The sequence below is a fragment of the Levilactobacillus fuyuanensis genome, from assembly GCF_003946395.1.
GTDB lineage: Bacteria > Bacillota > Bacilli > Lactobacillales > Lactobacillaceae > Levilactobacillus > Levilactobacillus fuyuanensis.
Genome location: NZ_RHNZ01000011.1, coordinates 1 through 57,671 on the forward strand (window position 1 = coordinate 1; position 57,671 = coordinate 57,671).

The 57,671-nt window shown below is 47.5% G+C and carries 43 protein-coding genes (1 of these 43 running past the window's edge); 10 read left to right on the top strand and 33 right to left on the bottom strand.

What is annotated here, in order from left to right; all coding sequences use genetic code 11:
• Positions 1-405: 405 nt before the first annotated feature.
• The 5 genes from EKM73_RS07165 to EKM73_RS07185 form a co-directional block, all read right to left on the bottom strand.
• Positions 406-1,995, bottom strand: coding sequence for a DEAD/DEAH box helicase (locus EKM73_RS07165; protein WP_125701286.1), 1,590 nt, complete (start codon positions 1,993-1,995; stop codon positions 406-408).
• Between the two features lie 194 nt (positions 1,996-2,189).
• Entirely contained in the window at positions 2,190-3,575 is a 1,386-nt protein-coding gene (locus EKM73_RS07170) for a UDP-N-acetylmuramoyl-tripeptide--D-alanyl-D-alanine ligase (protein ID WP_125701287.1), read from the bottom strand.
• A 216-nt stretch (positions 3,576-3,791) separates the two neighbouring features.
• The gene (locus EKM73_RS07175) at positions 3,792-4,562 is read right to left on the bottom strand and encodes a hypothetical protein (RefSeq protein WP_225421339.1); all 771 of its coding nucleotides are present in this window, start codon (positions 4,560-4,562) and stop codon (positions 3,792-3,794) included.
• Positions 4,563-4,650: 88 nt separating this feature from the next.
• Positions 4,651-5,544 (bottom strand): zinc metalloprotease HtpX, encoded by an 894-nt coding sequence (gene htpX / locus EKM73_RS07180; RefSeq protein WP_125701289.1) that lies wholly within the window; start codon positions 5,542-5,544, stop codon positions 4,651-4,653.
• 8 nt (positions 5,545-5,552) lie between these two features.
• Entirely contained in the window at positions 5,553-6,131 is a 579-nt protein-coding gene (locus EKM73_RS07185) for a LemA family protein (RefSeq protein WP_125701290.1), read from the bottom strand.
• Between the two features lie 104 nt (positions 6,132-6,235).
• Between EKM73_RS07185 and EKM73_RS07190 the strand changes: the two genes are divergently transcribed.
• Positions 6,236-6,694, top strand: coding sequence for a low molecular weight protein-tyrosine-phosphatase (locus EKM73_RS07190; protein WP_125701291.1), 459 nt, complete (start codon positions 6,236-6,238; stop codon positions 6,692-6,694).
• A gap of 76 nt (positions 6,695-6,770) precedes the next feature.
• Here EKM73_RS07190 and EKM73_RS07195 read toward each other — a convergent pair whose 3' ends face one another.
• The 14 genes from EKM73_RS07195 to EKM73_RS07260 all read right to left on the bottom strand — a co-directional run bounded on the left by EKM73_RS07195 (position 6,771) and on the right by EKM73_RS07260 (position 33,870).
• A complete protein-coding gene (locus EKM73_RS07195; RefSeq protein ID WP_164508889.1) occupies positions 6,771-8,990 on the bottom strand; it encodes an L-type lectin family protein in 2,220 nt (739 codons plus the stop codon).
• Positions 8,991-9,312: 322 nt separating this feature from the next.
• Positions 9,313-11,556 carry a lectin-like domain-containing protein gene (locus EKM73_RS07200; protein WP_125701293.1) on the bottom strand — a complete coding sequence of 748 codons (2,244 nt, stop codon included), beginning with the start codon at positions 11,554-11,556 and terminating at the stop codon, positions 9,313-9,315.
• A gap of 632 nt (positions 11,557-12,188) precedes the next feature.
• The gene (locus EKM73_RS07205; protein ID WP_125701294.1) at positions 12,189-14,525 is read right to left on the bottom strand and encodes a hypothetical protein; all 2,337 of its coding nucleotides are present in this window, start codon (positions 14,523-14,525) and stop codon (positions 12,189-12,191) included.
• Positions 14,526-14,972: 447 nt separating this feature from the next.
• A complete protein-coding gene (locus EKM73_RS07210) occupies positions 14,973-17,315 on the bottom strand; it encodes a hypothetical protein (protein ID WP_125701295.1) in 2,343 nt (780 codons plus the stop codon).
• 398 nt (positions 17,316-17,713) lie between these two features.
• Positions 17,714-20,020, bottom strand: coding sequence for an L-type lectin family protein (locus EKM73_RS07215; protein WP_125701296.1), 2,307 nt, complete (start codon positions 20,018-20,020; stop codon positions 17,714-17,716).
• Between the two features lie 283 nt (positions 20,021-20,303).
• Positions 20,304-22,820: an L-type lectin family protein gene (locus EKM73_RS07220; RefSeq protein ID WP_125701297.1), complete on the bottom strand. Its 2,517-nt coding sequence runs from the start codon at positions 22,818-22,820 to the stop codon at positions 20,304-20,306.
• A gap of 515 nt (positions 22,821-23,335) precedes the next feature.
• On the bottom strand, positions 23,336-25,732 hold the full coding sequence (locus tag EKM73_RS07225; RefSeq protein ID WP_125701298.1) for a hypothetical protein: 2,397 nt from the start codon (positions 25,730-25,732) through the stop codon (positions 23,336-23,338).
• Between the two features lie 534 nt (positions 25,733-26,266).
• On the bottom strand, positions 26,267-27,313 hold the full coding sequence (locus EKM73_RS07230) for a DUF916 and DUF3324 domain-containing protein (protein ID WP_125701299.1): 1,047 nt from the start codon (positions 27,311-27,313) through the stop codon (positions 26,267-26,269).
• A gap of 128 nt (positions 27,314-27,441) precedes the next feature.
• A complete protein-coding gene (locus tag EKM73_RS07235) occupies positions 27,442-28,134 on the bottom strand; it encodes a WxL domain-containing protein (RefSeq protein ID WP_125701300.1) in 693 nt (230 codons plus the stop codon).
• A gap of 550 nt (positions 28,135-28,684) precedes the next feature.
• Positions 28,685-29,398 carry a class A sortase gene (locus EKM73_RS07240; RefSeq protein ID WP_125701301.1) on the bottom strand — a complete coding sequence of 238 codons (714 nt, stop codon included), beginning with the start codon at positions 29,396-29,398 and terminating at the stop codon, positions 28,685-28,687.
• A gap of 193 nt (positions 29,399-29,591) precedes the next feature.
• Positions 29,592-30,992, bottom strand: a complete 1,401-nt coding sequence (locus EKM73_RS07245; RefSeq protein ID WP_125701302.1) for an FAD-dependent oxidoreductase — start codon at positions 30,990-30,992, stop codon at positions 29,592-29,594.
• Between the two features lie 574 nt (positions 30,993-31,566).
• Entirely contained in the window at positions 31,567-31,818 is a 252-nt protein-coding gene (locus EKM73_RS07250; protein WP_125701303.1) for a type B 50S ribosomal protein L31, read from the bottom strand.
• Positions 31,819-31,918: 100 nt separating this feature from the next.
• On the bottom strand, positions 31,919-33,208 hold the full coding sequence (locus EKM73_RS07255) for a UDP-N-acetylglucosamine 1-carboxyvinyltransferase (protein ID WP_125701304.1): 1,290 nt from the start codon (positions 33,206-33,208) through the stop codon (positions 31,919-31,921).
• Positions 33,209-33,333: 125 nt separating this feature from the next.
• The gene (locus EKM73_RS07260; RefSeq protein WP_125701305.1) at positions 33,334-33,870 is read right to left on the bottom strand and encodes a TetR/AcrR family transcriptional regulator; all 537 of its coding nucleotides are present in this window, start codon (positions 33,868-33,870) and stop codon (positions 33,334-33,336) included.
• Positions 33,871-34,344: 474 nt separating this feature from the next.
• Here EKM73_RS07260 and EKM73_RS07265 point away from each other — a divergent pair, with 474 nt between their 5' ends.
• Positions 34,345-36,678, top strand: coding sequence for an ABC transporter ATP-binding protein/permease (locus EKM73_RS07265; protein ID WP_125701306.1), 2,334 nt, complete (start codon positions 34,345-34,347; stop codon positions 36,676-36,678).
• A 561-nt stretch (positions 36,679-37,239) separates the two neighbouring features.
• On the opposite strand, the gene budA is transcribed toward EKM73_RS07265, so the two are convergent.
• Positions 37,240-37,950, bottom strand: coding sequence for an acetolactate decarboxylase (budA, locus tag EKM73_RS07270; protein WP_125701307.1), 711 nt, complete (start codon positions 37,948-37,950; stop codon positions 37,240-37,242).
• A 13-nt stretch (positions 37,951-37,963) separates the two neighbouring features.
• Positions 37,964-39,640 carry an acetolactate synthase AlsS gene (gene alsS, locus EKM73_RS07275; protein ID WP_125701308.1) on the bottom strand — a complete coding sequence of 559 codons (1,677 nt, stop codon included), beginning with the start codon at positions 39,638-39,640 and terminating at the stop codon, positions 37,964-37,966.
• A gap of 124 nt (positions 39,641-39,764) precedes the next feature.
• On the opposite strand from alsS, the gene EKM73_RS07280 reads away from it, so the two are divergent.
• Both EKM73_RS07280 and EKM73_RS07285 read left to right on the top strand, forming a co-directional pair.
• On the top strand, positions 39,765-40,187 hold the full coding sequence (locus tag EKM73_RS07280) for a MarR family winged helix-turn-helix transcriptional regulator (protein ID WP_125701309.1): 423 nt from the start codon (positions 39,765-39,767) through the stop codon (positions 40,185-40,187).
• Positions 40,188-40,251: 64 nt separating this feature from the next.
• Complete coding sequence (locus EKM73_RS07285) at positions 40,252-40,527, top strand: type II toxin-antitoxin system RelB/DinJ family antitoxin (RefSeq protein ID WP_125701310.1); 276 nt, start codon at positions 40,252-40,254, stop codon at positions 40,525-40,527.
• A gap of 462 nt (positions 40,528-40,989) precedes the next feature.
• Here EKM73_RS07285 and EKM73_RS07295 read toward each other — a convergent pair whose 3' ends face one another.
• The 3 genes from EKM73_RS07295 to EKM73_RS07305 form a co-directional block, all read right to left on the bottom strand.
• Positions 40,990-42,597, bottom strand: a complete 1,608-nt coding sequence (locus EKM73_RS07295) for a CTP synthase (protein ID WP_125701312.1) — start codon at positions 42,595-42,597, stop codon at positions 40,990-40,992.
• Between the two features lie 167 nt (positions 42,598-42,764).
• The gene (rpoE, locus tag EKM73_RS07300) at positions 42,765-43,421 is read right to left on the bottom strand and encodes a DNA-directed RNA polymerase subunit delta (protein WP_125701313.1); all 657 of its coding nucleotides are present in this window, start codon (positions 43,419-43,421) and stop codon (positions 42,765-42,767) included.
• A 44-nt stretch (positions 43,422-43,465) separates the two neighbouring features.
• A complete protein-coding gene (locus tag EKM73_RS07305) occupies positions 43,466-43,906 on the bottom strand; it encodes a DUF1934 domain-containing protein (RefSeq protein WP_125701314.1) in 441 nt (146 codons plus the stop codon).
• A 413-nt stretch (positions 43,907-44,319) separates the two neighbouring features.
• Between EKM73_RS07305 and EKM73_RS07310 the strand changes: the two genes are divergently transcribed.
• The 6 genes from EKM73_RS07310 (at position 44,320) to yidA (ending at position 50,549) form a co-directional block, all read left to right on the top strand.
• On the top strand, positions 44,320-45,129 hold the full coding sequence (locus tag EKM73_RS07310) for a TrmB family transcriptional regulator (protein WP_125701315.1): 810 nt from the start codon (positions 44,320-44,322) through the stop codon (positions 45,127-45,129).
• A 15-nt stretch (positions 45,130-45,144) separates the two neighbouring features.
• Entirely contained in the window at positions 45,145-46,014 is an 870-nt protein-coding gene (locus tag EKM73_RS07315) for a sulfite exporter TauE/SafE family protein (protein WP_125701316.1), read from the top strand.
• A 15-nt stretch (positions 46,015-46,029) separates the two neighbouring features.
• Positions 46,030-47,019, top strand: a complete 990-nt coding sequence (locus EKM73_RS07320) for an ornithine cyclodeaminase family protein (protein WP_125701317.1) — start codon at positions 46,030-46,032, stop codon at positions 47,017-47,019.
• Between the two features lie 234 nt (positions 47,020-47,253).
• Positions 47,254-48,087, top strand: a complete 834-nt coding sequence (locus EKM73_RS07325; RefSeq protein ID WP_125701318.1) for a lipoate--protein ligase family protein — start codon at positions 47,254-47,256, stop codon at positions 48,085-48,087.
• A gap of 118 nt (positions 48,088-48,205) precedes the next feature.
• Positions 48,206-49,573, top strand: a complete 1,368-nt coding sequence (locus EKM73_RS07330) for an HD domain-containing protein (RefSeq protein WP_125701319.1) — start codon at positions 48,206-48,208, stop codon at positions 49,571-49,573.
• Positions 49,574-49,739: 166 nt separating this feature from the next.
• The gene (gene yidA / locus EKM73_RS07335; RefSeq protein ID WP_125701320.1) at positions 49,740-50,549 is read left to right on the top strand and encodes a sugar-phosphatase; all 810 of its coding nucleotides are present in this window, start codon (positions 49,740-49,742) and stop codon (positions 50,547-50,549) included.
• Between the two features lie 34 nt (positions 50,550-50,583).
• Here the strand turns inward: yidA and EKM73_RS07340 are convergent, their stop codons facing one another.
• From EKM73_RS07340 to EKM73_RS07380, 9 genes are all read right to left on the bottom strand, one after another.
• Positions 50,584-50,877: a helix-turn-helix transcriptional regulator gene (locus EKM73_RS07340; protein WP_125701321.1), complete on the bottom strand. Its 294-nt coding sequence runs from the start codon at positions 50,875-50,877 to the stop codon at positions 50,584-50,586.
• A complete protein-coding gene (locus tag EKM73_RS07345; protein WP_125701322.1) occupies positions 50,867-51,196 on the bottom strand; it encodes a type II toxin-antitoxin system RelE/ParE family toxin in 330 nt (109 codons plus the stop codon). The genes EKM73_RS07340 and EKM73_RS07345 overlap by 11 nt, the downstream gene beginning before the upstream one ends.
• Before the next feature lie 321 nt (positions 51,197-51,517).
• Positions 51,518-51,868, bottom strand: coding sequence for a DUF3899 domain-containing protein (locus EKM73_RS07350; protein WP_125701323.1), 351 nt, complete (start codon positions 51,866-51,868; stop codon positions 51,518-51,520).
• 112 nt (positions 51,869-51,980) lie between these two features.
• A complete protein-coding gene (locus tag EKM73_RS07355; RefSeq protein ID WP_125701324.1) occupies positions 51,981-52,961 on the bottom strand; it encodes a ribose-phosphate diphosphokinase in 981 nt (326 codons plus the stop codon).
• A gap of 83 nt (positions 52,962-53,044) precedes the next feature.
• A complete protein-coding gene (gene glmU / locus EKM73_RS07360; RefSeq protein WP_125701325.1) occupies positions 53,045-54,424 on the bottom strand; it encodes a bifunctional UDP-N-acetylglucosamine diphosphorylase/glucosamine-1-phosphate N-acetyltransferase GlmU in 1,380 nt (459 codons plus the stop codon).
• Positions 54,425-54,435: 11 nt separating this feature from the next.
• A complete protein-coding gene (gene purR, locus EKM73_RS07365; protein WP_125701326.1) occupies positions 54,436-55,275 on the bottom strand; it encodes a pur operon repressor in 840 nt (279 codons plus the stop codon).
• Between the two features lie 452 nt (positions 55,276-55,727).
• Positions 55,728-56,525 (bottom strand): metal ABC transporter permease, encoded by a 798-nt coding sequence (locus tag EKM73_RS07370; protein ID WP_125701327.1) that lies wholly within the window; start codon positions 56,523-56,525, stop codon positions 55,728-55,730.
• Positions 56,518-57,216, bottom strand: a complete 699-nt coding sequence (locus EKM73_RS07375) for a metal ABC transporter ATP-binding protein (protein WP_125701328.1) — start codon at positions 57,214-57,216, stop codon at positions 56,518-56,520. Before EKM73_RS07375 ends, EKM73_RS07370 begins: the two co-directional genes overlap by 8 nt.
• A protein-coding gene (locus EKM73_RS07380; protein WP_125701329.1) for a metal ABC transporter solute-binding protein, Zn/Mn family crosses the window boundary here: on the bottom strand, positions 57,216-57,671 show its 3' portion. It continues 480 nt past the right edge of the window; 456 of the gene's 936 nt are visible here — the last part of the coding sequence; its start codon lies beyond the right edge, outside the window; the stop codon is at positions 57,216-57,218. The genes EKM73_RS07375 and EKM73_RS07380 overlap by 1 nt, the downstream gene beginning before the upstream one ends.

A 57,671-nucleotide genomic window follows, 5' to 3' on the forward strand; every position in this document is an offset into this window, starting at 1 on the left:
ACTCAAAAAAATTGCCTAATCTCAATGGATTAGACAACTTTATAAATAGAATTACCAACAACAGTTGACATAGAACCCACAATATAATCAAAAAAGCCGTGGCACGGGGCACCAACGGCTTTAAGAATTTTCTGCGATTTTTTGATTTTTATTTGTAAATGGCACTACAACTCCCATAATTACCGACTTTCGAAGCATTCATATCTAAACGGTAGCTTTTGAAATCCAATCACCACTTCCCTATCAGTGCTTATCAGTTCATCTAGGATAATGTTTTACACTTTGCATGGTTATCAGTTGGGCACTCACTTCAGCTGAGCTAACGCAAAAGCTCAGTGCATAAGAAAAAGCAACCCCCGGTCTGCCTAACCGAGCGTTGCTTCCTTCTAATCAATTATCTTTAATTTAGTCTTTTTTCCGAATAGTGAACCCACGTCCACCTTCAGAATGCCGACCACCATTGTTACTGCGACGATTACGATCGCCACCATGGTTACGGGAATCGTGGTTGCGGGAGTCATGATTACGAGAATCATGTCCACCACGTGAGCCACCGCGATGTTCGCCACCGTTACCACGACGGTCTTGACGATGACGGTAGCCACCGCCACCATTACCGCCACGACGGTTGCCGCCACCGTGGTGGTAACCACCATGACCCTTGCTACCGCGCTTAGGTAATGGCCGTTCTGGCGTAATCTTTACGGGTACCTGACTGCTGTCATCCTTAGTCACGTCGTTTAACAACGCAGCAACTAAGTCTTCGGCATCGTATTCTGCCAACAGGCTCTTAGCAATTTCTGAGAACTTGTCAGTATCCGTCTTGCTAACCAAGTCAGCAACTGCTTCTTTAGCAGCACCTAATTGGCTCACAAGTGCTTCTTCATCCGAAGGTGGCTTCAATGGAAGCATACGCACCTTGGTCAGCTTTTCGATTTCACGCAGGTAATCCATTTCATTAGGCGTTACGAAAGTCATGGAAACCCCATGCTTCCCGGCACGACCGGTACGGCCGACACGGTGAACGTAACTATCTGGATCTTGTGGAATATCGTAGTTGTACACGTGGGTAACATCGTTGATGTCAATCCCACGAGCAGCAACATCGGTCGCAACCAGGATATCCAACTTACCATGACGGAACTCGTTCATGATTTGGGTCCGGCGCTTTTGCGTCAAATCACCATGAATCCCAGCGGCGTTGTAGCCACGGGCTTGGAGTCCACTGGAAAGTTCGTCAACCCGACGCTTCGTCCGAGTGAAGACGATAGTCAAATCTGGGTTTTGAACGTCGAAGAAACGTGTCATCACGTCAAACTTCTCGAAGTCACGAGAACGGACGTAGAATTGATCGATCAAGTCGGTCGTTAATTCCTTGGCCTTAATCTTCACGTGTTTAGGATCGTGCATGAATTGCACCCCAACCCGCTTGATTTCTGGTGGCATCGTTGCGGAGAAGAGCATCGTTTGACGTTCTTCAGGCAATTGCTTGATGATGTCTTCAATGTCGTCCAAGAAACCCATGTTTAACATTTCATCGGCTTCATCCAAGACTAACATTTGAACATGGTCCAACTTCAAGGTGTGGCGACGGATATGGTCAAGTAAACGACCTGGCGTCCCAACAACGACTTGAGGATGGTTCTTTAAGGATTTGATTTGCCGACGAATGTCAGCACCACCGTAAACGACTTGGACGTTTGCCCGTTCGTTACGGCCTAATTTATAAATTTCTTCTTGGGTTTGAATGGCCAGTTCCCGTGTTGGGGAAACAACTAGCGCTTGTACGTTTTCGTTCTTCTTATCAATCTTTTCAAGAATTGGTAAGGCGAATGCCGCAGTCTTCCCTGTCCCGGTTTGGGCTTGTCCAATAACGTCTTGACCAGCCAAAACCATGGGGATTGTCTCGGCTTGAATTGGGGTCGCTTCTTCGTAACCTGCTGTCGTAACAGCCTTCAGTAGGTCTTCCGAAAGACCCAGTTCTTTAAACTTCAAAAATAATTTCCTCCTAATAGGTGCATCGCCTCAGTGCCTCATAAATCTTGGAAAAAATCCGTTTTCCTTGGTGCGATTAATGATTGGCTAAAGCGGGGTAAGTTTGTTTCTCTAAATAAGCAACTAAGCCATCATACAACGGTGAAACAAAATAAGCAACTCCCACGACTCGTGGAAACTGCTTACATGAATTGTTATTTTTTTGGAGAATCCTGTAAGGCCGCTAATACTTGCTCTAAATGGATCCCGTGAGATCCTTTTAATAAAATCTGATCGTCAGACGTCAGGACATCTTGAAGCACTGATGTAAGCGCTGGCAAGGCATCCGCGGCAAAATGGGTCACAGGCAAGTCTGGTTTTTCCCGAGCTAAACGCTTCTGTAGCGCCACCATATGTGATCCCACTAGATAGACATGACTCAGCTTATCGGGATCAATGGCCGTGGCAACATCAGCGTGCATCGTGTCCGCTTGGGTCCCGAGTTCTAGCATATCGCCGAGAACGGCGTACCGTTTGCCAACGACTGGCGTCTGCGAGAAGGCCCCTAGGACCTGCTTCACAGCCGTGGGATTGGCGTTATAAACGTCGCTGAGAATATCCTCACCGGCGGCCCCCTTGACCCATTCAGCCCGGTTCTCGGTCAAGCTAACGGTAGCCAGAGCCTTCTGCGCATTTTCAGGCCGAATCCGATAGACATTGGCAACTGACAAGGCTGCCAACGCATTGTTCACGTTGTAGGTTCCAATCATCGGAATCGTGAAGGGGTTGTCAGGCCAGAGGTTCGTGGTAAAACTAGTCGCCGTCGATGTTGCTTCAATATTAGTCGCAAAAAGGTCGGTCGTTTCGCTCTGTCCAAAGGTCCGTTTGCGAAGATTCAAATCGGCCGTCCGGTCACGCAACAGTGGTTCATCACCATTGTAGACGATAATGCCATCTTCACTAAGACCGTGGGTAATCTCCATCTTGGCATCGGCAATCTTGTCCCGGGTCCCGAAGAACTCGATGTGGGCCTCACCGATCATCGTGATCACGGCGATATCGGGTGCCACTAAATTACTCAGGAAATCGAGTTGTCCTGGTCGATCCATCCCCATTTCCACGACCAACATTTCGGTGTTGGGCTCCATGGAGAGAACGGTCATTGGGACGCCAATCTCATTGTTAAAGTTGGCATGGGTCTTGGTCACGTTGAACTGAGTCGCCAGAATGCTGGCAATCATATCCTTGGTCGTGGTCTTCCCGTTACTCCCGGTAATGGCGACCACCCGGGGATTGATCTTAGTCAGATAGTACTGTGCCAAGGCTTGAAGGGCCTTCAATGAATCAGCGACTTGAATCACGGGAAAACCAGCAGGAGCCGTCGCCAGGTCTCTGGCCCAGAGCGTTGCGGCAGCGCCATGATCGATGGCCGACTGAATAAACTGGTGGCCGTCCTGTTCACCCGTTAGCGGAATAAAGAGGCCTCCGGGTTGGAGGTGCCGACTGTCAAACGCCACACTGGTGACGCTGACACTCCGCCATTGTTCAAAATCATTGATTGCCCCAACTGCATGGGCAATTTCAGCAAGCTGCATCTTCATGTTTTATGCTCCTATGTAACGGGCAGAGCGTAACGCCCTTCCGCCTTAAGTTAGTTTCTGGGAAGTTAGTCTGCTCCCCGGTTAATGTCGAAATGAAATACTGAGACTCATTATACCATGAATTCTCACGGACTAGCTTAAAACTCGTCAGAATTTGGCAAGCCTCAACGTACAAAACCACCGACAGCCGCTAAGCCATCGGTGGTTCTTACGTCTTCAGATTAAGTCTTTAATATCACTGAACACCTGATTATCATGAATGCTTAATGCCCATTCACGTGTCGTCAAATCGTAACGCAGGCTCGCCACCTCACGAGAATCGGCATACACCTCTTCTTGTGAATACCAGGTGTTTTGCCGCTCTGGATGAGTAATCGCCCGCACTGGAATAACATACGTGCGGTGCCGTTCGACTAACTGGTCAAAGGCAATGATTGTGCCATCCATTAAGCCTTGGATCAGTTGTGTCAAGATCTCATGGGGCACGTCACTGATTGCCAACGGCCGGGCAAATACCCAGCGGTTGTTGTGCATGGCGCGCAAGTGTCGCTTGATGCTAACTTCCAACACGTGATCGAAATTCGGCAAGTTACGGTAATACGTCTTGTAGAAGCCATCGCGTAACGTTAAATACGCGTAGTCGTTCTGTAATTTGGCATAGAATGGTGTCCGAATATGCGTTTCCATATGAGCCAGGTAGAGCAGTTCAGCAATCTCAGCGGGCAATAAGAAATCCAAGTCATCACCGTGCGCGTAGTCTAGCCACTTCACAGCGTGCTCGTGCTTCGCCAACAAGTAGCGCCGAATCTGCGTCTGCCCCGTAAGCGTCTGCAAACGCGTGTGGGGATTGATCTCAACGTCGCTCCCAGATTCATCGTTCAACAAAAGGAGCTGATTGGGTATCGCTGGGATCCCATTTAAAAAATCAGCCGGTGATATCCCTAACGAATAGATCATATTCGTCACGGGCTCTAAACTTAAATACACAAAATTTCCGCGCATAGCCTTACACTCTTTCCCCTAGTCTCATTGTTAATTGTACTACGAAACTCACGTAAAAACTGCACCTTTATTTTTACATTTTTTCGAGACGCGCAATGCGATCTGCAATTGGGGGATGGGTAGCAAATAAGTCACCCAACCGGTGTTTATTTTTGAAGGGATCGCCGATGTAGAGGGCGGAACTATTGGGGTCCGCCGCCTCCATTGGCTCGCTGTTATCGATTTTCTGCAGGGCACTAATCAAGCCTTGCGGATTCCGAGTCAGCTCAACGCTGGAAGCGTCCGCGAGGTACTCCCGATTACGGGACAACGCCATCTGGGCAATGCTTGCAGCCAGTGGCGCTAAAATGATCAGAACGATTGAAATCACGAGAACAATGACGTTACCGCCGGAGTCACGATCGTTGTCGCGCCGACGACCCCCACCCCACCACAACCAGTTGCTGGCAAAGTTGACCAGCATACCGATTGCCGCGGACAATGCCAAGGCAATCGTCTGCAGGCGGATGTCGTAATTCCGGACGTGAGAAATCTCATGGCCGATGACCCCTTCAAGTTCTTCACGATTCAACCGCTGAAGAATCCCAGTAGTCACGGCAACGGCCGACTTTTCGGGACTATTTCCGGTCGCAAAGGCGTTGGGACTGGGATCATCAATGATGAAAACACGGGGCATGGGAACTTTCCCGACCATCGCCATGTCTTCAATTAAATGCCACAGTTGTGGAGCTTGGCTCACGTCGGTAATTTCACGGGCGTGGTTCATGCTCATAACCACGTTCGTCGACTGACTAATCATAATCAGCATGTAAATGCCGGCAACGACGGCCGCAATCACGGCACCCGACTGCCAGTTACTCAAGAAGAGGTAACCCAACGCGGCGCCGATCAACAGAACCAAGAGGCCAAAGCCAAACATTACATAGCCGGTGCGCCGCTTATTCATGGCAATTTGGTCATATAACATGTTATCGCCTACTTATCGGATTGATTGAAGTCGTCAAAGTTGACCTTGGGAGCCGTCTTTTCCTCTTCAGGTACTTGCAGGTATTCACCCATCTGGAAGTGGTGAACTTTGGCGACAATGTTGCTTGGGAATGATTGAATCATCACTGTCAGCTTAGCCACGGAGCTGTTATACAGTTGCCGTGAGTACGCAATTTTATTTTCAGTGTTGGTCAATTCTTCCATTAACTGCGTGAACTGCGTGTTAGCTTTTAAATCCGGGTAGTTTTCGGATAAAGCAAACAGTGACCGCAACGTGGTGGACAGTTGATTGGAAACTTCCATTGTCTGTTGGTGATCATCGGCGGGAATCGCGGTTAATTGGTTCCGCAACTCGACTACCTTTTTTAAAGTTCCCTGTTCATAATTGGCGTAACCCTTGGTCGTGGAAACCAAGTTGGGAATTAAATCATTCCGCCGCTTTAACTGCACATCAATCTGACTCCAAGATTCTTGCACGTACGTCCGGGTCTTGATCAGACCATTGTAGGCGCTCACGTACCAAATAACCAAAATGGCTAACACGATAATTAAAATAATCCAGGCCATATCTATCACTCCTTCTCAAAATTTCTGGTACACTCATCATAACAAAGGCTAAAACCAGACTCCAGTAAGTAAGCCTGGCTTTACCAATAATTAGGAGGTTTTCCATGCAACACGTGCTCTTTGTTTGCTTAGGCAATATCTGTCGTTCTCCCATGGCTGAAGCTATCTTCAACGATCTGCTAGACCAACGTCATTTGACGGACCAATTCGAGGTAGCTTCGGTTGCCACGAGTCCCGAAGAAGAAGGAAATCATCCCCATCCCGGTGTGCTCAAAACGATGCGGGCCCACGGGCTCGATGCAAGTCAGCACCGTTCCCGCCCCATCACATCAGAAGACTTCGATTGGGCCGATACCATCATCACGATGGATCATGCCAATATGGCTAATCTACAACGCATGGCACCCAGCGCAGCAGATACTGCCAAGGTCAAGCTATGTCTCGACATTCTCCCCGGACGTGAAGGTGAAGCTATTGACGACCCGTGGTACACGCACAAATTTGAATTAACCTATCAAGAACTCGCGACCGCCCTGCCCGCTTGGCTAGACGAACTCGCGTAAATGAAAAACAATGCCCGTTTTGAACCAGCTAGTGTTGGTGAAGACGGGCATTGCTTTTTGATTTGTAAAATACCGCTTAGGGTGTATTGCTCAACGTCCAGGTTATCCTTCCCGTATACGTTCCTCCAACTGCGCCACCATCAACCTGTAGATAGAATCCTTGATCCGGATCAGTCGTCAGCTTATTTGGAATCACCCGTTCACTGTTAGTATGACTAATCACATTCTGAGCACTGTCTGAAAGCACTGTTGTCAGACCATTGGCTTTATAGAGTAACTGTCCAGCAAGTGGTTGACCCGCGGCATCATCTTTGTCTAAAGCTGTTGCAGTTGCTTCAAGATGCCAACCGCTGCCGCTTGCTTTACGTGTATCTTCCACATTAACACTGAAAGGTTCCTGACTCTTCAACAACTGCGTACGACCGTTCAATTGGCCGCTAAAGTTAAGATTCCCCGTCACCGACTTCAAAGCCAATCTCCCCAAATAAACTGTCAACGCGATTGGATCTGAGGTATGTCCCTGATTGTCTGTGACCCAGACAGTAACGTCATTTTTGTTCTCAGTAAAGAGGGACGACTGTAGCTTCTGATTAATTGCACCAAAGGCGTCCGAACCAGATAGCGGTTGATTGTAGACCTCCTGACCGTTCGATTTAACATGTAGTCTTAGATCTGGATTCTTTAAGTTTTCGTCCTGAACAGCCACGTTTCCAGCAATCTTAACGAATTGTCCTTCATCAACATCCTGTGTTGATTCATTCGTCAACCGCAACTCTAAGAACTTTAAGGGTGCCACTCTGAAGCTTGGAACCGTTGCTTCAGCGACCGCTTCTGTTCCTTTGAAGCTACTCGTCGCTGCTGAGACTTTACCCGCCCCCTCCGCAACTTCACCGTTCAGCGAAATCTTAACGTGGCTTCTGTTTCGATTGAAAATATGGCTTAGTTTCCTAATCAACGTTGCCGCCGAAAAATCTTTGAATGTGATTGTCTCCGTAGCATTGTCCTGTCCCGAATAAGTGATTTTTCCGCCAAGATACTTAATATGTTTGGGTAGCTCTAAGTTAGCAACAACATCATGCCACTCCGACTTACCACCTAAGTACTTAATCATGTAGTCCAGCTGAACGCTGTCATGTTCCTTGACCGTATCATTTTCCTGAATCTTTTTATTCTGCGTAAGACTAGTTAATTGGGCATCAGCTGAAACATCGACTAAATCTGGAATCTGTTCAAAGACTACCAAATTATTTTCATAGCTACTCCCTGTGGCTCCAGTAAATCCCCAACGTGCCGTGTGCGGGTGATCTTTATCCGTAATTTTTGACTTATCGATTGGCACGTTCTGCGAACGACCAGCAAGCGGTGCTCCTGTCTCCGGGTCCTTATCGTTAAACGTATACGTCATGTCTCCTATCTTGGAATCACCATTTCGCTGTGGTTCATACTTTAAGGTTAGATGGTGCCAATTCTTGTTCGACAAGAAGTTAAAGTTTTGTCCCATAATCAAGCCATTATGGTTGAGGGAAACGTATGAACGCCAGTCATTTCCTGGCCACCAACCTGGTTTGCCATCTGCGGTATGATAGACTTTTTCTACATGGTAACTATTAACATTCCCTGGATAATTCGATGCTATATGTGGAAATTTAAGTTTTCCTGCACTGGCATCGATATCATAAGAGTTTCCTGGCCCTATCAAAGAATCATATTGACTACGAAGATTCATATGTGTATCAAATTCTAGAGCCCAACTATTTTGAATAGCACTCTGAGCCACACTAGTCGGAGACTCTTTTTGATTATTTTCATCATCGTATCCCCAAACCCCCAGTGTTTCTCCATAAATCTTGTGCATATTAGTAGTAGCAGCTGTTCCCCGAGAATCATTTTGCAATACAAATGCCATGCCATCACCAGCGGTATTATTTTTACTACTTTCATCGTCGGTTGAGTCGCTTCCGCCATCACCAAAGTATAACCACATTGAAGCTACCTGTTCATTGTCCAGATCGAATGTATTGTTGTCGGTCGACCAGATACTGCCCACTTGGCTAGTACTGTTAGTCAATTCCACAGACTGCGTATTCACAGTTGCCTGCGTATTCGAATCAACAATTCTGGCGTGATTATTAAGTGATGTTCCGATTTTAAAATATTGTTGTAGTGGAATCCCCTGCGGCGTATGTTCTAGAGCATATGTCAAATCTGCATTAGCCTGTGCCGAAATATTTCTGCTCAGCAATACTCCTCCTAGCGCCAAACCTACTAGCCAAAGAATTAGTCCCTTAACAATCATATTTCTTACTCCCTTCAAAATCTTGGCACTGGTCATGCCTAAAAGCCTGTGTAATTAGGCTAAAGGAGCGTCCCCATACTTCTGATTAAAAATATAGTATTACACATTTAATAATAACACCCAGTACCATTTTGAAATAGTATAACATAGCAATTACATTTATTGTCACAAAATGCCCATATAATAATATTTATAACCGATAGTCGCTGTTATTTTTCACCCCACTTTTTGCAGATAAAGATAGTAAATTTGTAACGTATCTGGTACACTTGCTGAAACACCAAAAAAGCCAGCCGATTTTCGACTGACTTGATTTCTTCTATTAAGTTGGTGCATTCGTAAAGCTCCAGGTTATTACGCCAGTATATGCCATTGGTGCGTTATTGATTCCGCCAACTGCATCGCCTTGAACATCCAATAGTAACCCACTATCAGCGGTCCAATCGCCAGACACGTCTGTGACATCATTGTCACTAGTGCTCGTCGCAGACTGCAACTTAACGTAGCCCGCACTTAAGTCATCTTTAGTCGCACCTGACTTGTACACAAGACTAGCTGGTAAGGTACCTCTAAGTCTAGACATAAATGGCGTTGACTTGGCATAAAGCGTCCAGTCATTGCCCTTCCCACGAGTATCACTGACAGCTACCTTTAAGTCTGAACTTGGCCGAATCAATTGTTCTTTCCCGTTCAACGTCGTTGGCTCAAAACTAGCCGTGGTCGGTACTGACAGATCCAAAGAACCTGACTTTACTGTAATTGTTTCGGTGACCTCATTTGAAATACGCCCATCTGTATCTTCAGCGTATAATTTGAGATCATTAGCTTGCCCCGATAGTAACTTCGCTTGTGGCACATCATACGTAAACGACCCAGCGGTATCAGACGAACGCAGCAACTCAGTAGGTAGTGATTCACCATTAAGCACTGGGTGCAACGTCATCGAGCCCTTATCTACTGCACTATTATCATCATATTTCAGTTGTCCCGTCACCGGTACATCCGTATCTGGCATCGTTTTTGTTTCACCACTGGCACTGTCACCAGTTAATGCCATACTCAAGGCACTCGTTTTAGTCGGTGCCGTCACAGCGAATGCTGGAACTGTGGCATCAGCTAACGCGTTTGATCCAACAAACTTACTCATCGTTAACGCGGAATCACCAGGAGCTGCGACACCATCCAGTGTGATTGTCGCCGTCGGATTGGTTTTTGACATCTCAGAAATTGGCACTGTCAGAGTCTTGGTGTTCAGATCAGCCGCTGAAAGCGACGTCTTAGCTAACGACGAATCGCCGTACGTAACCGTCCCGCCAGAAAATGTCATATTGTTTGGTAAGTTAAGCTTAGCTTGAATATCTTTCCAGTTCTGACTGCCACCTGTGTAAGCCAAGTTGTAAGTCAACCGCATGTGGTGTCCACCACCAACACTGTCCCCACTGGCAACCGTTCTCTGGGTTGTTTCATCCTTCAAGCTGGCAGTGGCATTCGAATTGACGATTCCCGGAACTTGTTCAAACACAACCGCATTGGGTTCCCAGTTAGTACCAGTAGATCCGGTGAAACCCCAGCGAACTTGCCCGGTACCATCTGGATCGATGGATGACTTCGGTACACTGACCGTTTTGCTTGTCGGATTGGCCTTCGGTTGTCCGGTCTTCGGATTTTTATCGTCAAAGATATACGTCATTGTTTGGTCAGTCGCATTCCACTTTAAGGTCACGTGGTACCAGCTACCGTCGACTAACCAGCCAGCTGATCTACCTTCGATTGGTTTGGTATGATTCATGGAAGCATAGTAGTAATCTTTTGTTGTGCTAACGTTACTGTATATAGGAACCCCAAAGAGCCCAGTACCGGTTTGCACCTGAGTCTTCGTTGTCACTGGCACCTGATGCATGTTGTAAGTTTCGGCTTTGCCAGGAAATCCAGAAGCAATGTGAGAATTGGTCGTATTAGAGGTTAAGGAACTATCAGTATCGAATGAACTTCCGCGCCCTAAAGCATCCTCACCCGTTGTTCCGTTATGAAAGGTATCAAACTCTAATGCCCAACTATTTTGGATACCTGTTGCCGCAACTTCACCAGCTGTAGACATATTTTTATCCTGATCAGTTCCCCAAACGCCCAAAGTTTCTCCTGCAACTGGATTGCCATTTGCACCCCTGGTACTGGCACCCATTCCATGATCATATCGATCATCATTTTGCATGACGAATGCCATACCATCACCGGAACTAGAATTCTTGTCACCAAAATACATCCACATGGAGGCCGTCTCGTCAGAATTCAAGCTCATTTTAGTATCATCTTTGGTCCAGATTGTTCCTAACTGACTCCTATTATCTGTTAATTGTACTGCTTGACTTTCCCCAAAATCAGTTGCGACCTTTTTTGCCGAGTTTGGCGAAATGCTTCCCGCCTGAAAGTAACTGTCCAGATTAACCCCTTGTGGCGCCTGGTTTAAAGCACTAGCTAAATCCGCCTGTGCCGTCGTTCCCCATCCCCAAATCACAATCCCTAACCCAACGGCCATAACACTCAATAAAATCGATCTAATCTTCAAAATACCCGCTCCTCCTGAAACTAAAACTCGCCATCATTAGTCAGTAATGGCGAACTTTCTCTCCATTCAATCACGCCGCATCGTTCGCCAATGCTTTATCCACATCAGCAGTTTCGACCTAAATTCAGTTAACTTTCAATCTCAGCGATCAAAAGTGCGCAACCGATTGAATACTCGTAGAATCAACGCAAGTCGCATTCTTCCCCAAGAACCCGACTCCCCTATATTGGTTCTCCTATTAACAAAATTCATTATATTCTGTTTAGGGGCGGAACACAACTAAAATAATATAAGTTATCTGATTAATGTGCTCTCAAAAGAAACGTTTCGCCGAGAATTCAGCTATACCAAGGGTTAAACCATTCTAACTACTCTTGGCACGAATACCTGTACGCTAGTCATTACCCACACACTAGCTAAATTGAGACAACCTATACCACCCAATACAAATACATAGAATCTCCACATTTCAAAAAAAGCGTAACATTATTATCAACATAGCACCTTACCAGCTAATATCGAAAAATTATGAAGCTTCGTATAATTTGCTTAATACCATCTCGTCTGACCAACAAGAAAAAAAGGATGCAGCCAGCGGCTGCATCCTTATAGATCTCTATTCAACTTTCACCTTACTCACCATTGGTCAGTATCCAGGTTACCGTTCCTTTGTAATGACCCTGAACCGCACCGCCATTCAGTTGCAACAAAATTCCAGAATTATCGTCCCAATCACTAGCAATATTAACGGGTGTGTTGGAACCATCTGAAACATGATTGGTAATCGGTGTTTGTGCATCTGCCGTTAGCGGATGGATCCCGGTCTTATCACTGTAAACCAGTTGACCGTCCAGTGGCGTTCCCGTGTCATTTGTTTCCGGAGTATTCGCCCCCGGAGTAGGCTTCAACGTCAACGGCGTGGCTTCGACACCTAGTTTCCACTTGGTCCCACTCGTCACCGTATCGTTAATATTGAACGACCAGTTTGGGTCAGAGCGACTGACTAATTGACCAGCACCACTAATGGTTGCATCGTAGTTCAAGTCACCAGAGGAACTACCAAAGTCAACGTTACCAATGACAATATCTACCGTTTGTGGATTCGTATAATTTCCGCTACCGTCCGACGCGATAATACTTAATTTATAGGTCCCTGCAGATAGACTATTGGCCGCCACATGGTAGGTGAACCCCTTAGCAGGGTCGTTGGCATCGAGATCACTCGGCGTCACTGCCGGTAATGGCGTCCCATTATTCTGAGCATCATAAAGCGTCGGATGCAATGTCGCTTTCGAATTCGCCAAGACGGTATTATCAGCTTTGACTACTTTCCCTGTAATATCAAGATCATTACCTTGGTTAACATTGATCTTATCTTGATCCAAGTTCAGCATCAATGCCTGTTGCGTAATCTTAAAGCTCCTAATGGTTGCACTAGTCATTTCACCCGTCCCAACAAAGTTAGACGTCACGTCGCTGGTTGTATAGGACTGATCGTTAAGGGTTTTCCCCTCCAATGTGATGGTTGCCGTCTTATTCGCAGCCGTTAATGCCCCTACATTGACATTCAGACTTTGTCCATCAGTTGCCTTACCAGAGAGCCCACTAACGTCAACACTTGATGCCACCGCGTCGTTAGTCTTTTGCATCGTTCCGGACGTTATTTGGATGCCTTTCGGGATACGCAGGTTTGCCATGATACTGTCCCACGAATCCGAACCAGAATCATAATTGACTTTATATTGAACTTTCACCTTACTATTGCCGCTAATACCAGCTGTGCCAACCTCACTATTTGTCGCTTCATCAATGACGCTTGCACTGGCACTCGAGTCAATCAGGCCTGGAACATGTTCAAAAACAACTAAGCTATCTTGTGAATCATTTTTAGGAAAATCGCTGTCAGTTGAGACGCCCGTTGATCCTGTAATTCCCCAGAAGACCTTACTGTTAGTACTATCAGCACTCAATTTCTTCGTGTCAATATAAGCTTTCGTCTTTTTATTGTCCACTGTCACTGGAGCCCCTGTACTGGTACTCCTGTCATCTAAATAATACTGCATTGTCCCAATCGTGCTACCAGCTGCGGGTTTCGTATAATCAAGTGTCACATGATGCCAAGCCCCATCGGTCAAAAGAGTGCTAGTATCGGTAATTAAGCCACGATGGATTTGCTTGTAATAGTGGTAATTACCAATTGATGGAAGTAGTCCAGTCTGTATTGTTCCAAAAGTTTTAAAATCTGAATACGTCCCTTCATCGCCAGGATAACCAGACGCAATATGCTCGCCATTATAAGTTCGTGAGACTTCCGTGTTGTCAGACATATTTGCGTAACCAAAGCCATCACCTAGGTCAAATGCACTTGGCGCCTGCTTTCCCATAATCCAATTCGATGATGAGTCCGATGGATCCGTATTATTCATATGTGTATCAAATTCCACAGCCCAGCTATTGGGGATTGCCTTACTTGCAATCGTCAATGCACTCCCATCCTTGGACTGTGGATCAACACCCCAAACACCCAATGCTTCACCTGTACCAGAAAATTCATTATTACTATCATTCTGCAAAACGAAGGCCATGCCTTCACCTGGCTTAGTCCAAGTGGAGTTATCAGCACTCATGTAGATCCACATCGACAAGCGCTGATTCTTATACAGATCAAATGAGCGATTATTCGACCAAATTGTACCACCTGTATTTTTCCCGCCGTAACTACTAATCTCAACACCATCCATTGGTAATCTATTGGTGGTCTGGGTTGGCTCCAAAAGCTTGGCACTGTTTTTAATGCCAGTAGTCCCCAGTGTCCCTGGCATAGTGAAATAGGGATTACCCTGAACTTTAATTCCCTGTGGCGCAGCATCTATCGGGTCTGCCTGTGCCGTCTCTGGAGCCACAAACAGCCCCAGCCCGACAAAAGCCGCCGCTCCTAGTAATGTCACTAATCCCTTTCTAAATCGCATGTGATAGCCCCCCGTTGCCCAATTCACTTGGGCGTGACTACGTAAACTTATTCCTCAACTTTTAACTTTGTATTTACAGCTAAACCGGCAAAATTTCCGTCCGCAAAACGATTTTGCCCAAATAAGACCACTTTGGCCTCCTCTTTAAGTATTGTTTTCAGATGATGATTTTAAGTGTAATTAGATTGGTTCGTTGATTGGTTCTGGGCTCAATATCTAAGTTAATTATACGATGATAACTGATATCGTTATAGCAAAATAATTCTACAAGCCCTATAAATGGGGTGATTTGACAATATAATTTAGGTTGCGTTGTTAACCAAACTTACTATCACTTTTCAAGGCTTTTTAGCCCCCTAATTTGAAAGGACACTGGCCAAATTAAAAGGGGGCATCCTCATCTCTGAAGACGCCCCCCGCTTAATTTACGCAATTATTCAACATGCTTTAATGATTAGCATCAATCGAATCCTCCAATGTCCAAGTAATCGTGCCCTCATAGTCACCTTTCATCGCACCACCATGCACCTTGAGAAGAATCCCCGACTGGTCAGTCCAATCGCTGGCAATATTGAACGGTGTCGTGGTCCCGTCCGAACCGTGATCGGTAATTAACGTCTTTGCCGACAGTGGCTGGGGCTGACTATTCTGACCATCACTATAGACCAGCTCGCCGTCCAGCGCTGCTGTCTTTGAAGTCAGTGTCGACGCCTGAGCATACAGCTGCCATGTTGTCCCCTTCTTGGCAGTATCATCAATGTTAAACGACCAGTTCGGGTCAGAACGGCTGACAGTCTGATCCGAGCCGGTGAGGTCAGCCGTATAGGTGAGATTTCCAGAGGTGCTGCCAAAGTCAACATCCCCGATAATGATGGTTAAAGTGACATCTTCTATATAACCATTCTTCCCGTCCACCGCCTGAAGCTTTAACTCATAGGAACCGGGTGCAAATGTGCCAATTTCAGGTACCGCTGTATACTTAAATCCAGATGCTGGATTATCTTTATCGTCTAAGGTAATCGTTTTAATTTTAGCATTAACCCCCGTTTCTTTATTCACTAGCCAACCCGAAAGTTGAATGTTACTGCTTATAATCGGCAACCCATCGCCTCGTTCAATTCTGCCAGTCACCACTGGGGTTTCACCTTTATTCACGTGAATCGTTGTCTGATCTGGAATCAGGGAAAACGCCGGTAAGTCCTGCACTGTACTGGAGAAGCGGCTAACACTGGCACTCGCCATCGTTCCGCTCCCGACGAAGTTACTCGTCGTGTCGGGAACGGAATAAGCCTTATCGTTTAGCATTTTACCGGTTAATGTAATCGTCGCCGTCTGACTACCTGAACTCAGTGTGCCCACGCTTTCTTCAATACTTTGTCCGGTAGTGGCTGCTCCTTGCAGCTTGCTCATATCAATACTCCGACTGGTACTACCATCCGCTGCTGTCACATGACCCGAAGTTACCCGAATGCCCTTGGGCACATGCAGCTGCGCCATGACGTTTGTCCAGTCTGTATCACCAGAATCGTACTTAACGGTGTAATCCAGTTTGACTGCATCGCCACCCTTAATCGTATCGCCAGACGCTACCACACGGTTATCCGTCGTATCCGTGAGCTTAGCTGTTGCCGACCCATTGGCTTGCCCCGGAACATGTTCGAAAGCAACCAGACTATCCTGGGTACCATCGTCTTTGTCTACGGAATCGCTCGACCAAGTCTGCCCAGTCGAGCCAGTCATTCCCCAGTAAACCCTACTACTTGATCCGGTTAATCCTAATTTTGAAATATCTAAATTTGTAATTACATACCTATTAGACGACTGCTTAGCCCCGGTCGTTGGGTTCTTGTCATCATAACGATAATCCATCGTCCCAACTGTGCTTCCCGCAGCGGGTGCTGTGTAATTCAAAGTCACATGGTGCCAGGCTCTGTCAGATAGGAGTGTACCATTCCCATCAGTAATCAGTCCAAAATGCGTTTGTTTATAGTAATAGTATTGTTGCCTGCTTGATAAAAGGCCATTTTTTCCATAGCCCTTATCCGCCTCATAAGTCGCCCCATCTGCAGGATATCCAGAGGAGATATGCTCGCGTGTTAGACCTTGACTAGTCGTATTTCCAGTAGAATTACTGTAGCCCAACGACTGACCTAGGTCAAAAGCAGAAGGCTGGTTCGCTGACAAATCCCAATAATTCAGTGTCGGCAAAAAACTTCCTGTATCCCATTTTTTAGATGGGTCCACATTATTCAGCTCCGTATCAAATTCCAACGCCCAACTGTTGGGAATCGCCTGACCAGCAATTATATCGGCCCCACCCTTGGTCGACTTGGGGTCAGCGCCCCAGACCCCCAAGGCTTCACCGGTGCCTGAGAATTGATTGCCCTCGTTGTTATTGTGTAGAACAAAAGCCATTCCCTCACCCGGGCTCGTCGTAACATCAGCACTGCTGTAAATCCACATAGAGAATGTCTGATTCTTACTCAAGTCAAAAGATGGTTTCTTCGACCAAATCGCGCCGCCAGCGTCATGTGTCCCTTGCGCAGTGAGCTGAACGGCATCCATCGGCAAGTGATTAGCACTATCAGGAACGTTGACGACCTTTGCGGAATTTTCTTTTCCAGTCTTCCCCAACACTGAAGGCACATCAAAGTACGGCTGACCCCCAACCGGGATTCCCTGTGGCACACTGTCGATTGGTGCCGCTTGTGCTATCGGTGCGTGAAGTAGCCCCATTGTGGCGGCCACAACCACACCAATGATTAGTCCCAAACGCTTGTTAATTTTCATATCATTTCCCCCTACGGTTCAAAAGCAGCTTGAACCTACTAGTACCTCAACTCTCAATTTTATTGCCACGCCGCATGCTGTGGCATTTAGTCATTGGCGTAACCCCATGGCGAACCACCGTTCAGACCGATTAACCTCACTAGTCATTGCGTCAATCATTGTTTTAACGATACAGCGGTCTTATGGTAAATATATTAAACTTACTTTTCGAAAAAGGATAAAAGAAGAATATATTCACCGAAACGTTATTTTCACGGGTTACTAGTTTCGTTATGCCCATGATATCACATCAGAAAGCGTTTCCACAACGAAAAGTATTATTTAATTTGTAAATAAAAAACCACCCACATTTCTGCAGGTGGTTAATTCATTTTAACCGTAATTATCAGGCATATGGTCTATGGTGCAGAAGTCAGCGTCCACAAGATCTCACCACTATAGGTCCCTTGGGTGGCGCCACCATCAATGTTCAATAGTAGTCCGGTGTCACCACTCCAATCATTTGCCACATTCGTCGTCTCGGCAGTCCCGTCCGAGCTACCAGTATCAACGGCGACGGCCGTCGTCCCCAGCGTCTGTGGTTTAGCTGTCGGCGTACTCTTATAGATCAGTGCCCCATCCAGCTCATTGCCGGGGGCATCCACGTCATTGCGGTAAAGTCCGTTTGTCTGTGCGCTCAGCGACCAGGTACTGCCCTTAGTCAGCGTATCATCCACATCTAAGGTCCAACCACCATCCCGTTTGACGGTCTGGTCACTCCCCGTGAGGAAGGTTGGCGTGAAGGTCAGCTTGGATGACGTATCGCCAAGCTTGATCTGGCCAATCGTCACGGTCGCCGTAGCCGTAGCAGAATTCTCCGTACCGTCTGTGGCATAGAGTTCAAGCTGATGGGGATTGGGCGTGGTCGTCAACTTACTGCTGGGAACCGTGACGCTAAATGTCCGCGTCGTCCCACTGCCAGTCGGGTGCGCATCAGCAGCGGGTAAAGTATAGTCGTTACCATCCCAAATGGCATGCAGTGTCACATCGGCATTAGCCGTACTCGTGGCGGGCACGCCAATCGTCCCCGTTACCTTGGCCCCACTCGTCGCGCCCGCATTGATTGACTGCGTTTGACTATTGGCAGCGAGATTCAGTGTCAGCGCGGATTTGGTCACGTTAAAACTTGGCGTCGTGGCCGTAGTAATCGCGTTACTCCCGATAAATTCACTCGTCGCCACAGCCCGCGATCCAGCTGTGTTAGTCACCGTGCCATCCAGCGTCACGGTAGCCGTGCCATTGGTGGCTGCGGACAAGTCGCCCAAGTTAACGTCGACATAGCCATCGCTAGCCGGCGTCGTGCTGAAGCTATGGTTAGCACCGTCGTTATCAATTTGATAACTCCCACTATTGAGCGTAACACCGTCAGGTACTTTCAGTTTGGCGTTAATCCCCTTCCAATCACGATTGTTACTCTGATCACTAAGATTATAGATCAGCTGTACGCGATCATTACCCTTAACAAACGAAGACCCCGTAGTAATGACCTTGTTCTGCGTCTTGTCGGTCATTGTCACATCTGACTTGGCCTCAACCTGCGTGGGTACTTGTTCGAAAACGACCAGGCTGGTTTCAGTCCCTTCATTGGCAAGATCAGTGTCCGGTGTATCACCCGTAGAACCGGTAAAGCCCCAGTAAACATCGGGATTATTCTCGCTGACATTTAGTTTGTTTAAGTCGATATCCTCCGTCACTGACTCTGCATCGCGATTAGGCCCACCCGTCGTCGGGTCCTCATTGTCATAGGTGTAGGTCATCTGACCATTGGTACTTCCCGATGTGGGTGCCTTGTAGTCAATGACCACGTGGTGCCAAGCAGCATCACTGATGATATCAGTACCACCCGGGTCTTGAATCAATCCGATATGCTTCTGCGTATAGTAGTAGCCCGTTCGTGGGAAAAGCGAGAATCCCGGGAATGTTGCCGCCTGACCCGTTCCAGTGTAGGTATCATCCTGAGCGGGATAGCCCGATGCCAAGTGCTGGCTCTTAATATCTTCAGTAGGGGTCGCAGCATCAGTGCCGCTATACCCAATGCCTTGGCCATTGTCGAAGTCACTGGGGACTGTACTGCTAATATTCCATCCAGAAGCGGGCACGGTCTTATTCAGCCGTGTGTCGAATTCCAACGCCCAACTATTCTGAATTGCGGTGCCAGCAATCGCATTATTCGTCGCTGACCTGGGATCAACACCCCAGACACCTAACGACTCGCCAGGCCCGGAGAAGGCTCGATTGCCCTCATTAGTTCGCGTGTCATTCTGCAAGACAAAGGCCATGCCGTCGCCGACCTGTTCACCCGTGACGCCACTCACGTAGATCCACATAGAGGCTCGTTGATTCTGATACATGTCAAACGACTTGTCATGTGACCACACGGCACCCCCAGTATCATGGGCCCCATATGAAGAAAGCTCGACGCCGTCCATGGGAGCTAGCGAGGATCGGCCGGAATCTGGCAGAATTTTTGCCGCATTCGCCACGTTATTAGTGCCTAACGACCCGGGCACGTCAAAGTATCCCTTGCCATCGACTTTAAGTCCCTGCGGTGCCGTCTGCATCACATCACTAGGTGCCGTTGATGCGGCGGCTGACGTTACCCCCTGCCACAGGCTTAGCGCCACAATTGTCATGACGCTCAATAAGATTTTATTTCGTAGCTTCATTGCTATGCTTCCCTTTTGAATTTCAGGAGTAATCGTCTTGGATTACTCGGTGTACCGACCAGCTACAGGCCTGGTGATAAGCTTATTTCACGTCAAAGAACCTGGCAATGAATTTCGCCAGATTCGTTCAATTTCAACTTAATTTCTATCAAATAAAGTATAGCACCTACATTAATAAATTAAAGTGACCTACCTACTTATTTCATTTCAACCAAGCATAGCTGCTTACACCTCAAAACAAAAAAATCACCCACGTTTCCGCGAATGATTTCTGTTTCAAACATTAAACAGCCGAATTAACAAATGTCCAATGGATGGTGCCACTATAATTACCAGCCGATGCGCCACCTCTTATAAGTAATCTAATTCCAGAATTATCTGTCCAATTCTGCGCAATGTTAGTCGTCTTAGTCGTGTCATCGCCACTCGGCGCGCCACTAGCAATCGGTGTAGCTGTAGCTGGTGAGGTTCCCAAAGCCTTATCTGTACCATCCGCCTCCGGATAGACCAAGTTGCCATCCAGAGTCGTCGTGACGGCAGTCTGCTTAGGATCAGTCGTTAATGGATCAGCATACGCGTAGAGTTGCCAATTACCACTTCCTGGGGCCCTAGAATCAACCACATCTAACCCCCAATCGTTGTCTCGCTTGAGTGTCGTGTCTGCCCCCGAACCAGTCAGAGTCATATTTCCGAACGACATATCTTCACTTGTATCACCTAAATCTACCGTCCCAGCAATAATCTCAGTAGAAACGACTGGTGACCGTCCATCGTCTGGATTATTATCCGTTGCATAAAAACTCACGGTATTAGAGCCCGCCTTCAACTTAGAGTTAGGTATCGTATAATGGAATCCAGTCGTTCCATAGTTTCCATCATAATAATCGTCGTCACCCTGTTTGAAAGTATCTTGTGCAACGCCATTCAACGTCGGATGAATGGTTATATCTGCTGGCATCACATTTTTGTCATCTGGGACGACCACACCAATAACCTTAGCATCTGCTCCCCCCCCATAATTCACATGCCACACTCTATCGGAGGTTTCCGTGTCTATATCCATAGACAACTTGGACTTCCCAATATTGAAGCCTGTTAGCTTAGCAGTAGAAGACGCATTAGTCCCCTGGAAGTAACTCGTTGTACTGTCTTCAGTCGTAGCAACATTTGATGTCGTCCCATAGAGTGTAATCTTTTCTTCTTGTGTATCAGTCAGTGTCACACCATTACCATCACTGCCCAACGCAACTGGAAGTTCTGTACCATTTAGCTTTGAAATATCAACACTACCACCATCTGAGCCGTCAGGACTTGTTATCCTTCCAGAGGAGAGTTGAATACTCTTAGGAATAGTCAATGAAGCATTAACGTTCTTCCAATCCTTCAAACCACCATCACGCTTAAATGTATACTCAAGCTTGACTGGCGTTCCACCAGAAATCGTAGGTGTTGAAGTACTACCGTCTACCGCAGTGTAGTTTCCTGAATCGTCTTTTGTACTCAATTTAGCCGTTGCACTCGTTTCAGCTTCGCCTGGAATTTGATCAAAAGCAACCAGATTATTTTCAGTTGCTTCGCCGGTTGAACCCGTGAAGCCCCATCTAACTTTTGTAGTGTCTCCAAACGCACTAAGCTTAATGGGCACCGTGGCACTATCTGTGGAGGCCTTAGCTAATCCCGTTTCAGGATCTTTGTCGTTAAACGTATATTTCATCTTGCCATTAACATCCCCATTTACTGGCGGCGTATAATCAAGCGTAATATGATGCCACCGACGATCGCTCATTCCATATCCTGTAGCACTTTCACCTAAGTAACCCAAATGCTGCATTTTATAGTAATAATAGTCTGTTGGTGATTTTTGCCAAGTTTTTCCAAATAGTCCTGAAATTGTACTCCATGTTGTCTTTACACCTGTCTGCGTCGCTGACGAATAAGTCTCAGTCTGCCCAGGATAATTTGAAGCAATATGATTGATATTACTAGGGATTGCAGTCCCGCTACCACTTGGATTTCCTGAAGAATCAAAACTGTTATAGTAATTTCCCAAATCAAAAGATGCAGGACTCACATCATCCAGATTCCATTGAACCTGACCTATAAGTGCTAGTGCAGTACCAGTAGCTGGTGGCGTATCCACATTGCTATGTGTATCAAACTCTAAGGCCCAACTTTTCTGAATTGCCGAAGTTGCCAAATCATTCGCTGTATATTCTTCAGGATCCACACCCCAGACTCCCATGCTCTCACCTTTACCTGGCACATCTACAGTCCGATCTGTACTACTGCTCTTCCCCCACGTTTTAGTCCCAGAAAAAGCGTTTACACCATCGTCATCATTCTGAAGTACAAAGGCCATACCATCACCAATAGACTCAGACTTATTATCACCTTCACCACTCGTATAAATCCACATTGAGGCCGTTTCAGGTTGTGTCAGATCAAAAGTTTTGTCAACAGACCAGATAGACCCCCAAGTGTTCTTATTAGTACTACCAGCCTTAGAAATCTGAATCACTGAATTCCCAGTTCCAGCAGGGCTTCCAACACCCTCGTTGCTGCCCATCACCTCTGCGACATTTTTCCCTGTAACCCCACTAACGTCATTACTAATTTTAAAGTAGTCTTTATATTCTGCACTTGATAAATCTACACCTTGTGGTGCGCCTGCTAATGCTGCGGCGTTAGTCTCATACGTTGGCGCATCTACAGCTTGGGCGTTAATCTTGTTTGACCACAGCCCTAGTCCGGCCACAGCCAAAGTCACAGCCACGCCTAATATTCCCTTCTTCATTTGCATCTAAATAACCCCCTCGTCCGAATATTTTCGGGCTTTTCGTGCATCCTCAACTTTTTAAAAGTGCATTATTTTTTCGTTTTATAGTGGCTAACTATCCAATTTGGCCCCTTATCAAGCCAAGCGACTCATTCAACGTATGTATTTTAACTAAATTTACTTGATACCCGCTAACGAATCCTGTTAAGAACATTTAACCGCCCTAATAAATATAGTATACCATCAGCGGCTCATAAATATAAGAGTAAATATTGATAATATTATAGTTAACAGCAAGTACAACAATCGCTTTAATATCAGCATTTAAGCCGTTTTCACAAGAGACATCTCCGCTTTAGCTGTATTGCTATCACTAGTCTTGTTCGTAGCTGATTTGTTCACAAGAAATCACTTATGTAACATTAAATTTGCCTAAAAATAGGACACCAAAAACAATCCAATTTTTCGCGAGTTTTAGCATTTCGGCCTAAAAAAGGTGCCGCCCGTAATCATCACGGGCGACACCTCTCTCTTTTAAACTATTCAACTGAATTAACAAATGACCAATTAATCGTTCCAGAATAAGCGCCCTCAACCGCACCACTGTTGACCTTTAGCCGGATACCAGTATCAGCCGTCCAATCAGCCGCAATGTTGGTTGAGCTGGCCGTACCATCTGAAGTGCCACTTGCAATCACCGGTGAGTCGCTACTATTCAGGGTCGTGGTAGTCCCAGCCTTATCCGTGTAGACAAGCGCGCCATCCAGTGGCGTACTCGTTGCCGTCCCGTTAAGGTACATACCATCAGTATTGGCCGTAACTGCCCAGGTACTATTCTTGGTCTGGCTGTCATCCACGTTCAGGCTCCAATCGTCCGAGCGGTCAACGAGGATACTCCCACTACCAGTCAACGTCGTGGGTTCAAAGACCAAATCACCACTTGTGTGACCAAAGCCCACCGTTCCGGCAGTCACCGTGGTCGATACCGTCGCTGATTTGTCACCGGCTGTATCGGTCGCGTAGAAACTAACGGTATTGTCTCCGGCAGTTAACTTACTATTAGCGATGGGATATTTGAAACCATACATGATTCCGTTGGTCACATCATTTAAATCTACAGTATCTTGTGCCTCACCATTAATCGTCGGATGAAGTGTAATGTCATCATTATTCATCGTCGTATCAGACGGCACGGCCACCCCTACAACAGTAGCGTCGTCAGAACTGCCAGCGTTAACAGCTAAAGTACTACTGTCCTCATCCAATGCCATCGCTAGTGCTGGATTAACCTTCTTGGTAATGGTGAAGCTCGGTGTCTTCGCCGTCGAGGTCGCGTTGCTTCCCACGAAGTAACTCGTTTGCGACGCTTCACTAACATCACTGGTAGATGCCACATCCTTGACTTTTCCGTATAAGGTCACCGTGGCCTTCTGCGTACCACTCAAGGTCAACCCACTATCCGCCAGTGGCACTGACAGCTTCTGACCGTCGCCTGCAGAAGTTGGTGCCTCAATCTTCGACACATCGACTTTGTTATCGTTGCTATCCGTGTAGCTGGCATCCGGGTACGCAATCGACCCCGAAGTCACGTCAATATCATCCGGAATCGTGAGATCCCCATTGACCGACTTCCAATCTTCATCTCCGCCAGTCCGTTCCAACGTATACGTTAGCTTAACATCGCTGTCACCGGAAACGGAATCGCCATCGCTGACATCATTAGTGTAGTCACCGGCATTATCCTTAGTAGTCATCGTTGCCGATGCGGCAGTCTGTGCCTCACCAGGGATCTGATCAAAGACAACCAAGTTATTTTCTGAATATAATCCAGTTGATCCGGTAAATCCCCAGCGAACCTTGGTCTGACCGGAACTTAGATTAAACTCACTCAAATCAATTGGAACCGTCGCATAGTCCGTCGACTTCTGCGGCAGACCCGTATCAGGATTTTTATCGTTATACGTGTAGGTCATGGACCCCTTACCACCGGAAGTTGTCGGTGGCGTATAGGTCACGGTGATATGATGCCACCGGTGATCGGAAAGTTTCCCAATACCGCCCGTGGCCCCTTCATCTAAGAGGCCTTCATGTTGGAGATTGTAGTAGTAGAACGTCCCACTCCCATTGATCATGTTTCCCGTCAATGGATTTTTAATTTTTCCTTTGCCGACAACACTAGTCCCAGTATACGTGTCGGTATCCCCGGGATAATTAGACGCGATGTGGGTGTCCGTAATCTTAGACTGGCTGGACGGTGTATCAGCCGGTCCACTGATATCGTAGGATGAAGGATCACTGTCCGCAAAATCATACGAGCTATTCGTCCACCCAATTAAGGAGCCCCAGTAAGTCCCCCGTTGCGGCATTTCATTATTCGGGAACGTGTCAAATTCAAGTGCCCAACTATTTTGGATTGCCGACGAAGCTGGGTTGGTATTGTTGAAATACTGATTCGCGACACCCCAAACGCCCATAGACTGGCCGGGCCCGGAATAGGCATCGGTTCCGCCATTCTGGAGAACGAAGGCCATCCCGTCACCAACGTTTGCCGTATTTTCACCACTCGCATAGATCCACATCGAGGCCGTTTCACTCTTACTCAAGTCAAACGATTCATCCGTCGACCAGATTGTCCCCCAACTATCCTGCACGCCGGCTTGAGAAATCTGAATGGCTGAGTTTCCAGTGCCAGCCGGACTCCCGGCCTTGACCAGTTCGGCCGCGTTGTTCCCAGTCGCCGAGTCCACTGATTTATCAATGGTAAAGTAGTTCGCATCCAAGCCGTTCTGCAGGTCAACCCCCTGAGGCGCGCCATCTAAAGCTGCTTGGCCGGTATTAAAAATTGTAGAATTGGCGCTAGCCGATATCGTCGACCACCCACCCAATCCAGCTATGGTCAGTACGGCCATTCCCAACATGCTCTTCTTGATATTCATCGCACGAACCCCCTTGCCCGGTAGTCGACCGGCTCACTCTAATTTCCTCAACTCGACGTATGACACTATCCATTCACTCATTCGTGGAAAACTAACTTTGGCTATGAAGATGTGCTCTCCCATGGCTGTTTGTTAGTCATCCTAGTAAATATAGTATACCATCATGAGACGGATTTTGTTCGACGTTTCAGGGGATTGATTGTTGGTTTTAAGATTGCTTTAAGGTACCGCCATTTAAAGGATTATTAGGCTTTAAACATTTAGCACTAGTTTTGCCGCGTTATAATTGTATGCTGATTTTAGTTACACATCATTTGCTTTATAACGTGCTCAATTTTTGCAATTGTTCAACTAAATATACGTTATACCAAAAAGAGAATCATACCCTTTCCATTGCCAATACCGCATAGATTTTTCTTAACGTCATACACCGTCATTTTCATTAACACGTTATCAAGAATTCAGTCCAAAACAAAAACACTCTGATGACGATCGGCATTTCTGCTAATCTTCATCAGAGCGTTATTTTATAATCTATTCAGTTTCGTCCGTGTCATCATCTTTCTTCCGATTCTTCATCAGTAAGTAAACGATAATGGCTAACAGCAGGACAATTAAAATCCCACCACCAACGAACCACCAAAGATAACTCTTCTGTGGTGTATTGATCCGGTTCTTCAGTGAACTAATATCCTTTTGGGTAATCGTAAAGTTCTTAGTGAACTGCCAGTGATAACCACCCTTGGCATACGCATCAAGTTTCAATGTGTAATCACCCGCAGTTAACTGCTTGTCACCCCAAGGAATGGAGTAATTGAAGTTCGAATTAGGTGCCATTGCCATACCTTCCTTAGTCTGACTCAAGACAGTCTTTGAACTACCTTGCTTTGTGACCTTAGAAACCACCTTCAACGCCTTCATCAAACCTGGACGAGGATTTTGTAAATTGGCTTGAACTTGACTAAAGCCATTGATTGATCCGGCTTTAACCGCATTCAATCGCATATCAGGCGCAACATCAATACCGCTCTCACGCAAACGAACACCCACTACGTAAGCAAAAGCATTGCTAATCGTCACACCATTCTTCTTGCTACCCGTGTTGTTATCTTTAAGCTCTTTGACATAAACACCGCCCAAGATCATACCGTCGATCTTCTTGGCTGGCATTTTGTAATTTACAGAAACTTTCTTAGAACTCTTTGCATTAACGGTAACTTTCTGCGTATCATTTTTGCCAAATACGTCCTTGATACCAACTTTTAGAGAACTATCCAGTTTGGGATTGCTTTGACTATAATCGATAACCCCGTTGGTATTGGTCATTGCTTGATTAACACCAACCTGGAACTTCTTTGCTGACTTGCTTGAGTTATGAATAACAATCGTTAGTTTTTGTTGTTCATTGGGCTTTACGCGAAGTGCAAAGTAAGTCACTTTCTTATCATCCTGATTTTTTGGCGTTATCGTGCTAACTGAGTATCCAACACTTTCCGCCTTCGCAGTCTTAGTCTGCTGCATCCAACCAAACGCTACTAACAACGTCCCTAACGTTACTAATACCCTCAACCAACGTTTCATGGTCAACCTGCCTCCATCATTTTATAAACCGTTTTCTTCATTGTAACAAAGAATGCGGTAGCTGTCGCTACCGCATTCCGAATTTAATATTTATGGTAATTCAGCTTGTTTTTTAACTATTTGGTTAATTAGCCAGCGTAAGGAGTATTAGCAATTGTCCAGGTCAAACTTGAGGAGTAAGTACCAGCAGCGTTACCACCAGCAATATTTAAGGTTGCATCATTGATTTGATTTCTCCAAGTACCATAACCGTTACCAGCAGCAGCGGTCAAGACAGGAACTGCGTTGGTCTCACCAGGAGTAACAGTCGTTGTGGCACCAGCACCCGCAGCAGCGCTACCAATAGTAGCAGGCTTTAAAGTGTTGTCAGTCTTCCCATCGATATCAGCATTATCAGTTTCTGGTGTACCCTTCAAATCAATAGTAGCACCCAATAACGTCTTTTTCGAGGTTGTATCAGTGAAAGTAGACGCAGCAACCGTTACGTTCCAACCAGCATCACTACCACTATTAACAACTTCAACGGCCCCGCCCTTAGCATCTTTATTAGTCGAATCACCATTTGTTGTAATTCCGGCACCTGAACTAATATCGAAATTGTCAGCCTTACCAGTAACTTTATGAGTACCGAAAGCCAAATCTGGGGCAGCAGTTAATGATACGGCCCCATCATGAGTACCAGTACCATCACCTGGAGTCAACGTAACAGAGGCGTCAGTTGATTGACTATTAGTGTCATCCGCGTTAGCAGTAACAGTAGTGAACCCAAATCCAGCAGCAAGTGCAACAGTAGCGATTAATTGTAAAGTTTTTTTAGTCATGATATTTATCTCCCTCAACTTGATTGTCTTTGTTCTTTACTCTTCTAAACTTCTTGTCCAAAGCGACGACTCTATTTTATGAACCTGCCCCAACTAAAGGCGCTTTATTGAACCATCTGATGAACTCATCTGATTACATAAGTTATAATAGCACGGATTTTGTCTTCTGTCCACAATTAATTATGTGTGGGGAGGATTGTTTTTCTCAAAACTGTTTAATAGTATATGATTATGTTTACAGTATACACAGATAAGTGACGTAATCGCTGGTATATCAGCATTTGTCAAGAGTCAATCTTCATGGTACGATTCATTTTATTAGCTCAATTCAATAAAAATTGTCACGTGATAAGCTATTTTTCATTATCGTTAACAGGGTGTTTGCTCACCATGGGATTTAGTTGAGCAATCGAACCAACTTTAAGGATTCCTTATTTATCAATGCCCCCAGCATTCCGACTCCATGTAACCCCTTTCAAAATTTCACAAGCAAAAAAATTTCAAAAAAAATAACATTTTTTGCAATTTCGCAAAAAATGTCATGATTTTCTTAGTTTTTATTGTTAAATCCACTGTGGAATCCTTTTTGAACCGAGACTGGTGCATCCTTATAGGCCATCTGCTTCACGTAATTGCCACGAATCATCAACCGATTGGCCCCGGTCGCGTCACAGGTAATCAGCGTCACCATGGTCTTCTTGGTCTGGTCGACCACCTTAACATCCGTTGCCGGAATGAACTTTCGTACACTGACCTTGTAGACGAAGACCTTCTTAGCGTTTGTTAAGTAAATTGGCTGACCGACCCGCGTCTTCCAGTATAGCGGACTGAATAAAATCGTTTGTGAACTCATGTGATGCCCCGCCAACGGATAATTTCCCTGACCCATCTGTTGGTCCGGCCGCATGGTACCAGCCGTCAGTGCCAAGACATCATTACTGAGACCCTTGGCAATCGGCAAATGAATCTTTGACTGCGGCATATAGATTTCACCCACCACATGGATATTAGCCGTATTCCAACGCGCGTTGGCCACAGTTGAGAAGTCCAGAGATTTAACCTTACTGAAGTCGTATGACGCCTTTTTCTTCTCGTTCTTCTGCACGGTCTTTTTGGAGATCCGCGGTTGATAGGAAGAAATCAGCCAATTTTTAATCTGTTCGTTAAAGATCAGCCCGAGTGAGATGATAATTAAAATGATAAAAATTGTCGTCCAGAACCACCGCCAGCGATGCTTGGGCTGTTGTTGCTGTTTATCTGCCATAGTTACTGCCACTCCCCCCAGCTTTTCGTTATCTTCACTGGCAAATTTTACCCCATTTACTGTTAAAAACAAAGTGAAATCATTCCACCACGCACCGTGACCAGCAGCTTTCACCGCTTAGTCTTCGCATTCTGACAAGACTTGAAAAGACAGTAAAGGCGAGAAGCCCATCAGCCTCCCGCCACATCGTCATTTATTTTTTACTTTTCTTATCCGGCTTAACCCCTGCCGTAACCCGTGGCTGCCGATTTCCCCGTGCCGCTTCCTGAGCCACCGCCTTTTGCGCGACTAGATTCAGGAAATTAAAGGTATCGTCGAAGTTCGGATTGAACAGCATATCCACAAAGGCCAGGTCATCGATCGTATTCCGGTTCTGAATCGCAATCGAAATCGCATTAGCTGACTGGGCCACCTCGTGCTTACTGAAGAGCTGGGCTCCTAACACCCGTCGATTATCACGGTCATAGACCAGGTTGATCAGCAGCTTATCCGTCGTTGGCATGTAGTCCGGCCGCCAGGTGCCCTCAAAGGTCACGCTATCTGCATTCAGTCCCGCTGAAGCCGCATGACGCAACGTCAGCCCGGATGAAGCCAGCGTCCAGCCAAAGATGTTGATGGCCGAGGTCGCCTGAGTCCCCATGTAGCGTTGCAGGTTACCAAAGACGTTGATACCGGCTAACATCCCCTGCCGCACGGCGTTCGTTGCCAGCGGCGTATAAGCGGGTTGCCCCGTCGGATTGAAGTTGACCACACTGGCATCCCCACAGGCAAAAATGTCTGGATTTGAGGATTGAATGTAATCATTGATGATGATGGCCCCGTGACGATCCATCTTCACTTGCCCGCGTAAGAGCCCCGTGTTGGGGACAAAGCCCGTGCTGACAATCGCTACATCCGCGCGATACGTCTCATCATCGGTCTCAATGGCGAGTCCCTTATCATCCTGAGCGAACGACGTCACTCGGCTATTCAGGGCCACCTTGACGCCTTGTTCCCGTAAAATAGCAACGACCTTGTCTGATAAGTTCTGATCAACGTAGTGGTCCAACAGAATATCCTGCGATTGAATCAATAGAACTTCGTGGCCGGTCCGTGCGTAGCTTTCCGCCAGTTCGGTCCCAATATAGCCCCCACCAATGATGGCGATACGCTTATGATCCTTGGCCGCCTGATAGACCGCCTTCGCCTGTTCGTAATTTTTACACAACAGAACCATGTCTTCATCGATACCGAAGATCGGTGGCACGTTGACCGTCGAACCGGTAGCCACGATAAGCTTATCGTAAGTGTCGTTGGTCAGCTCGCCGGAGTCCATGTCGACAACTTCCACTGTCTTAGCGGCCGCATCGACCTTCAAGACATTGTGTCGCGTGAGGACGTTGGCACCCAGCTCCATTAACTCTTCCGGGGATGAATAGAACATGTCCTCCAGGTGTTTAACCTGGCCATCCAAGAAGAGCGAAATTCCCGTCGACAGGAATGATACATTGGTGTGTCGTTCATAAATGGTAACTTCCGTGTCGGGATGATCCTTTAGGATTTGAATCGCAGCGTTCGTCCCCGCATGGGTGCTTCCAACAATAATGACCTTCATCATAGTTCCCCCTCATATTCTACAACGTATAAATCTAGCTGTGTCCTTCGGCGAGCACACAAAAATCGGGCAACTTGTAAGGCCCATTTTAAATCCAATTATCTACTTTATGACAGTCCGCCAGCTTTTCCCCTCAAAAGACGGCTAATCATCCAAGGGTTGAATTACCCATTAAATATTAACCACTGATATTACTGCGATTATTGATATATCGGGCGTTAAGCGGCCTATTTCAGTACTGATAGTGTATTCTAACCCAATTAACTTAATTTGTCAAAACAAATCCCTTCACAATTATCGAAGTCCGCATTCTATCGGGGGTTCGCCAACCAAAAAGCTAAGACAAGTAGGCTCTAGCCTAACGCATAGTGTACATGATTAATGCTGTGATTTTGCTTACTTAATGGCTTTTACAAACTGGGGATTGCTGATGATATAGCCACTAGAAACTTTTTTAACGGCGCGTGTTGTCTCGGCGAAAACAGATAGTCTTCCTGATTCTCACCGAAAAATGTGTACAAAAAACCGGTAGCAGTTATACACTGCCACCGGCGACAAATCATATTTATTATAATTAGTCGTTTGCCAAGCCGTACTTCTTGTTGAAACGGTCCACGGCACCATCGGCCTGAGTAAACTTTTGCTTACCAGTGTAGAATGGGTGTGAATCTGAAGAAATTTCGACACGGATCAATGGGTAGGTGTTGCCATCTTCCCATTCAACCGTTTCGGCTGAAGTTGCCGTTGAACCAGACAAGAACTGGAAGCCAGTACTTGAGTCTTGGAACACAACTTCGTGGTAATCTGGGTGAATTCCTTGCTTCATAATGTATTACGCTCCTTTGCCCTGGTTCATCTACTGAGCCAGAGATTGATTTAATCGTCAACCGTTGAATTATACCATGAAACCCAATTACGAGCAATGGCTAATCTTGGCCGTTTTCTACCAAACTTTCTTTACTCACAATCTCAACATCCGCGTTCAACGCCGTCAGCTTAGCCACGATGCGGTCGTAACCCCGCAGAATATTGTCGGCCTCTTCGATTTCAGTATCGCCATCGGCCATGAGTCCCGTGATGACCAGTGCGGCTCCCGCCCGGATTTCACCGGCTTGGACCTGACTGCCAGTCAGCTCCTCACTCGGATCGACCACAATCATGTCGTCTTCTGAACGAATGTTGGCGCCCATCTTCCGCAATTCTGCAATGTGCATGATTCGCTTAGGATAGATGGTATCAATAACCACGCTACTCCCATTCGCCCGGAACAGTAGCGGTGTTAATGGCTGCTGCAGGTCCGTCGCAAATCCAGGAAATGGGATCGTCTTGATACGAATCGGCTTTAAGTTCTCCGAACGTGGCACGTAAATGCTATCTTCGTTGATCTCTAGTGGAACTCCCATTTCAATCATCTTGGCCGTAAAGGCTTCGAGATGTTCTGGAATCACGTTCTTAATGACCACGCCATCCCCGACGGCCGCAGCCATCGACAGGTAAGTCCCGGCCTCGATCCGATCCGGAATAATCGTGTGGGTGTTCATCGCCCGTAGTGTTGGCACACCCTCGATGCGAATCACATCGGTACCAGCCCCACGAATATGCGCACCCATGTTGTTCAGGAACGTCGCAACATCGATGATTTCGGGCTCCTTAGCAGCATTCTCGATCACCGTCGTCCCCACGGCTTTGACCGCCGCGAGAATCGAATTGATCGTGGCCCCAACTGAGACCATGTCCAAGAAGATCCGGGCGCCGTGCAAACCTTCGGGACCGGTCGTGATGCGTACCGTGCCGTCATGTTCTTCCACCGAAGCACCCAAGGCTTCGAATGCCTTGATATGCTGGTCGATTGGCCGTGGACCAATGTTATCGCCACCAGGGAAACTCAGCGTGGCCCGTTGGAACCGCCCCAACAAGGACCCCATAAAATAGTACGATGCCCGTAAGCTCTTGATAGCCTTACTAGGTAGCGGTGCCTCAACGATTTCAGTTGGGTCAATGGTCAAGACCCCATCTTCAAACGTTGAGTGCACGTTCATTGATTTTAGAATTAACATTAAATTGTGCACGTCAAGGATATCCGGTACCATATCAAAACGGACCGGTGTATCAGCGAGAATCGCTGCCGGAATTAAAGCCACTGTGCTGTTTTTGGCGCCACCAATCGTCACTTCTCCGGAAAGACGACGGCCGCCGTGAATTATCATTTTTTTCATTATGAAGCTATCCTCACTTAATAATCTTCCTTTATAATTCCATACAGTCAGATACCATGATAAATAATGCCGGGCAAAAAGACAACACTTTCCCGGGATTCTGGCCAAAATGTAATATTAGCCGACTACAATACCTCGTCTCGGAGGTCATCTAGGTTCTTGGCGAGTATGGTGTCGATAATAATTTGTGTTAATTTATGCGGGGATTCGGGCATGCCGTCCTTCACCCATTTTTTTAAAATATTCTGTAGACCCGCACCGATGTACGCGCCTTGATAGTCTGCGATATGTGGTGGTTTGGGCCCCATGTGGGCGACCAGCTCCTGCATGCGTTTCAACAGGTCGGTCCGCCCCTCGATGAAGACCAGATTGCTTAACTTCTTGTCTTCATAAAAAGCCGTCAGAAGGTGTTCTAAGGCCTGACTGGGCGTTGCCCCCTCTAACGGGTGCAGAGCGGCCACAAAGGCCTTCTCAATGCTCTCCACGCAATCATAGATGTCGGTGTAATACCGGTAAAACGTTGTCCGGTTCACATCGGCCTGCGTACAGACCTCCGTGACTGAAATGGCGTTAATCGGTTTACTCTCAAGTAAAGACAGCACGGTTTCTTGAATCACCCGCTGGGTATACTGGGCACGCCGATTATTCTTAACACCAACCATAGATTTCACTCCTATTTGCCGTCAAACTTACTATTAAGCTTACTCACATCGTGCAATCATCAGCTGTCTTATTGCTGTCACGGCTGACTAACAGAATAATTGTAAGCGTCATTACGTGCCGCCGACCCCCACTTCATGGTAAAGTTAAAGCCGATCAACGCGCAGGTTTCATTCTTGCGTCATTGTCTAATGTACGCGTGATTTAGTCACGCAAATCACCTAAGTTAGGTAAGTGACATGGCTTTAGCGCTAAAATGGCCTAAATTCTTAGACCATTGACGCCAGCGCAGAGCCATTATGAATGCAACACTCTTATTGAAAGTGTCGTTTTTACAACAGTTCTGTTGACATTGGCGCTTGCCAATTAAGTTATTTATTTTTATCATGTTAGACACGGTGTTGCATTAATGTATATTTTATCAGAAATACACCGCAAACAACAGCCGAATTCAGAAAATGGAAGGATTATTTTAAATGCTGGAACTAAAACACATCAAGAAATATTACTACGTGGGGGACTCCGTGACGAAGGCCCTCGACGATGTTTCTGTCGCATTCCGTTCCCAAGAATTCGTCGCCATCCTCGGCCCTAGTGGTTCCGGGAAGACGACCATGCTGAACGGCATCGGCGGCCTGGATATTTACGATTCGGGGGACTTAGCCATCGAAGGTAAGTCGACCAAGGACTTCTCCGCCGCCGACTGGGACGCCTACCGGAACAACTCCGTGGGCTTCATCTTCCAGAGCTACAATATCATCAGCCACCTGAGCATCCTTGATAACGTGGAAATGGGGATGACCCTAAGTGGTGTCTCCAATGCCGAAAAGAAGGAAAAGGCCCTCAAAGCGCTTGACCGCGTTGGCCTGACCGACCACATCAACAAGAAACCTAACCAATTGTCCGGGGGACAACTCCAACGGGTCGCCATCGCGCGGGCTATCGCCAACGAACCAGAAATTCTGTTGTGTGACGAACCAACTGGGGCTCTCGATACCGAGACCAGCGAAGAAATTATGAAGCTGATCAAGGAGCTCTCCGCAGAACGACTGGTCATTATGGTTACCCATAACCCCGATCTGGCCCACGAATATGCTGACCGGATCATCGAGTTCGCCGATGGGAAGATTCAACGCGACTCCGATCCTTATGACGATCATGCCGATGCTGAACAGTTCAAGCTCAAGAAGACCAAAATGACCTTCTGGACCGCATTGAAGCTGTCCTTTAACAACATTCGGACGAAGAAGGGCCGGACCGCTCTGACGGCGTTTGCCTCCAGTATCGGGATCATCGGGATTGCCATCGTCTTGGCCCTCTCCAATGGGTTCCAGACACAGATCAACAAAACCCAGTCCAATACGCTGGCTCAGTTTCCCATCACCATTTCACAAACGGCTCAGGATAGCTCGACCACTGGTCCACAGAACAATAAGAAGACGACCAAGTCTAACAAGGTCGTGGCCAAGATCAGTGACGCCGACAAATCCGTCCACCAGAACAAGATTACCAAGAGTTACTTAAAATATGTTAAAAACATTAACGGTGACTTAAGCAAGAACATCACCTACACCTACTCCACCGGGATGAACCTCCTGCGGCAAACGGACGGGAAGGCCAAGACCGTCTCCTTCTCAAACGCCGACAGTAGTAGTTCTAGCAGTTCGAGTGCCATGCAGTCTGCCATGTCCGCTTCGACTGGGGTTGGCGGTTCCGTCTACCCGAGCGCTAGTGATGGTGGCACGAACTTCCTGAAGAAGCACTACAAGGTTATTGCCGGGACTTATCCCAAGAGCGCCAACGATGTGATCCTACTCGTCGACCGCGACAACTCAACAAACATCAATGCCCTGAAGAATCTAAACTTCGACGTTAAGGACAATCAAAAGTTGAACTACGATAAGATTGTCGGGACAAAAATCAAAGTTGTCAACAACAATAACTACTACCAAAGCCTACCTACTGGCAATTACGTGCCAAACAAGGCCACGAATTCACTCTACAATAACAAGAACAACACGACTATCAAGATTGCCGGCATTCTGCGGGTCAAGTCGAAATCCTCCGAAAACGTCCTGTCTTCCGGGATTGTCTACAGCGACAAGCTGACGCAAAACATTATCAAGGCCAACAAGAACTCTGATATTGTAAAGGCCCAAAAAAAGGCCGACAGCAACGTGATGACGGGGCAAACCGTCAATAAGGATACCAAGACGAACCTGGTCAGCTACCTCGGTGGCTCCACCACGCCAGCAAGTATCCTGATCTACCCGAACACCTTCAAGAACAAGGATAAGGTCCTGCACTACCTGGACAAGTACAACAAGGGTAAGAGCAAATCCGACAAGGTGATCTACACGGATATGGCCGGGACCGTTTCCGACCTGACCGGAGGCTTGATGGACGCCATCACTTACGTCCTCGTCGCCTTCGCCGGGATCTCACTGGTTACCAGTATGATCATGATCGCCATCATCACGTACACCTCCGTCCTCGAACGGACCAAGGAAATCGGAATTCTCAAGGCCTTAGGGGCCCGGAAGAAGGACATCACCCGCGTATTCGATGCTGAAACGTTCATCCTCGGTGTAGGTTCTGGGGTCCTCGGAGTCGTCATCGCCTGGCTCCTGACCTTCCCAATCAATATCGTCTTGAAGAACATTACTGACCTGAGCAACGTCGCGCACTTGAACCCCGTCCATGGGATTGTATTGATTATCATCAGTACCGTCCTGACCATGTTGGGTGGTCACATCCCAGCACGGATGGCAGCCAAGAAGGACGCGGCCACGGCACTGCGTTCAGAATAGGTTAAAATCCATCGCCTGCGGCTGTCAGGCTTCCGTCTCGGTTTGAAACCTCGCGAAATTCACGCGAGTTTCCAAACACGTCCTGCGATGTAAGACCGGGAAGAAACAAACGCCCGGCCTAACATCGCTGCCACGGCTGACTGCATCCTGACCTCCTCCGGCTAGACTAGTTTTTAACCTATGGACATTCGTTACGATAATGACGACAGGTCCTCACACTTCTCAAACTTAACCTAACAGAAAGGTCCCGCAAATCGAAATTGATTTGCGGGACCTTTTACTAATAGTTGCGTTATATCGACTAAAAGCTTGGATTTCATCCAATAGCGATTTCCACCGCCGTTGTCCGGTGACCTACCATGTAAGCCGTGAGGGTGACAGAAATCGGCTCAGCCGTGGGAATTCTCTAGGTGGCAACGCCACTTAGAGAATTGGTGGCTGTGAAACTCGTTTCTCAGAGGTTCATGGCCAAGTCTGGAGACCGCACTGTGGCTCCAGACGTCCGCCCACAGCGTCACGGCCGATTTCTGCCACCCGGTAAGGCGTGCTGGTAAGGCACAGTTAGCCTTCTGCTTCGTGGATGGCGCCTTGAATGTCATCCTTAGAGAAATCATGTTCGCAGTATTCCTGGTCATCCGCCGGCAGATGCTGTTCCAACGTCGAGAACACTTGAACCTGAACATCCCCAGTTACCGTACCGAAGTCCAGCAGGTGTCCGCCAAAGTCGTGAGCCGCCGACAGAAAGTGGTCGTGATAACCACCCACCGCAACACCGTCAAACACTTGTGGTGAGTAGTAACCCAGCAGGGTCCCCTCCACCTTGTCGCGGGTGAAGATACTCTGTTGCTTGGCCGTTTCTGCTAATGACTTGAATGGCCGTTCAGATTTCGCCACGGCCCGGGTCTTCACGTCCGTAAAGGTCCCGGTGACCAGGATGGAAAAGAAGGTATTAGCCTTGTGCGTCAAACCCAGCACTTGGTCGTGCAGCTCTTCCTTGGTGGCATTTTCCACCGTCATCAGTGGCCGGTAAGCGGCGAAGTGGCTGTTGGCAAATGGCAGCGTGAAGCTTTCTGGTACCACATTGACCTCACCACAACTATTCACTTGGTAAGGCTTGCCGTCGAGAATAATCAATTCGCCGTCTAAGCCCTCACCGGTACCGATTCCGGTATCGCCGTGAGCCAGTAACTCTTTCATCGTCAAGGTTCCGGTCAATAGTCCTGGGACCAGTAAGGCCAAGGTCCCATGTTGATAGAGTGTTGCTTCGTTCATATCATTACTCCCTTTAGCTTAAAACATCTTTCAACAATAATGATTTTAGTTTTAAATTGTCCCGATAGTCAACCGGAATCTGAACGACCACGGGTCCCTCAGTCTGGAAGGCTTGGTCTAAGGTCGCTGCCAAATCCTTGGCGTGATCGACGTGTAAGCCAGTAGCACCAAAGCTTTCGGCATACTTGACGTAGTCGACTGGGCCAAAGCTGACCCCGGCTTCGTGGCCGTATTTGGCAATTTCTTGGAACTTCACCATGTCGTAGGCCCCATCGTCCCAGATCAGTTGGACGATCGGTAACTTCAGGCGAACCGCCGTTTCCAACTCTTGGCTGGAGAACAGGAAGCCCCCGTCACCGGCAACCGAAACAATTGGTTGGCCGGGACGTTCCAACGCAGCGGCGATAGCCCATGGAAAGGCAACCCCCAGCGTCTGCATCCCGTTACTGAACAGAAGGTGCCGTGGTTGATAGCTCCGGAAATATCGCGCCATCCAAATGTAGAAACTACCGACATCCACGGTGACCGTGGTTTCATCGTTCACCTTATTCTGTAGGGCTTGGATGATTGCCAATGGGTGAATTCCATGCTGGTCGTCAGCTGCGGGTGCTTCCGCCTGAGCGGCTAACGTCTTACCGGACTTGTCGAGTTGTGCTTGAACCTCTTCGGACAAGGCCCAATCAGCCGGCAATTTCTGAACGATAGCCCGTAACGTCTTGGCAATGTCGGCGTGGACGACCATTTCAGGTTGATAGTCCGTGGTGATTTCAGGTACCACGCTGTCCAAGCTGATCACGTCACCGGTCCGATCGGCATTCCAAATCCGCGCTTCATATTCTACGGGATCGTAGCCAACGGTGATGACCAAATCACTCTGCTTCAGCAGGTTATCGCCAACCTGATTCCGGAAGAGACCAACCCGACCAAAGTAGTTGGTGACCAAGTCGCGAGAAACCACACCGGCCCCTTGGAATGTTTCCACAACGGGAATGGCCGCGTGTTGCAAGAGTTCGCGAATGGCGGCCGTCACGTCGCTGGCCGAGGCCCGCATCCCAGCTAAGATAACAGGCAACTTAGCGTGTTGAATCTTTTCCACGATGGCGTCAACAGTTGCGGCGTCTGCAACACCCTGGTCGACCGTTGGCACAGCCTTGATTTCTGGTCGGTCAACGGCCCCATTCAGGACGTTTTGTGGCAGGGAAATAAAAGTAGCGCCCGCCTTGGGTGCAACTGCCGTCTGGTAAGCGTTTGCAAACGCTTCAGAAAGACTATTGGCATTCTGGACTTCCACGCTGGACTTGGTGGCTGAGCTCATCAGTTCCTTGCTAGGAATACTCTGATGGGTCAGTCGACCAATATCGTCCTGTGGAACTTGCCCACCGAGTGCGATGACGGGGTCCCCTTCAGCTGTGGCCGTGATGAGACTGGTCGTCAGGTTTGATACCCCGGGGCCGGAAGTCGTGGCAACCACGCCAGGCTTGCCGGTCAGTCGGCCAATCCCAGAAGCAATCAACGCCGCGTTCTGCTCATGCCGCGTAATAATTAACTTGGGTGCTCGAGGGTCCTTGCTATATTCAATGCCCTCAAATAGTTGGTCGACCTTGGCTCCTGGAATACCAAAAACATACTTAATACCTTGATTAATCATGCTTTGAATCAGTGCTTGTGCACCAGTTTTCGTATCTTTCACCGTTACCCCGCCTTTTTTTTAAGTTTATTCAGTCATTTGATTGTGTTGACAAGTCAACTTAGATTCATCATAATGGCATTAAGTTGTTTTGTCAACACAGAAGATTTCGGGGAAGGAGTTAGCCATGAAAGATCTCGGTTATTTGGCGCAGGACATTTCGATTCTGCACCGTAAATACTATAAGGACACGCGTGAGGCGTTTGCCAAATTGGGGCTTAACCCTACGGCCGCTTGCGTTTTATTGACGGTCCACGAACACCCCGACATTAATCAAAATCAAGTCGCTAAGACGCTGGTCATCGACAAGGGGCTGACTACCCGCGAGGTCAACAAGATTCTCGGCCTCGGCTACCTGACCAAGACCGCCGGCACGGGCAAGACCCAATTGCTGACGCTGACCCCTGCCGGTGAGGACGTGGTCAACCAGGTCCAAACGATTCGCCGCAGCTGGTGGCAGGATCGCTTCGACCAAACCGGTATCGATGCCAATAGTCCGCTGATTCCAGCGATTGAGGCAGTGGTGACGAATATTATTGAGGTGGATTAATCGGCGAGTAAGATCAGTTGACGTGTACGACGTATGGTGTACACTGTATTTTGGAGGTGGTTTTATGCAAACTAAAGAGACAGATCGTATCAACGCTAGAGTTCAGCATGACGTTAAGGTTCGTGCACAAATTGAGCTTGAAAAAAACGGACTCACAATTTCAGAGTATTTGCGGATTGTTTTAACTTCAGTCGCTAACAACGGTCTTCCTGAACACTTTGCACAACCTAAACAGGAAGTTATCGATTCAGTTATGGAAATGACTGACGCTATGGCCAATAATAAATCATTATCTGGTGGCACCTCCAAAGAAGAGTTTGAACGGTCATTGCGTGAATGAGCCACACTCTTAATGAGACTTCGCAGTTCAAACATCAATTGAGACGCGTCAGGAAGAGTCCTCGTTGGCGTCCTATTTTTGAGGGGCACGTTCCCTTCGATGATGATGACAGATCTCCTTGGGATTATGTCACTGATTGTCTACTTACCGGGAGCGAGATCCCTGATTATTTCTATGTTCATCCTCTACATTTTCCAAAATCATTAGAGAAGCAAATCAAACGTCGGCTGCATACGAGCGAACACGTCACGATTCAAGTCCTTGAGCTACATTTCGACGGTCACAATGGAAATCATTTACTAGTTTTTTTCGATAGTACAGATGTGACGACGCTGTTAGCGATCGGCACTCATAGCGACCTATTTTCGTAAAAATACCCGCACGTAAAACAACGCCACATCTTCCAAAAATATGGATGATGTGGCGTTGTTTTATTTAGCAATATTCAAACCGTTTTCTAACCTAGTCCTTAACTTCCTTGCTAGCAGCGGCGATAAAGTCGCGGAACAAGCCTTCGGGACGGTTTGGCCGTGAGAGGAATTCTGGGTGGTATTGGGAAGCCACGAAGAACTTCTTTTCTGGCAATTCAATGACTTCGACCAGGTGATCGTCAGGAGACGTCCCGGAGAAGACCAGGCCCTTGGCGGCCATTTCGGCCCGGTATTGGTTGTTGAATTCGTAACGGTGGCGGTGACGCTCTTGGACCATTGCCTGGTTGTCGTAAGCCGCAGCGGCTTTGCTTCCTGGCAACAGCTTGCAAGGGTACAGGCCCAACCGTTGGGTCCCACCCATCTCGTGGACGTCGGTCTGATCGGCCATCAGGTCAATGATCTTGTGGCTGGTCTCGGAGTCCATTTCGGTGGAGTTGGCATCCTTGTAGCCGAGAACGTCGCGAGCAAATTCGATGCTGGCCACTTGCATCCCCAGGCAAATCCCGAGAAATGGCACGTCTTGTTCACGAGCGTACTTGATGGCGGTAATCATGCCTTCAATCCCCCGGTCACCGAAACCACCGGGAACGATGATCCCATCGGCAGCACCTAAGATGTCGGCAACGTTGTCGTCGGTAATCTTTTCGGCATCAATCATGTCCAGATCAATCTGAGCATCGACCGGATAGCCGGCGTGTTGTAAGGCTTCGGCGACGGAAATATAAGCATCGTGTAAGCCCACGTACTTGCCGACCAAAGCAATCTTGATGGTCCGCTTTAAGTTCTGCATGTGATCGACCATCTGGGCCCACTTCGTCATGTCGGACTTCGGTGCGTCGACCTTGAAGTGATCCAGGACGATTTGATCTAAGCCCTGCTTTTGTAAAAGCAATGGAATGGAGTAAATGGTTGGTACATCCATGGATTCAATGACCGCGGAAGGTTGCACATCACAGAATAACGCAATCTTTTGCCGCATGTCATCGGTAATATGGTTTTCAGTCCGGACAACCAGAATGTTGGGTTGAATCCCAATACTCCGAAGTTCCCGGACGGAATGTTGCGTTGGCTTCGTCTTCATTTCGTGAGCCGCGTGCAGCGTTGGGACTAACGTCGTGTGGATGTAAACGACATTTTCATCGCCCACTTCGGATTTCATTTGCCGAATGGCTTCCAGGAAGGGTTGGGATTCAATATCTCCAACGGTCCCACCAATTTCAGTGATGACGAAATCAGCACCCAACGTCTTGCCGGCGCGCATGATTTTTTCCTTGATCATGCCGGTGATGTGAGGGATCACTTGCACAGTTGCTCCCAGATAGTCGCCACGCCGTTCTTTTTCCAAAACTTCTGAATAAATCTTACCAGTCGTCACGTTTGAGTACTTGTTCAGATTGTTATCGATGAAACGTTCGTAATGACCTAAGTCCAAATCCGTTTCGGTCCCATCGTCGGTCACGAAGACTTCCCCATGTTGATAAGGGTTCATCGTGCCGGGATCCACGTTAATGTACGGATCGAATTTCTGAATGGTTACGTTTAACCCACGGTTCTTCAACAGCCGTCCTAGGGAAGCAGCAACGATCCCCTTACCTAGTGATGAAACCACGCCGCCAGTCACAAAAATATATTTGGTCATGTGCAAACTCCTTGTAAGATTATTTAGGGTTTCAAACTATAAAAAAACTCCCTATTCATTCGGAATAGGGAGCACTTCACCGTCCAGTTGTCCTTGCTACAAGTAGCAGGGAGCCCAAAAAATATAGTACCTGTTTTTGGACTGGAGGTCAAGCAAACAGAAAAAATTTATTTCTGTTCTTCGTCATCATCATCGTCATCGTCGGCTTCGTCGTCATCGGCGGAAAAGTCGAGATTGTCAGTATCGTCATCATCTGGTGCTTCCATTTGAGAAAGCTGATCTTCGATACCATCAGGGATGTCTTCTGTATCGTCTTCTTCGTCATCGTCATCGATGCCTAAACCGGTCTGTAACTTACCCAGATCTGGCCCTGACCCAGTGGCGCTATCATCATCGTCGTCATCAGTGACGTAGGTGGTGGTATCGTCGTCTTCTGGATCGTCGTCATCGTAATCGATCACATCATCGTCATCGGTCGTGTCAGCCAAGAAGGCGTTAACCTTCTTACGCTTCTTACGCTTAGGTTGATCTTCATCTTCCTCAGCGTGAACCGTTGCTTCATCGATGGATTCAAACGGATACCAAGTTCGCAGTCCCCAAAGGTTATCACCCAGAGAAATGAAACTACCATCGACATTTAAATCCGTATAGAATTGGGACAGCCGGTCACGAACTTCCGCGTCGCTGTCACCCAAATATGCTTGGACGGCGTTTGCCAAGTCGGCAAAAGCCATCACATCGCCATGTTGTGACAAAATGGCGTGAGCAACTTCGATCATTGATAATTCCTTTTTATTCTGGCCCTCAAAGACTTTTAATTCCAAACTGGTGCACGTCCTTTCCACAGTCTACGAAATATGATACTCGCTTATGCCGTAAATTGCAATCTAATCTTGTAGTTCCCGACTAATTCTTCCCCGGCATAGAGGAGATAGTCGATCTTCACGTTTCCACTAAACGGCTTTTCCTTGAAGCTGGTCTCCAGATATGGCGTGACCGTTTCAATCGGCATCACGCCATAAGGGGTGTTGTACCGGGCAGTCACGCGCTTGCCACTAATGAAATGCAGGCGCAGTTCCGCCTCGGAATTCCGCGTCAGGTGAACTTCACCCTCTGGCGTAAATTTCATCGTCACCGGCGTCTGTTCCCCAGTATCATTGTTGGGTTCCAGGTACCGCAAGTACATGTTGGCTCCCATCTGGACCAGCTGACCATCAACGTCTAACTGGTAGTCGGAAACGTCATCATTTTGCTTGATATGGGTCTCCAAGTGAATCATTACGGGCACCCCCGCTGATAGTTGATCCATCTGCACACTTCCTTTCCGCGAATTGTCTGGGTTAATTATAGTTCATTTCCCGCGGAAAACCTACTTATTATGCTCTTTTAACTAACTTCTGAATCCGTCCGAGATTGGGAAAAGCTATCGTGCCGGAATCTGCTGGAACTACTATCGTTTAAAACAACATCGGCTAATCAACGAATATTAAGCAGCTTTCAATACTATAATTGTGAAAATACAAACTAAATAGAAAATCCTATTTACCCAAGCAACTATATAACGAGTGCTTACGTAGCAACAGGTACATGACATTGTCTTTTTTTATATCTTTCAACTAAGCTTGTGAATGTTTATATATTTCATCACAAAGTATAGACTTTTAAGAATATCCGGATATAATAGTACCCAATGGTAGCTACTATTAAAAGAGAGGTATAATCATGGAATCAGTCACTGAACTGCTCAGCAAATTTGGCTTAACTAGTAGTGAAGCCAAGGTATACGTTTCTCTCCTGCAGATGGACGCATCCACGGGATACAAAATTAGCGGCAAGGCTGGCATAGCTCGTTCGAAAGTTTACAATGTACTTTCCTCACTAACTAGCAAAGGGCTAGTTCTTCAGTCTAAAGATGAAAAATCACTTTACACTGCTTTACCAGTTGAAGAATTAGTTGCCAAACTACAACGGGATAGCAAACAAGATATTGATGGCATTCACAAGTCTCTTAAAAATTTACGCCCTGATGATAATTCTAGTTTGATTTGGTCTGTTGACTCCTACGATCAAGTCTTCGAAAAAGCGTTATTTCAAATTCGAAATTCTAAAGAAAGCCTGTACGTTCAGATCTACTCTGAGGATCTAACTGACGAATTAACCCAGGCGCTTGCAGAGGCTGAAAACCGCCTCCACAAATTCGTTGTCATCTTATTCAGCAATCACCATCGGTATAATCTGCCCTTTAGACGCTTTTATAAGCACTTTTTTGAAGCAGATAAGGTTCTAGACTATGGTGGTCGCTGGATAAATGTGGTGAGTGATGCCGATACCGTTACCTACGGAAAGTTGCCGAATGATTCCGGCAATACTGATGTAATTTGGACTAAAAATAGTTCAATGGTTTTTCTGGCACAAGAGTATGTCCTCCATGATGCTTATAACCTTCGGACGTTGACCATTTTGCATGACGAGGCTGAAGAAAAATTCGGCACTAATTTGGAAGGCGTTCGTAATATATACTTCGATAAATAAAGAAGGGAAATTATTATGCAAAAAATTCTAATCATCGCTATTATTGCAATCAACTTTCTATTCATATTCGTTCTTGTTCGTGACCTCCTTAAACATCGTCACGAAATTATGGAAGAACCGGCGAGTCCCATCTGGACACCGCTTTCACAAATTGTTATCTATTTCCTATCCACATTTGGGATTTCAGATTTTGCAATTTCAACAGCCCTCTATCCCAAGGCCAAATGGGTCACTATGAAAAAGCTTCCTGGAACTTTAAACACACAATGTGTGATTCCTGTATTCGTCATGTCCCTTGCCTACATCTCCACAATCACGGTCGGCGTCAAAACCTTATTAGTCGCTATTATCTGCCAAGTAATCGGTGCCTACCTAGGACCTCGCTTTGTCGTAAAATTACCAGAACATATCATCCGTGTCTTCGTTATTATCGGCTTGTTAGTTGCAACTGGTCTGATCTTAGCTGGTAAGTTTGGTTGGATTCCTTCAAACGGGACAGCAACTGAGCTTTACGGATGGAAACTTTGGACAACCGGTCTCTTGATGTTCGTCTACGGTGCTTTAAACAACATTGGTATTGGTTCTTATGCCCTAACCATGGCAACCGTATATGCCATGGGAATGAACCCCGTAGCTGCCTTTCCAATTATGATGGGTGGTTGCACATTTTCCGTTTCCATTGGAAGCATGCAATTTATCAAGCTTAACGACTACTCACGTAAAATTACCATGTTCTCGGTATTCGGGATCATTGGTGTGCTAATCGCGGTTTACCTGGTTAAGAGTTTAAATACTTCCGTCATTCAATGGATTGTGATTGTTGTCTTACTCTACTCCGCAATTAGCCTCTATCTTGATAGTCGTAAATCAACCGAAGCCGTTTAGGAAAGGACTTTAACTATGCGATATTTATCTGCAAATGATATCAAAACTTTCTTCTCCATGCGTAATGCCATCGACGCAGACACTGAGGCGCTCTCTCTTTACTCTTCGGGCCGTGCTGACATTCCCTTACGGACTAATATCAACATCCCCGAATATAATGGACAGAGTCTTTACATGCCTGGATATGTCAGCGGTGCAGACCCCTCGTTAGGTGTAAAGATTGTCTCCGTTTATCCTGACAACATTGACAAGAAGTTACCCAGTGTTCCAGCAACAATGATTACTTTGGATGCACAGACTGGAATTGTGAACGCAATTTTGGACGGCACCTACCTCACGCAACTCCGTACAGGTGCTGTCCAAGGTGCGGCCACTGAATTACTATCTAATGAAAATAGTAAAACTGCTCTTCTGATCGGAACCGGTGGTCAAGGAATGGCACAATTGGAAGCTATGCTAACAGTGCGTAATCTCGACAAAGTATTTGTCTCCGACCTAGATATGGATCGTGCAAAGAAGTTCTGCGAAACAGCAACACTTAACTTTTCTGAAGTGTTCTCAACGATATTTGAACCTGTAGCTAATCCAAATTCTGTTGTATCTGAGGTTGATATCATTACTTCTGTCACTACTTCTAAGCGCCCCACTTTTGATGGAACTCTAGTCAAACAAGGAGTCCACGTCAATGGCGTTGGTGCTTACACACCAGAAATGTGTGAAATACCAGTTGAACTGCTCAAACAAGCAAATCATATAGTTTTCGACACTATGGACGGCGTCTTGTCAGAAGCCGGGGACATCATTCAGCCACTTAAGCGTGGAGATATCAGCAAACAAGAAATAAGCGGTGAGCTTGGACAAGTGATCAATCAAAATATTGCTGGTCGATCCTCTGAAAAAGATATCACTTTCTTCAAAACTGTCGGAACCGCAGCACTCGACGTTGTTGTAGCGGACCGTATTGTTAAAAAAGCCGAAGAAATGAAAATTGGTATGGAGCTATAAGTGAGCCATAGAAAAACTACTTTCTAGTTGGATTAATACCATCTAGAGGGTAGTTTTTTGCATACCTCTAATTTAATGTTCCATGATGTACGTTACGTTTCATGCCTCAATCAGGAATCACCTTTAATCGCCTTCTCCTGCAACATCACGCAAAATTGGTCCAGACCATGACGTGGCCCCAGTTTTCTAGTATAATGAGAGCATTGAAACGACTTCACGAAAGTAGGTGAGATGATGGGACCCTTCGATTTACCCGGCGACAGCATTCAGACCGTGACCACACCGATCCCGGCCGACCAGAAAAATCTGGCCTTTGGTTACACCAATGCTCTGCTGGACCTGGTACCGACGCTTAAACAGCCCATATTGCACTTCTGGACCATGCAGCCCACGGTTATCATGGGACTGAAGGATAAACGACTTCCCGAGCTGACAGCGGCTATCAGGACCGTTCAGCGGTATGGCTATGATTATGTTCTCCGAAATTCCGGAGGCTTGGCCGTAGTCGCCGATGGTGGCGTCCTGAACGTCTCCCTCTTCTCCCCGCTGACCACACCGATCCCCAGTATTGAAGCGGCTTACGCCCAGATGACCAGTCTCGTGGACGCCGCCTGGCCGGAACTGGCCCTACAAAACTATGAGATCACACGTTCCTACTGTCCCGGCGACTATGATCTGAGCGTTGATGGTCTGAAGATTGCTGGAATTGCCCAGCGTCGAAGCACCAACGCCCTAGTCACCATGCTCTATCTCAGTGTGACCGGTGATCAGCCCATGCGTGGCGAACTAATTCGCAGCTTCTATCGAGCGGGTCTGGGTGACCATACCAACGACTGGGATTTTCCTGACGTCGATCCTAACGTGATGACCACCACAGCTACCTTACTCAATCAACCGCTGACCGTGGGCGATGCCCAGGAGCGCTTCCTCACCGCCTGTTCGACGGCTGGTCTCCGAGTTGGTCGCGCCAAATTGACGGCGATGATGGCCGAGCCACAATTTACGACCATCCTAGAGCGAGAGACCGCCCAGATGGCCCGTCGCCAACCGCGGTTGACCGCTATGTAAACCTTGCTTAATCAGAGTCGTTTCGTTCTGGTTTCATCCCTTGAACTGGTACACTAGGCCCAGCAAGAACGACAACGACGCCATAAAAATAAATTTAAAATTGTCAGGAGGAATCACTGTGAGCTACGCAACCGCGCGACTGCCCCGTGAGAAAGTTTTCCGGGACCCCGTGCATAATTACATTTACGTGCAACATCAAGTTATTTTAGACCTGATCAATTCCCGAGAATTTCAACGACTCCGCCGCATCAAGCAGTTGGGGACGGCCTCGCTGATCTTCCACGGTGCGGAACATTCACGTTTCACCCACTCATTGGGCGTCTATGAAGTGACGCGCCGAATCTGTGATAATTTCCAACGCAATTATCCGACGAAGACGCCGGGTGACGGCGGCTGGGACGACAACGAGCGGCTGACCGCGCTGTGTGCGGCCTTGCTTCACGACATCGGGCACGGCCCATACTCACACACGTTTGAGCACATTTTCCACACGGATCATGAGGCGATTACTGCCGAGATTCTGACTTCGCCCAAGACCGAAGTCAACCAAATCTTACGGCGGGTCAGTCCAACCTTCCCACAAGAAGTCGCCAGTGTGATTCAAAAGACCTATCCAAATCCACAAGTGGTCCAGATGATTTCCAGTCAAATTGACGCCGATCGGATGGACTACCTGTTGCGGGATGCCTACTTCACTGGGACCGAATATGGGACCTTTGACCTGACACGGATTCTGCGGGTCATGCGGCCGTACAAGGACGGTATCGCCTTTGCCATGAATGGCATGCACGCGGTTGAAGACTATATCGTGAGCCGCTTCCAGATGTATCAACAGGTCTACTTCCACCCAGTCTCCCGGTCAATGGAAGTCGTGCTGGATCATCTGCTCGGTCGCGCCAACGAATTGTATCAGGCGGGTGAAAGCGATGAAAGCTTCATCCCCCACTTGTTGTTGCCATTCTTCAACCATGAATTTGACCTAGAAGATTACCTCAATCTAGACGACGGTGTGTTGACGACTTACTTTACGCACTGGCGGCAGTCCCCGGATAAAATTTTAGCCGATCTGGCACACCGCTTCTTGGATCGGAAACCGCTAAAAAGTGCCATTTTCGATGAGCATACGCAACAACAGCTACCGCATCTGCGTGATATGATTCGCTCGGTTGGCTTTAACACTGAATATTACACGGCCACCGACAACAGCTACGACCTGCCCTACGACGATGCTTACGATCCTAAGGTCACACATCCGCTGACGCAAATTGAGCTGCAGGAACCGGATGGCAGTCTGCATGAGCTCTCGACGGTGTCCGACTTGGTTAATGCCATCCGCGGGAAGTTTACCGGGGATCAACGGTTCTTCTTCCCGAAGGAAATGTTGAATCCGGGCAACGATGCGCCGGAGATCTTCCAACCGGTCTTTGACGAATTCGGCGGGTACATCCAAAATGACCAACTCATTGACCAGAATAAATCTGATTAAATCATTATCACTGCCGGATGGAGAGTGATCATGGGAAACGCTAACGACCGTGTCGCAGCGGTTATCGACGTGACCACTCGGACCAGCAACGACAATGACTTGGCGGCGGCCATTTATAAATACGCATTGAACTCAGACTTAGCATAAAAGGAGAATTGCGAACAACATGACAATTAAAATGATTGCGATTGATATTGACGGGACCTTACTGAACGAAAAGAACGAACTGGCACCGGCCACGATTGACGCTGTCCAAGCAGCCAAGGATCAGGGTATCAAGGTCGTTCTGTGTACCGGCCGCCCATTAACTGGGGTGCAACCTTACCTGGACGCCCTCGGCATCAGTGGCGATGACCAATACGCCATCACCTACAATGGTTCGGTGTCCCAGACGGTCTCCGGCAAGATGATGACCAACCACTCCCTGAGTTTCGATGATTACATCGACCTCGAGGCCCTGGCCCGCAAGATGCAGGTGCACTTCCAGATTGAAACACCAGACTTCATTTACACGGCAAATAAGGATCTCAGCGGCTACACGATCTTCGAAAGTTACCTGGTACGCATGCTGATTCGTTACCGTGAAGTCGGTGAAATGGACCGCGATTTAACCATTTCCAAGGCCATGTTCGTGGATGAACCCGAGATTATCAACCGGGTCAACAAGGAAATCTCCCAAGACGTTCGTGAACGGTACTACGTGGTTCAAAGCACACCATTCTTCATTGAAGTCATGAACAAGAAGGCTAGCAAGGGGAATACGCTAGGTGAACTGGCTACTAAGCTGGGCTTCACGGCTGATGAAGTCATGGCCTTGGGTGATCAAGGTAACGACCTGACCATGATTCAGTACGCCGGCCTCGGTGTCGCCATGGGTAACGCCATCGACGAAGTCAAGGACGCCGCCCAAGCTGTAACGCTGACCAACGCCGAAGATGGTGTGGCAGCAGCTATCCGGAAATACGCTTTAAAGTAAGCTGAATTTGATTTTAGGATTGACCGATGGCAACTTAGTCGGTCAATTTTTTTGCGTGACTTTCTTCCAACGCCTTCAATCGCCAGTAATCCGCATCGTAACGTAGCCAAAAATCTGCTGGCACTTTCATGATTTTTGTAAGTCCTTCGGCAAAATCGGTCGTAATGACAGCCGTCCCGTCCAAGACGCCTTCCACATAGGATACCGTGGTATGGGTTATTCGAGCCAAATCGGCTGGTGATATCTTCAAATAATCAATGGCTTCTGATAGCGTTCCACCTGGGGCAACTGGGAAATTTGACTTATAAGCTAATTTTTTATGAAGCATGGTAATCAACAACCTCCTTGATAACAATCCCAACAACTTCTGTTTTAACGACACACGGTCCGCCAAACCGATCTAAGCCTCGAAAGACCAGGCGCATGTTTGCGGTAACCGCAACGGCAAAGCATCCCTTTCGATTTCCAGTCAATGCATGCAACCGCGGTGGCGGTACATACGCGATTTGACTAAGATCATCAGCGGCTTCCAATTCCTTAATCCGTTTTCCTAAGTTAATGGCTTCTTTTGGTCCGAAATGACCCGTCAAAGCTGCCATACTTTTAAAATGTTTTTCTAACCGTCCCTGCTCAAATCGAATCTCCATCAATTCGCTCCCCCTAGGCAACTCCTGTGAGCTCCTAAGGACTAACTACGTAATTGCGGTCGAAATAAACGTGAGATTTCCAAACTTTTTAAAATTTTTTCTATGCAATCCGGTGCCCCTCATACTACACGACTCCCTGTCCGATTGATAGAAAAACCAGCCGCAATCGTATTGGGGGTCGAATTAGTTAAGCTGACGCACCACCATCGTCAAAAATCATTTCACTTTGTCGCCACGACAAAAAGGATGTTCGCCACTTGGCCAACATCCCCGTCACTACACTGATTTAATTTTCAGCATCGCCAGCAAGCTTCTCAATCCCTAAAACAAGGTCAAGATAACCCCAAAAACGATGTAAATGGCGCCAGCTAACAGCCCGAAACGCGCGCCGCCATTCACTACAATCGGTGAATTTTTCACGCTCGCCACGTGCCGCACGTCAACCTTTTCTCCGGGCAGTGGTTCCTGCCCCTTCTTACGCTTGTGCCGCCAGCCAGTAAACATATGTCCCTTGGCCAACACACAGATCAAGCCAAAGAGCACCAAAGCTAGCCCCACCATAAATAACAGGTTACCAATTACCATCAAGGGTTGCCCCAAGATACGCATGGCTAGGGCAACTAGCAGACCACCGGCAACCCAGCCCGTGGTCCATCTCTGCCAACTTTTCATTACCTAAACTCCCTTCAGCGTTAGCCCAGCAACTAACGGGTTTTATTTCAAAAATGATATAAGAAAAAAACTTGAGCCAACGCCCAGCGCCGCTCAAGTTTTTTTGTCTGTTTTATTGTTCGTGACTCCGGAAACGGTTCTTGAACAATGGGCTGACCGGCCGGTTTTCGTTAATCCGCTTGATGGCTTGGCCAATCAGGGGACCGACGGAAATTTGTTGAATCTTTTCAATCTGCTTGTCGGCAGTCAATTGAATCGAGTCCGTCACCACTAACTTCTTAATTGGTGAGTCCTTGATTCGTTCGATTGCGGGACCGGATAATACCGGGTGGGTACAGCTAGCGTAGACTTCCTTGGCGCCAGCTTCCATCAAGGCTTTCGACCCCAATGTAATAGTCCCAGCGGTATCAATCATATCATCGATCATGATACAACGCTTGCCCTTGACGTCCCCAATAATATTCATGATTTCCGCAACATTGGCCCGTGGCCGCCGCTTGTCAATAATGGCAATCGGTGCCTTCAGGAATTCAGCCAATGCTCGTGCACGCGTCACCCCACCATGGTCAGGTGAAACGACAACGGCATCTTCATCCAAGTGGTTGGTCAAGAAGTAATCGGCCAACAATGGTGCGCCCATCAAATGATCAACAGGAACGTCGAAGAACCCTTGAATTTGGGCAGCATGCAAGTCTAAAGCCAAGACCCGCGTAACGCCTGCCGTTTGTAACATGTTTGCCACTAATTTCGCCGTGATTGGTTCCCGTGACCGGGCTTTCCGGTCTTGACGAGCATAGCCGTAGTACGGAATGACCACGTTGATGGTAGCCGCACTCGCGCGCCGCAAAGCATCGATCATGATCAACAGTTCCATCAAATTGTCGTTGACGGGAGCCGACGTCGACTGAATAACGTAGACGTGGCAGCCCCGCACACTCTGTTCGATGTTAATGCGAATTTCACCGTCGCTGAACCGGTCCACCGAAGTTTTCCCCAATTCAACACCAACTTCGTTAGCAATCTTACGGGCTAACGGTTTGTTGGAGTTCAACGCAAAGATCTTTAATTTAGGGTCAAAATATTGCGTAGCCATAATTTCCTCCAATAGCAAGTTATCTGCCAGAATTCACTACAATAATTTTATGCTATCGGGTCTCGAAACACAAGACCTTCAGCTTAATCTTCACCGCGATAAGGCAGTTTCTGGTAATAATTTGGCTTGTTGGTCTGCCGTTCCCGAGCGATTGCCATGTCATATTGATTGACGGCGTCGGTAATGGTAGAGCCCGCTGCGATAAAGCTGTGATCAGCCACATCCAGTGGTGCCACTAAGTTTGAGTTAGAACCGATGAAGGCATCGTCACCCACAACAGTTTCGTGCTTGTTCTTACCGTCGTAGTTGACGAAGACGACCCCACAGCCAACGTTGATGTTCTTGCCTAATTTAGCATTCCCAACGTAGGTCAAATGGCCAACCTTAGTTCCCTCACCAATCGTGGCCTTCTTCACTTCGACAAAGTTACCGAGGTGCACTTTGGGCCCGATATGAGATTCCGGACGTAAATGACTGTTAGGCCCGATGTTAGAGCCACTGGCCATGTCGGAGTCTTCAAGTAAGGAAGACGTCACGGTCACGTGGTCAGCCAATGTGGCATTCCGTAATTCGGAGTGAGACCCGATGTAGCAGTCGTCACCGATAACCGTGTTGCCCTTTAATTGAACACCCGGTTCAATAATGGTGTCGGCACCAATCTTCACACCGGCGTCGATGTACGTCGTAGCGGGATCAACCAGGGTCACACCATCACGCATGTGTTGTTCGTTGATCCGTTCGCGCATGATCCTAGTGGCGTTGGCCAGAGCAACCCGGTCGTTAACCCCCATGGATTCATCGAAGTCAGCCATCTTGTACGCTGCTACGATGTCCCCGTCATGCTTCAAAATTTCAACGACGTCGGTCAGATAATATTCGCCTTGCGCGTTGTCGTTAGAGGTCTTGTGTAATGCTGCGAAGAGCTTCTTGTTGTCAAACACGTAAACTCCCGTGTTGATTTCGTGAATTTCTTGTTCTTCGGAGTTAGCATCCTTTTGTTCTACGATTTTTTCCACGATACCGATATTGTTCCGCACAATTCGACCGTAACCGGTAGGATCCGGAGCAACGGACGTTAAGATCGTAGCGGCCGCATGCTTGGCCTCGTGATAGGCGAAGAGGTCTTCAAACGTCTGTGCTTGGAACAGAGGCGTATCACCACTTACAATCAGCGTCGTCCCCTCTTCATCCTTCAAAATGGGTTCTGCTTGTAAAACGGCATCCCCAGTCCCGAGTTGTTTGGCTTGCAGGGCGTATTGCGTCCGGTCACCTAGCGTAGCTTTCACGTCATCGGCACCGTAGCCGACAATCGTGACAACCTTATCCATGTTGGTCTTTTCAACTTGGGTCAGCACGTGGTCGACCATGGCCTTGCCACAAACCTTGTGTAGAACCTTATACAGCTTTGACTTCATCCGCGTACCCTTACCGGCTGCGAGGATAATCGTATTTCTCGTGCTCATTCCGATATCTCCTAATTTAATGAATTATTTTCATCGCCAAAAATCTGAGTCAGGTAATTCCCTGGCGCCACACGGATCTGTTCGTCCGCGGTCTGAATTTTCAGTAACGAGGTGTACTTGCTAACAGTCCGTTGGCCGTCAAAATCACCTTCGGCAAAGACTGCCACGCCGGCGAGTTGTGAATCAAACTCATCGACCAGAGAGCGCAAACCACCAACGGTCCCGCCACCCTTCATGTAATCATCAACAATTAACACGCGTGAATTTGGCTTCACACTACGCTTGGACAGCGCCATCCGTTCGATCCGCTTGGTCGAGCCGGAGACGTAGTTCACACTCACCGTTGAGCCTTCGGTAATCTGAGAGTCATGTCGCACAATGACAAACGGCACATTCAGATAACTGGCAACACTCTCGGCTAACGGAATTCCCTTAGTCGCCACCGTCACCACAACGTCGACAGACTGGTTCAAGTACTGCGTCGCCAAGATCCGGCCGATTTGCCGCAAAGCTGCGGGCCGACCCAGGATGTCTGACATATAAACATAGCCACCGGGCAAATACCGGTCGGCTTCGGATAATTCAGTAATCATTTCACCAACAAATTGTTCAGCTTCTTCTCTTAAAATATAAGGGATAAACCGGGCACCACCAGCGGCGCCGGGGACGGTCTCCAGTAGACCGGTACCACGAGCTTGGAGCGTTCGCTTCAAAATAGTCAGATCTTCACTGATGGAAGACTTGGCCGATTCATACCGCGCTGCAAAAAATGTCAAAGACACCAATTGGTGCGGGCGTTCTAATAAATACCGAGTCATATCGACCAAACGGTCACTTCTTCTGACTTTCAACCTCTTCACCTCATCTATTTCTTTAGAGTTAATTGTAAGCCCAATTTTAGCATAAATGTTCGGGTTTTTCGTTACATTTCGGTTAGAATTAATAATTTTTTGGAACTTTTATCAAAATGAAAGCATAATCCGAGATTATTTGATTATGAAAGCCGGAAAAGGTCTGAACCATTTACGATTAACCAGCCTTGTTTCTAACCAATCCCATCACTTCCAGTTATCAGCCTATAGGTTTCCCACGTCACTTTCAACTGATTGCCATCACAACATGCACAAAAGCTGCGGCGAACCAACACTAATCATTGATTCACCGCAGCTTCAGACCACTTTTTATTTAATTAATTGCTAGTGAACAGTTACCGCCTGCGGCTAACATAACTCTTCACCTCAAACGTTAGCCGCGTCAATGAACCAATAAATCTTCTTTTGATTCTACATGTAACAATCATTATTTATTCTGCAGTCTGTAGTCGTTGCCAACCTAAAGCAATGAAATAGAAGATGGCTTCGATGGCCGCGATGAAGAATGACACGGGGAAGTTCGTCACGTAGCTCAGAACCAAGCCGCTCCAGACGCCGACCAGGGCCAATGTAATAGCGAGGACCATCATTCCTCCCACTGTGTGAGCGAAGTACTTGGCGGTAGCCGCCGGCAGCGTCAGCAGGATAAAGATCAACAGTGACCCCACGATTTGCGCAGCCACACTGACACTCAGCGCCAGCAGAACCAGGAAGGTAATCGACAAAGCATTGGTCCAAAGCCCCTTGACCCGGGCCCCAGTGTGATCGAACGAATCAAACTTCAGAAACCGGTAGATCACGAAGACCACAATCAATACGAGCAATGACAGCCATAACATCTGTTGCACGTCGCTGGCACTAATCCCAATAACACTCCCGAATAGGATACTAGTGGCATAACTGGCATTCTTATTAGCCAGCGAAAGAAACAAAATTCCTAACCCAATGAACAGCGCCGAGATGGCACTGGTTGCCGCTTCCCGTCGTTCAGAGCGCGCCGAGAGCTGCCCCACGATAACCGAACTCACCACCGTAAACAGGAGCATCCCGTTTAACGGTGCCCAGCCAGCGAAGACCCCAAAGGCTGCCCCAGAGAAGCCAATTTCAGAGAGCGTATGCGTCAAGAAAGACATGTTGCGGGCAATCACGAAGACGCCCATGATGCCACAGATGATGGCGATGATGGTGCCGGCCGCGAAGGCGTTGCGCATAAATTCATAACTAAACATTTTCGCCCTCCCACACCTTTTCAGTCGTCAAATTCGTGATGGGCCCCTGTTCCACTTTACCAGGCGTCATCATTAAGTAGTGTTGCGTATACTTCTGGGCCATCGGAATATCATGGGTCACAAAGAGGACCGTCAATTTCAAGCGTTGATTCAGCTCCGTCACTAGATCCAGTAGTTCCGTCTTGGTCACAGGGTCCAGACTAGCCGTCGATTCGTCCAGGATCAACAAGTTGGGCGCTTCCACCAAAGCCTGTGCGAGGTAAGCCTTCTGCTTTTCCCCACCCGAGGCTTGACCGATGGGCCGTTTAGCCAACTGCTTCAGACCAGTCTGGTCCAGAATCTTTTGAACCTTAGCGCGTTCCTTGGCAGAGAGCCAGGGTAGCTTCCAGCCGGTCAGATTCAGCCCCACGAAGTCCTTGATTGTCAACGGATAGTCGGCATCGATATTCCGAAACTGTGGCACGTAGCCAATCGTGACGTCACCCTGACTGGGTAGGTACGAGATTTTTCCATGCGTTGGATGCAATTGATGGAGGATGGTCCGCATCAACGTCGTCTTGCCGACCCCGTTTTTTCCGATGATACTCCACATTTCTCCCTGGCGAATCGTCAGGTTAAGGTCGTCAAATACTGGATGATTGGGAAAAGTCACGCCGAGATGTTCTAATTTTAATATGGGTGCACTTTCCATTAGGACTGTCCCTCCTTCGCTTGAATTCGTTGGACCTGTTGATACTGTTTCAGCATCCAGGTCCGGTAGCTTTGATTGACCGGCATCGTCTCAGTCACCTTGACGATGGGGATATCGTATTTTTTGGCAAGGTTGACCATTGCCGTCACGTTTTTACTCGTATTCTGCGTGTTCTCTACAAAAAAGGGAATTTTACGTTGTTTAATTTGATTTTGAAGCTTGGTAATATCAGCCGGCGTGGGATCGCTGTCCTCTTCGATTGACTGTGCAAAGTGACCATCGCTGATGCGATAGCCCATTGCGCTCAATGCTAAGTCAAAGACGGGTTCGCTCACCGCGACCTTCTGCCGATCACTGTGCTTCGCCAATTGCTTAGCAAGTTGCGGTAGAGCCGCTAATTGTTTCTCGTAGGCGGTTCCCCGGCGTTTGAACTCAGCCGCATGACTCGGTTCAAG

Excerpts from the sequence above, each read along its gene's own strand:
- budA (WP_125701307.1), bottom strand. The coding sequence starts at position 37,950 with ATGAACGAAGCAACACTCTATCAACATGGGACCTTGGCCTTACTGGTC.
- EKM73_RS07230 (WP_125701299.1), bottom strand. The coding sequence starts at position 27,313 with ATGAAACGTTGGTTGAGGGTATTAGTAACGTTAGGGACGTTGTTAGTA.
- EKM73_RS07170 (WP_125701287.1), bottom strand. The coding sequence starts at position 3,575 with ATGAAGATGCAGCTTGCTGAAATTGCCCATGCAGTTGGGGCAATCAAT.
- EKM73_RS07250 (WP_125701303.1), bottom strand. The coding sequence starts at position 31,818 with ATGAAGCAAGGAATTCACCCAGATTACCACGAAGTTGTGTTCCAAGAC.
- EKM73_RS07375 (WP_125701328.1), bottom strand. The coding sequence starts at position 57,216 with ATGGAAAGTGCACCCATATTAAAATTAGAACATCTCGGCGTGACTTTT.
- EKM73_RS07260 (WP_125701305.1), bottom strand. The coding sequence starts at position 33,870 with ATGGTTGGTGTTAAGAATAATCGGCGTGCCCAGTATACCCAGCGGGTG.
- EKM73_RS07190 (WP_125701291.1), top strand. The coding sequence starts at position 6,236 with ATGCAACACGTGCTCTTTGTTTGCTTAGGCAATATCTGTCGTTCTCCC.
- glmU (WP_125701325.1), bottom strand. The coding sequence starts at position 54,424 with ATGAGCACGAGAAATACGATTATCCTCGCAGCCGGTAAGGGTACGCGG.
- EKM73_RS07285 (WP_125701310.1), top strand. The coding sequence starts at position 40,252 with ATGCAAACTAAAGAGACAGATCGTATCAACGCTAGAGTTCAGCATGAC.
- EKM73_RS07265 (WP_125701306.1), top strand. The coding sequence starts at position 34,345 with ATGCTGGAACTAAAACACATCAAGAAATATTACTACGTGGGGGACTCC.
- EKM73_RS07310 (WP_125701315.1), top strand. The coding sequence starts at position 44,320 with ATGGAATCAGTCACTGAACTGCTCAGCAAATTTGGCTTAACTAGTAGT.
- EKM73_RS07240 (WP_125701301.1), bottom strand. The coding sequence starts at position 29,398 with ATGGCAGATAAACAGCAACAACAGCCCAAGCATCGCTGGCGGTGGTTC.
- EKM73_RS07185 (WP_125701290.1), bottom strand. The coding sequence starts at position 6,131 with ATGGCCTGGATTATTTTAATTATCGTGTTAGCCATTTTGGTTATTTGG.
- htpX (WP_125701289.1), bottom strand. The coding sequence starts at position 5,544 with ATGTTATATGACCAAATTGCCATGAATAAGCGGCGCACCGGCTATGTA.
- EKM73_RS07340 (WP_125701321.1), bottom strand. The coding sequence starts at position 50,877 with ATGCTTCATAAAAAATTAGCTTATAAGTCAAATTTCCCAGTTGCCCCA.
- yidA (WP_125701320.1), top strand. The coding sequence starts at position 49,740 with ATGACAATTAAAATGATTGCGATTGATATTGACGGGACCTTACTGAAC.
- EKM73_RS07305 (WP_125701314.1), bottom strand. The coding sequence starts at position 43,906 with ATGGATCAACTATCAGCGGGGGTGCCCGTAATGATTCACTTGGAGACC.
- EKM73_RS07315 (WP_125701316.1), top strand. The coding sequence starts at position 45,145 with ATGCAAAAAATTCTAATCATCGCTATTATTGCAATCAACTTTCTATTC.
- EKM73_RS07210 (WP_125701295.1), bottom strand. The coding sequence starts at position 17,315 with ATGAAAATTAACAAGCGTTTGGGACTAATCATTGGTGTGGTTGTGGCC.
- EKM73_RS07325 (WP_125701318.1), top strand. The coding sequence starts at position 47,254 with ATGGGACCCTTCGATTTACCCGGCGACAGCATTCAGACCGTGACCACA.
- EKM73_RS07220 (WP_125701297.1), bottom strand. The coding sequence starts at position 22,820 with ATGCAAATGAAGAAGGGAATATTAGGCGTGGCTGTGACTTTGGCTGTG.
- EKM73_RS07350 (WP_125701323.1), bottom strand. The coding sequence starts at position 51,868 with ATGAAAAGTTGGCAGAGATGGACCACGGGCTGGGTTGCCGGTGGTCTG.
- EKM73_RS07215 (WP_125701296.1), bottom strand. The coding sequence starts at position 20,020 with ATGAAGCTACGAAATAAAATCTTATTGAGCGTCATGACAATTGTGGCG.
- EKM73_RS07345 (WP_125701322.1), bottom strand. The coding sequence starts at position 51,196 with ATGGAGATTCGATTTGAGCAGGGACGGTTAGAAAAACATTTTAAAAGT.
- EKM73_RS07255 (WP_125701304.1), bottom strand. The coding sequence starts at position 33,208 with ATGAAAAAAATGATAATTCACGGCGGCCGTCGTCTTTCCGGAGAAGTG.
- EKM73_RS07205 (WP_125701294.1), bottom strand. The coding sequence starts at position 14,525 with ATGCGATTTAGAAAGGGATTAGTGACATTACTAGGAGCGGCGGCTTTT.
- EKM73_RS07355 (WP_125701324.1), bottom strand. The coding sequence starts at position 52,961 with ATGGCTACGCAATATTTTGACCCTAAATTAAAGATCTTTGCGTTGAAC.
- EKM73_RS07280 (WP_125701309.1), top strand. The coding sequence starts at position 39,765 with ATGAAAGATCTCGGTTATTTGGCGCAGGACATTTCGATTCTGCACCGT.
- EKM73_RS07235 (WP_125701300.1), bottom strand. The coding sequence starts at position 28,134 with ATGACTAAAAAAACTTTACAATTAATCGCTACTGTTGCACTTGCTGCT.
- EKM73_RS07225 (WP_125701298.1), bottom strand. The coding sequence starts at position 25,732 with ATGAATATCAAGAAGAGCATGTTGGGAATGGCCGTACTGACCATAGCT.
- EKM73_RS07320 (WP_125701317.1), top strand. The coding sequence starts at position 46,030 with ATGCGATATTTATCTGCAAATGATATCAAAACTTTCTTCTCCATGCGT.
- EKM73_RS07195 (WP_164508889.1), bottom strand. The coding sequence starts at position 8,990 with ATGATTGTTAAGGGACTAATTCTTTGGCTAGTAGGTTTGGCGCTAGGA.
- EKM73_RS07295 (WP_125701312.1), bottom strand. The coding sequence starts at position 42,597 with ATGACCAAATATATTTTTGTGACTGGCGGCGTGGTTTCATCACTAGGT.
- EKM73_RS07245 (WP_125701302.1), bottom strand. The coding sequence starts at position 30,992 with ATGAAGGTCATTATTGTTGGAAGCACCCATGCGGGGACGAACGCTGCG.
- EKM73_RS07370 (WP_125701327.1), bottom strand. The coding sequence starts at position 56,525 with ATGTTTAGTTATGAATTTATGCGCAACGCCTTCGCGGCCGGCACCATC.